Origin of the sequence: Gillisia marina, from assembly GCF_000258765.1 — a bacterium.
In the GTDB taxonomy this organism is placed as follows: domain Bacteria; phylum Bacteroidota; class Bacteroidia; order Flavobacteriales; family Flavobacteriaceae; genus Gillisia; species Gillisia marina.
In genome coordinates, this window is the sequence record NZ_AJLT01000019.1 from 115,344 (window position 1) to 173,014 (window position 57,671).

46 protein-coding genes, 1 tRNA gene and 6 pseudogenes (2 of these 53 cut by a window edge) are annotated in these 57,671 nt (G+C 35.8%); 13 read left to right on the top strand and 40 right to left on the bottom strand.

Annotated features, from left to right (window positions below):
• A protein-coding gene (locus ON07_RS05570) for a S9 family peptidase (protein WP_010228882.1) crosses the window boundary here: on the top strand, positions 1 to 1,715 show its 3' portion. Its footprint begins 676 nt before the window's first position; only the last 1,715 of its 2,391 coding nucleotides appear in the window; its start codon lies off the left edge, out of view; the stop codon is at positions 1,713 to 1,715.
• A gap of 96 nt (positions 1,716 to 1,811) precedes the next feature.
• Here ON07_RS05570 and ON07_RS05575 read toward each other — a convergent pair whose 3' ends face one another.
• From ON07_RS05575 to nagB, 5 genes are all read right to left on the bottom strand, one after another.
• The gene (locus ON07_RS05575) at positions 1,812 to 3,212 is read right to left on the bottom strand and encodes an alanine/glycine:cation symporter family protein (RefSeq protein ID WP_010228883.1); all 1,401 of its coding nucleotides are present in this window, start codon (positions 3,210 to 3,212) and stop codon (positions 1,812 to 1,814) included.
• A 206-nt stretch (positions 3,213 to 3,418) separates the two neighbouring features.
• Positions 3,419 to 4,093: a class I SAM-dependent methyltransferase gene (locus ON07_RS05580; RefSeq protein ID WP_010228884.1), complete on the bottom strand. Its 675-nt coding sequence runs from the start codon at positions 4,091 to 4,093 to the stop codon at positions 3,419 to 3,421.
• A gap of 69 nt (positions 4,094 to 4,162) precedes the next feature.
• On the bottom strand, positions 4,163 to 5,497 hold the full coding sequence (locus ON07_RS05585) for a RagB/SusD family nutrient uptake outer membrane protein (protein WP_010228885.1): 1,335 nt from the start codon (positions 5,495 to 5,497) through the stop codon (positions 4,163 to 4,165).
• 16 nt (positions 5,498 to 5,513) lie between these two features.
• On the bottom strand, positions 5,514 to 8,486 hold the full coding sequence (locus ON07_RS05590) for a SusC/RagA family TonB-linked outer membrane protein (protein ID WP_010228886.1): 2,973 nt from the start codon (positions 8,484 to 8,486) through the stop codon (positions 5,514 to 5,516).
• Between the two features lie 24 nt (positions 8,487 to 8,510).
• Positions 8,511 to 10,457 carry a glucosamine-6-phosphate deaminase gene (gene nagB / locus ON07_RS05595; protein WP_010228888.1) on the bottom strand — a complete coding sequence of 649 codons (1,947 nt, stop codon included), beginning with the start codon at positions 10,455 to 10,457 and terminating at the stop codon, positions 8,511 to 8,513.
• A 604-nt stretch (positions 10,458 to 11,061) separates the two neighbouring features.
• Between nagB and ON07_RS05600 the strand changes: the two genes are divergently transcribed.
• Entirely contained in the window at positions 11,062 to 11,880 is an 819-nt protein-coding gene (locus tag ON07_RS05600) for an alpha/beta fold hydrolase (protein ID WP_010228890.1), read from the top strand.
• The gene (locus ON07_RS05605) at positions 11,880 to 13,868 is read left to right on the top strand and encodes a response regulator (protein ID WP_010228892.1); all 1,989 of its coding nucleotides are present in this window, start codon (positions 11,880 to 11,882) and stop codon (positions 13,866 to 13,868) included. The genes ON07_RS05600 and ON07_RS05605 overlap by 1 nt, the downstream gene beginning before the upstream one ends.
• Before the next feature lie 126 nt (positions 13,869 to 13,994).
• Here ON07_RS05605 and ON07_RS05610 read toward each other — a convergent pair.
• The 7 genes and pseudogenes from ON07_RS05610 to ON07_RS05640 all read right to left on the bottom strand — a co-directional run bounded on the left by ON07_RS05610 (position 13,995) and on the right by ON07_RS05640 (position 18,763).
• Positions 13,995 to 14,068 (bottom strand) — tRNA-Arg (locus ON07_RS05610).
• Between the two features lie 130 nt (positions 14,069 to 14,198).
• Complete coding sequence (locus ON07_RS05615; protein WP_010228894.1) at positions 14,199 to 15,035, bottom strand: M57 family metalloprotease; 837 nt, start codon at positions 15,033 to 15,035, stop codon at positions 14,199 to 14,201.
• 134 nt (positions 15,036 to 15,169) lie between these two features.
• Positions 15,170 to 15,448 (bottom strand): ATP-dependent Clp protease adaptor ClpS, encoded by a 279-nt coding sequence (locus tag ON07_RS05620; protein ID WP_010228896.1) that lies wholly within the window; start codon positions 15,446 to 15,448, stop codon positions 15,170 to 15,172.
• A 53-nt stretch (positions 15,449 to 15,501) separates the two neighbouring features.
• A complete protein-coding gene (gene prmA, locus ON07_RS05625; protein WP_010228897.1) occupies positions 15,502 to 16,335 on the bottom strand; it encodes a 50S ribosomal protein L11 methyltransferase in 834 nt (277 codons plus the stop codon).
• Positions 16,335 to 17,091, bottom strand: a pseudogene (gene tpiA / locus ON07_RS14645) (triose-phosphate isomerase). Before tpiA ends, prmA begins: the two are co-directional and overlap by 1 nt.
• A 17-nt stretch (positions 17,092 to 17,108) precedes the next feature.
• Complete coding sequence (locus ON07_RS05635) at positions 17,109 to 18,203, bottom strand: BT_3928 family protein (protein ID WP_010228898.1); 1,095 nt, start codon at positions 18,201 to 18,203, stop codon at positions 17,109 to 17,111.
• A gap of 14 nt (positions 18,204 to 18,217) precedes the next feature.
• A complete protein-coding gene (locus tag ON07_RS05640) occupies positions 18,218 to 18,763 on the bottom strand; it encodes a DUF1599 domain-containing protein (protein ID WP_010228899.1) in 546 nt (181 codons plus the stop codon).
• A 97-nt stretch (positions 18,764 to 18,860) separates the two neighbouring features.
• Between ON07_RS05640 and folP the strand changes: the two genes are divergently transcribed.
• Entirely contained in the window at positions 18,861 to 19,685 is an 825-nt protein-coding gene (gene folP, locus ON07_RS05645; RefSeq protein WP_010228900.1) for a dihydropteroate synthase, read from the top strand.
• Positions 19,686 to 19,715: 30 nt separating this feature from the next.
• The gene (locus tag ON07_RS05650) at positions 19,716 to 20,489 is read left to right on the top strand and encodes a diadenylate cyclase (RefSeq protein WP_010228901.1); all 774 of its coding nucleotides are present in this window, start codon (positions 19,716 to 19,718) and stop codon (positions 20,487 to 20,489) included.
• 109 nt (positions 20,490 to 20,598) lie between these two features.
• Here ON07_RS05650 and ON07_RS14650 read toward each other — a convergent pair.
• Both ON07_RS14650 and truA read right to left on the bottom strand, forming a co-directional pair.
• A pseudogene (locus ON07_RS14650) lies at positions 20,599 to 22,369 on the bottom strand (ABC transporter ATP-binding protein).
• Complete coding sequence (gene truA / locus ON07_RS14655) at positions 22,370 to 23,077, bottom strand: tRNA pseudouridine(38-40) synthase TruA (protein WP_081483372.1); 708 nt, start codon at positions 23,075 to 23,077, stop codon at positions 22,370 to 22,372. It lies immediately after the preceding pseudogene.
• A 147-nt stretch (positions 23,078 to 23,224) separates the two neighbouring features.
• On the opposite strand from truA, the gene ON07_RS05665 reads away from it, so the two are divergent.
• Positions 23,225 to 23,716: a metallophosphoesterase family protein gene (locus ON07_RS05665; RefSeq protein WP_010228903.1), complete on the top strand. Its 492-nt coding sequence runs from the start codon at positions 23,225 to 23,227 to the stop codon at positions 23,714 to 23,716.
• A 244-nt stretch (positions 23,717 to 23,960) separates the two neighbouring features.
• Here the strand turns inward: ON07_RS05665 and ON07_RS14660 are convergent.
• A pseudogene (locus ON07_RS14660) lies at positions 23,961 to 24,372 on the bottom strand (DUF4293 domain-containing protein).
• Between the two features lie 186 nt (positions 24,373 to 24,558).
• On the opposite strand from ON07_RS14660, the gene rho reads away from it, so the two are divergent.
• Positions 24,559 to 26,295 (top strand): transcription termination factor Rho, encoded by a 1,737-nt coding sequence (gene rho / locus ON07_RS05675; protein WP_010228904.1) that lies wholly within the window; start codon positions 24,559 to 24,561, stop codon positions 26,293 to 26,295.
• A 255-nt stretch (positions 26,296 to 26,550) separates the two neighbouring features.
• Here rho and gldC read toward each other — a convergent pair whose 3' ends face one another.
• Entirely contained in the window at positions 26,551 to 26,886 is a 336-nt protein-coding gene (gldC, locus tag ON07_RS05680; RefSeq protein ID WP_010228905.1) for a gliding motility protein GldC, read from the bottom strand.
• Positions 26,886 to 27,845 carry a gliding motility lipoprotein GldB gene (gene gldB, locus ON07_RS05685; RefSeq protein WP_010228906.1) on the bottom strand — a complete coding sequence of 320 codons (960 nt, stop codon included), beginning with the start codon at positions 27,843 to 27,845 and terminating at the stop codon, positions 26,886 to 26,888. The genes gldC and gldB overlap by 1 nt, the downstream gene beginning before the upstream one ends.
• Positions 27,846 to 27,949: 104 nt before the next feature.
• On the opposite strand from gldB, the gene nadE reads away from it, so the two are divergent.
• Positions 27,950 to 28,741: an NAD(+) synthase gene (nadE, locus tag ON07_RS05690; protein WP_010228907.1), complete on the top strand. Its 792-nt coding sequence runs from the start codon at positions 27,950 to 27,952 to the stop codon at positions 28,739 to 28,741.
• A gap of 126 nt (positions 28,742 to 28,867) precedes the next feature.
• Positions 28,868 to 29,506, top strand: coding sequence for a response regulator (locus ON07_RS05695; protein WP_010228908.1), 639 nt, complete (start codon positions 28,868 to 28,870; stop codon positions 29,504 to 29,506).
• Here the strand turns inward: ON07_RS05695 and dnaG are convergent.
• From dnaG to ON07_RS05770, 15 genes and pseudogenes are all read right to left on the bottom strand, one after another.
• Positions 29,499 to 31,463: a DNA primase gene (gene dnaG / locus ON07_RS05700; protein ID WP_010228909.1), complete on the bottom strand. Its 1,965-nt coding sequence runs from the start codon at positions 31,461 to 31,463 to the stop codon at positions 29,499 to 29,501. The two genes, ON07_RS05695 and dnaG, sit on opposite strands and share 8 nt — an antisense overlap.
• Before the next feature lie 172 nt (positions 31,464 to 31,635).
• Positions 31,636 to 32,679, bottom strand: a complete 1,044-nt coding sequence (locus ON07_RS05705; RefSeq protein WP_010228910.1) for a hypothetical protein — start codon at positions 32,677 to 32,679, stop codon at positions 31,636 to 31,638.
• Between the two features lie 225 nt (positions 32,680 to 32,904).
• Positions 32,905 to 33,678: a hypothetical protein gene (locus tag ON07_RS05710; protein ID WP_010228911.1), complete on the bottom strand. Its 774-nt coding sequence runs from the start codon at positions 33,676 to 33,678 to the stop codon at positions 32,905 to 32,907.
• A complete protein-coding gene (locus ON07_RS05715) occupies positions 33,668 to 34,228 on the bottom strand; it encodes an RNA polymerase sigma factor (RefSeq protein WP_010228912.1) in 561 nt (186 codons plus the stop codon). The genes ON07_RS05710 and ON07_RS05715 overlap by 11 nt, the downstream gene beginning before the upstream one ends.
• 313 nt (positions 34,229 to 34,541) lie before the next feature.
• On the bottom strand, positions 34,542 to 35,519 hold the full coding sequence (locus tag ON07_RS05720; protein WP_010228914.1) for a polyprenyl synthetase family protein: 978 nt from the start codon (positions 35,517 to 35,519) through the stop codon (positions 34,542 to 34,544).
• Positions 35,520 to 35,557: 38 nt separating this feature from the next.
• Positions 35,558 to 36,601, bottom strand: a complete 1,044-nt coding sequence (rlmN, locus tag ON07_RS05725; protein WP_010228916.1) for a 23S rRNA (adenine(2503)-C(2))-methyltransferase RlmN — start codon at positions 36,599 to 36,601, stop codon at positions 35,558 to 35,560.
• Positions 36,602 to 36,740: 139 nt separating this feature from the next.
• Positions 36,741 to 37,789 (bottom strand): annotated as a pseudogene (gene queA / locus ON07_RS14665) (tRNA preQ1(34) S-adenosylmethionine ribosyltransferase-isomerase QueA).
• 100 nt (positions 37,790 to 37,889) lie between these two features.
• Entirely contained in the window at positions 37,890 to 39,107 is a 1,218-nt protein-coding gene (aroA, locus tag ON07_RS05735; RefSeq protein WP_010228918.1) for a 3-phosphoshikimate 1-carboxyvinyltransferase, read from the bottom strand.
• A 45-nt stretch (positions 39,108 to 39,152) separates the two neighbouring features.
• Positions 39,153 to 39,419 carry a hypothetical protein gene (locus ON07_RS05740; protein ID WP_010228920.1) on the bottom strand — a complete coding sequence of 89 codons (267 nt, stop codon included), beginning with the start codon at positions 39,417 to 39,419 and terminating at the stop codon, positions 39,153 to 39,155.
• Positions 39,419 to 39,745, bottom strand: coding sequence for a nucleotide pyrophosphohydrolase (locus tag ON07_RS05745; protein WP_010228922.1), 327 nt, complete (start codon positions 39,743 to 39,745; stop codon positions 39,419 to 39,421). Before ON07_RS05745 ends, ON07_RS05740 begins: the two co-directional genes overlap by 1 nt.
• Positions 39,745 to 40,197, bottom strand: a complete 453-nt coding sequence (dtd, locus tag ON07_RS05750) for a D-aminoacyl-tRNA deacylase (protein ID WP_010228924.1) — start codon at positions 40,195 to 40,197, stop codon at positions 39,745 to 39,747. The genes ON07_RS05745 and dtd overlap by 1 nt, the downstream gene beginning before the upstream one ends.
• On the bottom strand, positions 40,194 to 41,150 hold the full coding sequence (gene rsgA, locus ON07_RS05755) for a ribosome small subunit-dependent GTPase A (RefSeq protein ID WP_010228925.1): 957 nt from the start codon (positions 41,148 to 41,150) through the stop codon (positions 40,194 to 40,196). Before rsgA ends, dtd begins: the two co-directional genes overlap by 4 nt.
• Positions 41,151 to 41,175: 25 nt before the next feature.
• Positions 41,176 to 42,258, bottom strand: a complete 1,083-nt coding sequence (locus tag ON07_RS05760) for a bifunctional 3-deoxy-7-phosphoheptulonate synthase/chorismate mutase type II (RefSeq protein ID WP_010228926.1) — start codon at positions 42,256 to 42,258, stop codon at positions 41,176 to 41,178.
• Positions 42,258 to 43,427 (bottom strand): pyridoxal phosphate-dependent aminotransferase, encoded by a 1,170-nt coding sequence (locus tag ON07_RS05765; protein ID WP_010228927.1) that lies wholly within the window; start codon positions 43,425 to 43,427, stop codon positions 42,258 to 42,260. The genes ON07_RS05760 and ON07_RS05765 overlap by 1 nt, the downstream gene beginning before the upstream one ends.
• Positions 43,424 to 44,251 carry a prephenate dehydratase gene (locus ON07_RS05770; protein ID WP_010228928.1) on the bottom strand — a complete coding sequence of 276 codons (828 nt, stop codon included), beginning with the start codon at positions 44,249 to 44,251 and terminating at the stop codon, positions 43,424 to 43,426. The genes ON07_RS05765 and ON07_RS05770 overlap by 4 nt, the downstream gene beginning before the upstream one ends.
• 603 nt (positions 44,252 to 44,854) lie before the next feature.
• Between ON07_RS05770 and gldA the strand changes: the two are divergent.
• Positions 44,855 to 45,756: pseudogene (gene gldA, locus ON07_RS14670) on the top strand (gliding motility-associated ABC transporter ATP-binding subunit GldA).
• Here the strand turns inward: gldA and ON07_RS05780 are convergent.
• From ON07_RS05780 to ON07_RS14680, 8 genes and pseudogenes are all read right to left on the bottom strand, one after another.
• Positions 45,743 to 46,495: a head GIN domain-containing protein gene (locus ON07_RS05780; RefSeq protein WP_010228932.1), complete on the bottom strand. Its 753-nt coding sequence runs from the start codon at positions 46,493 to 46,495 to the stop codon at positions 45,743 to 45,745. The pseudogene gldA and the gene ON07_RS05780 sit on opposite strands and share 14 nt — an antisense overlap.
• Positions 46,496 to 46,498: 3 nt before the next feature.
• Positions 46,499 to 47,602, bottom strand: a complete 1,104-nt coding sequence (locus ON07_RS05785; RefSeq protein ID WP_010228933.1) for an acyloxyacyl hydrolase — start codon at positions 47,600 to 47,602, stop codon at positions 46,499 to 46,501.
• 44 nt (positions 47,603 to 47,646) lie between these two features.
• The gene (locus ON07_RS05790; RefSeq protein ID WP_010228935.1) at positions 47,647 to 48,069 is read right to left on the bottom strand and encodes an OsmC family protein; all 423 of its coding nucleotides are present in this window, start codon (positions 48,067 to 48,069) and stop codon (positions 47,647 to 47,649) included.
• The gene (locus ON07_RS05795) at positions 48,066 to 49,142 is read right to left on the bottom strand and encodes a homoserine dehydrogenase family protein (protein WP_010228936.1); all 1,077 of its coding nucleotides are present in this window, start codon (positions 49,140 to 49,142) and stop codon (positions 48,066 to 48,068) included. Before ON07_RS05795 ends, ON07_RS05790 begins: the two co-directional genes overlap by 4 nt.
• 490 nt (positions 49,143 to 49,632) lie before the next feature.
• Positions 49,633 to 50,724, bottom strand: coding sequence for a homoserine dehydrogenase family protein (locus ON07_RS16670; protein WP_010228937.1), 1,092 nt, complete (start codon positions 50,722 to 50,724; stop codon positions 49,633 to 49,635).
• A gap of 5 nt (positions 50,725 to 50,729) precedes the next feature.
• A complete protein-coding gene (locus ON07_RS17705) occupies positions 50,730 to 51,170 on the bottom strand; it encodes an alpha/beta hydrolase family protein (RefSeq protein ID WP_010228939.1) in 441 nt (146 codons plus the stop codon).
• Complete coding sequence (locus tag ON07_RS17710; protein ID WP_010228943.1) at positions 51,167 to 51,718, bottom strand: alpha/beta fold hydrolase; 552 nt, start codon at positions 51,716 to 51,718, stop codon at positions 51,167 to 51,169. Before ON07_RS17710 ends, ON07_RS17705 begins: the two co-directional genes overlap by 4 nt.
• 190 nt (positions 51,719 to 51,908) lie before the next feature.
• A pseudogene (locus ON07_RS14680) lies at positions 51,909 to 53,200 on the bottom strand (O-acetylhomoserine aminocarboxypropyltransferase/cysteine synthase family protein).
• Between the two features lie 837 nt (positions 53,201 to 54,037).
• On the opposite strand from ON07_RS14680, the gene metK reads away from it, so the two are divergent.
• The 3 genes from metK to ON07_RS05825 form a co-directional block, all read left to right on the top strand.
• Positions 54,038 to 55,297, top strand: coding sequence for a methionine adenosyltransferase (metK, locus tag ON07_RS05815; protein ID WP_010228945.1), 1,260 nt, complete (start codon positions 54,038 to 54,040; stop codon positions 55,295 to 55,297).
• A gap of 137 nt (positions 55,298 to 55,434) precedes the next feature.
• Positions 55,435 to 56,799, top strand: coding sequence for an acyl-CoA dehydrogenase family protein (locus tag ON07_RS05820; RefSeq protein WP_010228947.1), 1,365 nt, complete (start codon positions 55,435 to 55,437; stop codon positions 56,797 to 56,799).
• A gap of 12 nt (positions 56,800 to 56,811) precedes the next feature.
• A protein-coding gene (locus tag ON07_RS05825; RefSeq protein WP_010228948.1) for a 2-hydroxyacid dehydrogenase crosses the window boundary here: on the top strand, positions 56,812 to 57,671 show its 5' portion. The gene runs 61 nt beyond the window's last position; only the first 860 of its 921 coding nucleotides appear in the window; it begins with the start codon at positions 56,812 to 56,814; its stop codon lies beyond the right edge, outside the window.

Consider the following 57,671-nt stretch of genomic DNA (forward strand, 5'->3'; position numbering starts at 1 on the left):
AAGAAGCTTTTACATTTTATACCGGAAAGAAATCTGCAACCAATTTACAGCTTTCACGCAATGCAAAATATGCCACTTTTAATCTTATTACCAGAGCAGATAATAAGAGAACTATCGTTCCAAATTATGTAGATGAATCCGGATATACCGTAGATCTTAACGCAAGATCTAAAGTAGGTGATGATATTATGAAGGTGGAGCTAGCTATTTACAACTTCGCTAGAGACACGGTTTATTTAGTAAAATCTGATGATTTACCCGGAATTAAAGACCTTCCCGATTACACAAGTGATTATCCAGATAAGGAATGGGAAGAAACTGCCAGAGATGTAATTGCTTGGGGAGCTAATTTTTCTGACAATGGAAAAAAAGCCATCGTAAATGTGCGATCTCATGATAATAAAGACAGGTGGATTAGCCTGTTAGACTTTGAAAATGGCACACTTAAAAATTTAGATAGACAAAGAGATGAAGCCTGGATTGGTGGGCCTGGCGTTGGCTATTCATTTGGGGGCGGTACGCTTGGCTGGTTGCCAGATAATATACATATCTACTTTCAATCTGAAGAAACGGGCTATTCCCATTTATATCTATTAAATACTGAAAACGGAAAGAAAACTGCATTGACTTCCGGAACATTTGAAGTGTTTGATCCGCAATTATCCAAAGATGGAAAAAACTGGTTTTTAACTACTTCTAAAATTGATGCAGGAGAACGTCATTTTTATAAAATGCCTGTAATGGGAGGAAAAATGGCACAATTAACCGAGCTGTCCGGAAATAATCAGGTAACACTATCTCCAGATGAAAAGCAGATGGCCATTTTATATTCCTCTAGCAATCAGCCTTGGGAGTTATACCTTAAAAGAACCGGCTCCAATACTAAAGCAGTTCAGTTAACAAAAGGACAGTCCAAAGCTTTTGATACTTACAACTGGAGAATTCCAAGTAGAATTAAAGTGAAAGCTGAAGATGGTGCGATGGTTCCAGCCAGACTATATCAGCCAAAAGAAGATGTAAAAAATGGAGCTGCAATAATTTTTGTTCACGGAGCTGGATATCTTCAGAATGCTCATAATTGGTGGTCTTCATATTTTAGGGAATATATGTTTCATAATTTGTTGACAGATCTTGGATATACTGTTTTAGATATGGATTACCGCGGAAGTGCCGGTTATGGAAGAGATTGGAGAACAGCTATCTATAGACATATGGGTGGAAAAGATTTATCTGATCAAGTAGACGGCGCAAAATTTTTAGTTGAAGAACATGGAATAGATCAAGATAATATTGGGATTTATGGTGGTAGTTATGGAGGTTTTATCACCTTGATGGCGATGTTCAACGAAAGTGACACTTTTAAATCTGGGGCGGCATTAAGATCGGTTACAGATTGGGCACATTACAATGATGGCTACACATCCAATATTCTAAATACACCTGTGGAAGACCCAATAGCCTACAAACGCTCTTCTCCTATTTATTTTGCTGAAGGCTTAAAAGGGAATTTATTGATTGCACATGGAATGGTAGATACAAACGTTCACTATCAAGACGTGGTGAGATTGGCGCAGCGTTTAATTGAATTGGAAAAAGACAATTGGGAAATGGCTGTTTATCCTGTAGAAGGTCACGGCTTTGTAGAACCAAGCAGTTGGACCGATGAGTACAAGAGAATTTTGAAGCTTTTTAATGAAACTTTGCTAGAGGAGTAATTAATATTAATTACCTCTCGACTCCGCTCGAGGTGACATTTAAATATTTTATCATTTCGAGCGGAGTCGAGAAATCTCAACGAAGTACCAAACTTCTTAGTTTGAAGTTTCCAAAACCTCCTTTTTCTTAAGATCCATTCTTCTGAAATAGTCTTTAGCTGCTTTCAAAACTTTTGGGGCTAATATCAATGTCGATATCATTGTAGGAATCGCCATCAACGCAAAGAACCCATCAATCAAATTAATCATCATGCTCAAGGTGGTAGTTGCCCCCATCAGAATACTCAAGATATAGAAGTAATTATAGTAATGCTTCTTATCGGCTCCTATCAAAAAAGACAGGCATTTAGTTCCGTAGTAAGAATAGGAAAATAAAGATGAAATACTGAAAAATGCGATGCAAGTAAGCAAAATATAATTTCCATAAAAAGGCATTGCATCATTAAAAGCAGCAGCCGTCAAGCTCACTCCATTTTGATCTGAAGTTTGCCAAACTCCAGTTACTAAAATAGCTAAGGCAGTTAGTGTACAAACCACTAAAGTATCTATTGCCGGGCCTAACATAGCAACCAGGCCTTCTCTAATTGGTTCATTTGTTTTTGCTGCCCCATGGGCCATTGGTGCTGTTCCAATTCCCGCTTCATTAGAAAAGGCTCCTCTACGGATTCCCAATATTATAAGTCCTCCTAAAACTCCACCTAAAAAAGAATCTCCCGTGAAGTTATTGGCAACAAAAGCATCCGTAAATATTAAACCAAAATAATAAGGCACCTGATCGAAGTTTACAAATAAGATAATAAGTACCGAAACAAAATACATCACCACCATTAAAGGCACCAACTTAGAAACTGTTTTACTAATTCTTGAAAGTCCGCCAAAAATCACGATAGAAGTTATAGTGACTAAAATTAATCCAATAATTAAATTAGACCCTAAGCCAACTTCTACTCCATTTGGCTCTAGTAGAATAAAATTAATAGCCTGCGTTAGCTGATTCACGTTAAAAACAGGAAGTGCTCCAACTAATCCTGCAACACTAAACATCACGGCTAAGGCTTTCCAGCGCTTACCTAAACCTTCCATGATAAAATACATAGGACCACCCTGAATATTCCCCTCAGAATCTTTACCACGGTACATCACAGCCAAACTATTGGTAAAGAATTTTGTTGCCATCCCAATAATAGCACTTACCCACATCCAAAAAATAGCTCCCGGCCCACCAATGGCAATCGCCACAGCAACTCCTGCAATATTCCCCATCCCTACAGTAGCAGATAATGCTGTGGATAAAGCCTGAAAATGGCTTATTTCTCCAGGATCATCTGGGTTGTCATACTTTCCACGTAATACCTGCAAGGCATGTCCTAAATATCTAAAAGGTAGAAATTTGGAAATAATCAAGAGATAGAAACCACCACCAATTAGCAAAATTAAGAGAGGAAGTCCCCACACAAACGAGGCAAAATCGGCAATGAATTGATCTATTTCAGTCATAAGTAAATAAGAATATTGATGGATTGTAAGCAAATATAACAAAGTAGGAGACTATTTGTTATTGAGCCTTATAACAGAAGCCAAAGAAAAATGTTTTTGTTCTTAAGTTTTCACTATTTTTTCATGTAAAATAGCTCATGTTAACTACTATTTGTTGCTTAAATGGCATAAGTGATATCTTAATTAAAGGAGCTTTAAATGTTTTCTCAATCATTTCTTAAGATGAATATTATAGATAGAGGAGTTCCTTTCTCATTTATAACTTCTTTAATATCCAACAACTCATAATTACTTTTATTAAATGTGTTCATCCAATCTTTCAAAGTTCTGGCATACCAAGAATGTGGATGCACAAAATTACCCTTTAGACCTTTCCATGAATCTTCAATCCACTGGCTCTTGTAGGGTAAATTATTTTGAATAAGAAAACTAGGATGGAGGGTTTGAATAAAAACTAAGCCCGATTTCAATAGCGCCTTTTTTAAAGATTGAAGCAAAGCCGAAACCTGTTCGTTTTGGTACAGACAGAAATTTAAAACTAAAGCTTCAAAGGGATTTTCCGGGATTTCTTTTCCATTAATTATTTCTTCATAAGTTATTTTATAAAAGTTTTGAGATCCTTTTAAGCGTGCATTCTTCAATAAAGCTTCAGTAGAATCAATACCAACAACCCTATTTTCATTCGTAGACAATACTCTAGTTAACCAACCTTCTCCACAACCCAAATCTAAGACACTCTTTAAATTGTATGAATTGACCGCTTCTAAAATTGCTGTATTTGTAAATTGTCTTGAAGCAATTCCATCCCGCTCCAAAAGCCGGATCCATTCTTCAGCATTTGCTTCCCAAGATTCAGTTATTCTAAAAGATTTTTTATTCATATTCACGAATTCAAAACCGGCTATTTTAATTTTTAGAAAATAGCCGGAAAAATTAAATGTGAGCGTATATTAAATTACCGGATCTGCCGGAGTATTTGGATTGCTGTTTCTCTCTCTTTCAGAATAAGGATAGAAATTTCTATTTCGCTCCTCACTATAATTCATTGCATCGCCGCTAGGCTGAGGACGATTGAATCTTCTACTATCTTCCAAACTCATTCCTGTCAAAAATAATTCGGCACGCCTATTTTTATATATCTCATCCAACAAAGCCTCCACACTAGATTCTCCAGAATATGCTCCCAGATTTGCATTTATCCCGAAAGGGTCATTATTGTTAGTCAGCACTAAATTAAGAGCATCTATTGCGGCTTGAATATCAGGAGAAGACTTTCTTAAACTTGCTTCAGCGATAATTAGATTCATTTCATCTGGAATATATACAGGAATAAGCTCTGTATTTTCGTCAAAAAAGCCTGCCAAATCTTCAATTGGAAGCCCATTTTGATTTGTTTCATCTAACGGGATAAGATAGAAAGATACCCTGCCATCTTCAGGAGAAAAAATAAATTCTTCAGGTAACCCAAAATTATCCCTAGGTTTAAAATTAGGGGCGCTATTTTGGTATACCCTAGTCCATATAGGGTTTAAGTTTAGTGCATCGTATTCAAATACCGAAATTGAAGATTGGTCTACATTATTAGCAGCTGTAATTGCCGCTTCGTAGTTACCTGCAAATAAATTATACCGAGCCAACATAGCTTGAATGGTATTCTCAAGATCTATTTTCCCCCTTGTTATTTCAGAATCAAACTCTGTTGAAACCGGAGTAGAAGCGATAAGGGAAGAAGCCTCTGTTAACAATCTAATAGCCTCCTGAAAACCTCCATTTCTATCTATGAAGCTAGCATTATTTTCCTGATTGGTTTGAATAATTATTTGCTCATAATTTTGCGACAAACTTCCAATTGCCAATGCCTTGAATAATTTCGCATATGCGATTAGTCCACTTTCAGTTCCAGAAGTTAGACTAAGAGAAGGAACATTTGCTTCTATATCTTCAGAAATTTTCATCACTCTTGCCATTGTATTCCAAAGACCTTCTACATTAGAATTAGAATTGGGCAATACTGCGCCACCATCTTCCAATTCTATCATGTTTTGAAATGTGGTCGTAATTCCACCCTCTCGTGTAGTGATGGCAGGGGTTTCAACAATCCATCTTAATCCAGTGGTAGCATATAATTGTTGCATGCCAACACTCGCTGCTAAAATACCCTCACGGGAAGAATATGTTTGTTCATCTGTAGCCTGATTTTGATTCTCGAAATCTGTTTCACATGACCAATTCAAGAGTGCTAAAAACAGCAAGGCGATGATTTTAATGTCTATATATTTTTTCATTTTTATATCTTTTAAATTAAAAGCTCACGTTTATTCCAAATTGATATGTTCTAGGGATAGGAACTGCAGCAAAATCGAATCCTCTAACATTCCCTTGTCCACCAGTATTAATTTCTGGATCCCAACCGCTATAGTCATCCCAAGAAATAAGATTTCTACCAACAAGATTAAATTTAATTTTATCTATATACTTAAAAGGTTCGCTAATGGTATAGCCTAAAGAAACTTCTCTTAATTTCACGAATGAGCCATCTTCAATAAACTCTTCAAAAATACCGGCTTGGGCTCCACCAAATCCTTTAAGCCTATTTCCTAATAATTCTTCCCCGACATTAGATCCACCTCCAAATATTACATTATCTAGTAATCGTCGATTCCAATTAAAAACATCGAATCCTTGAACCGCATCAAATTGAATTCTAAAATCAAAGTTTTTATATGTGAACTCATTAATTATAGAGCCATACCAATCTGGATTTGGATCTCCTATAACTTTGGAAGAAGAACCGTCTAGATTTGTCCCTCTTACTGGATACCCTGCATCATCTAAAACTATATTTCCATTCTCATCCCTTTCATAGAATTGTCTAAAAAACACCCCTAAGGATTCTCCTTCTATTACAAAATTTGTAGAAAAACTTCCTGCCAAAGCAAATTGCTGTCCCGCAACATTGGTGATTTCATTATTATTACTTGTATAGGTAGTAACTACATCCCAATTGAAATCTTCTAATCTAATAGGATTTGCTCTTATTAAAACTTCCACACCTGTGTTTTCTAGCGTTCCCACACTTTCAAATCGAGATACAAATCCTGCAGATGGGGCTAATTCCCTATTCAATAGTAGATCTGATACTTTTTGTTTGTAATAAGTAAATTCCACACCTACCCTCCCATCAAATAATCCAGCATCAAAACCAATTTCAGTTTCAGATTGTTTTTCCGGAGAGGCATTTATATTCCCCAGCTGTGTTCCTAAAAGCAGACTATTTTGACCATTTATGGAGCTAGGTGTAAAATTGGTAAATCTGCTAAAAGCCGGCAGTGCACTTAGCCCACCAGATTGCCCCCATGCAGCTCTAAATTTTAGAGTATTTATTTTTTCGCCTATTCCATTCTGCCAAAATTCCTCTTCAGAAATAATATAGGAAATACCTGCTTTTGCGTAAAGTTGATTTCTTTCATCTTTCGCAAATACCGAGGAACCATCAGTTCTAAGTGCTCCATTGATGTAAAGTTTATTTTTAAATCCAAAAGATTGTTGAATAAATCCTCCCCATAATGAAAAAGGAATTCGGCTCTCTCCTTGTTCTAAAATACTTCCTGATGTTGCAGTTTCTACTATTGGAGGCAAACCTGTAGCTTGAATAGCAATAGTTTCAATTTCTTGAAATTGGTAAGTTCCTCCTAGCGTTGTAGTAGACTCTAAATCTTCAGTAATAAAAAATTTATAACTTAAATTAAGATCACTATTATATTGGAAATTATTTCTATCTGCCCGTCTTGCAAAACCATCTCCATTTGGTGAAGTATTATTTACAGGAATAAATGCTGTGGCAGATTGATTATAATAATCTAAACCAAAAACATAAGAAGCTTTAAGGTTCTCAGTGATTTTTGCATCCAGCTTAAAGCTAGTTATAAACCGATTGGTCTTATTTCCAAAATCAAACCTTTCCACAGCTTCTGCGGGATTTGTCCTTGGTACCAAAAGTGATGTAACGGGATAAACACCAGATTCATCTGGTGCGGGATTGATAGAATTATCACTAAATACAAAACCTGTAATTGCACCATAAGCGGCATTAATACCTCCGTTGGGAACATCTTTACTTGTACTTCTGGAATAATTAAAATCCCCTGTAATCGTTAACCAATCGAAGGCGTTTTGAACAATATTTGTTTTAAAATTAATCCGTTTAAAGTCGGTGTTTTTTATAATACCTTCATTATCCAACTGGGAAGCCGAAATGTAATATCTAGTATTCTCCCCACCACCACTTACCGAAAGGAAATTTTCTACACCAAATCCTGTTTGAAAAATTTCATCCTGAAGATCAAATCTTTGTACCTGAATAGTTTCTAAATTGGACCTATCAAAAGGATCTACCCAGGCTAATGGCACCTTATTATAATCTATTTTTTTTCGTAATGAGCTCGATCTCACATTCGTTGTAAATGAAAATTGAGGCTCTCCAATTTTTCCTTTTTTAGTAAAGATCTGTACCACACCATTATTTGCTCTTGAACCATAAATAGCTGATGCAGCAGCCCCTTTTATCACCTCTATTCGGGCTATATCTTCGGGATTTAAATCTGCTAATCGGTTTTGCGAATTACCTCCAACATCTACCAATTCATTACTAGCATTATTTAAGATTACACCATCTAGAATATAAAGCGGCTGATTTCCTCCTAAACTACTCGCACCGCGCAACAACACTGAAATACCACCGGCAGGATCTCCAGAATTTTGCGTTACAAGAGCCCCGGTAATCTTACCTTGAAGGGCTTGATCTACTTGAACGGAAGCATTATTAGTTAAATTATCTGCATCAATGGTGGAAATATTGTTTCCCAATGCTCTTTTGTTGGTTCCAATTACGTTTCCTGTAACTACAACCTCATCCAAATTCAAAAGATCCTCTGTTAATCTAAAATTATTTGTTATCTGAGTATTATTTCCTAATTCAACATTTACTCTTTGTGTTTTATAACCAATAAAATTTGCCACCAAGGTGTATACACCTGGTGTCAGGGAAGCATTAAAATTGTAATTACCATCAAAATCTGTTGAAACTCCCCTGTTGGTGTTTTCAATATAAACAGATACACCAGACAGTGGAAGCCCACTTGTCGTATTTACTATATTTCCTGCAAAGACATAATCGTTTGTTTGACCAAATATCAATGTACTTTGCATTATGAATAAAGAAAGACCGAGCATTATTTTAAATAACACTGATCTAATTTTGAAAAATTTCTTCATAAATAAATATTTAGTTGGTTATTATTAAAATTGATATCTCACAAAGCCTTCGATAGCTTCATATTCCGGTAAACCTAATTGGTTATATCTTTCCGCTGTTTCTTTATTTCGTTGTTCTGCCCTTTGCCAAAATTCACGCTCATCTGTACCAGGAAACATGGCACGATCTTTTTGAGATTGGTGTTTAAAAATTGCTGTTCTTTTTCTTGATAAATCCTTTGGGCCAATAGGAACTGCCATTTCCATATCTGATATATCCCATTCTTGCCAAGCTCCCCTATACAGCCAGACATAAGTATCATTTATCCAAGATTTCTCGTCTTCGACTAATTTTTTAACGGTTTCCCTAATTATTTGAAGACAAACCCTATGAGTTCCATGGGGATCTGACAAATCTCCTGCTGCAAAAATCTGATGTGGTTTTATTTTATCTAAAAGATTATAAGTGATTTTTATATCCTCTGCGCTATAAGGTTTCTTTTTAACCGCACCTGTTTCGTAAAATGGTAAATTGAGAAAGTGCGCATTCTCCTCTTTAATACCACAGTAACGACAGGCAGAAAGCGCTTCTCCTTTTCTAATAAGTCCCTTAAATTTTTGGATTTCGGGTTGGTCTATATCTCCTGCGTTTTTATTTTTTAAAAAGTCCCTAACTCTAGCTGCTAATTCAGTTATTTCTTTGTGTGCCATTTTATCTTCGACAATTTCTTTGCTGAAATCAAGAAAACGAATCACTTCATCATCAAATACAGCTATATTGCCGGATGTTTGATAGGCAACATGCACTTCGTGACCTTGATCTACCAAACGCAATAAAGTACCCCCCATCGATATGACATCATCATCGGGATGCGGACTGAAGATTAAGGACTTTTTCGGAAATGGTGTAACTCGCTCAGGGCGGTTACTATCTTCTGCATTGGGTTTTCCTCCAGGCCACCCCGTGATGGTCTTTTGTAATTGATTGAATACCATCAAATTAATTGCCTCGGCAGAACCAATTTCTGTTACCATATTTCCCATACCAAATTCGCTATAATCTTCATTCGTGAGCTTTAGAACAGCTTTTTTCACCTTTCCTGAAAGCCAAATGGCCGCCCTTTTAATTAGTTGTTCATCCCAATCACACTCCGATACCAACCAAGGAGTTTTTATCCTAGTAAGTTCAGAAGCCGCAGCGATGTCTAATATAATTTCACAGTTTTTATGATTTTGTAGAAAGGTAGCAGGCACAGATTCTTTAACCTTGCCTTCTACAGCTTCCTTTATTACATCTGCCTTACCTTCTCCCCAAGCCACTAGAAAAATTTTCTTCGCAGATAGAATAGTTCCAATACCCATAGTTATAGCCCTGGTAGGCACATTTTCTTCCCCAAAAAAGTCACTAGCAGCATCCAAAATAGTTACCTTATCCAAGCTTATTAATCTTGTAATACTATTAATTGAAGAACCGGGTTCATTAAAACCTACATGTCCTGAACGTCCTATTCCAAGAATTTGAATATCAATCCCTCCATGTTTTTTTATTAAATCTTCATAATTGGAACAGAATTTTTTGACTTTATCTTTTGGAAGTAATCCATTAGGGATGTGAATATTCTCTTTCTTAATATTTACATGATTGAACAAATGTTCGTTCATAAATCTCACATAACTTTGCAAAGATTCTGGAGCCATAGGATAATATTCATCTAAGTTAAATGATATTACATTTTCAAAGCTTAATCCCTCCTCCCTGTGAAATTGTACTAAAAAATCATATATTTTAGTAGGACTAGAACCAGTTGCTAAACCTAGCACCGCGTACTTACCATTTGAGGCTTTATCCTTTATTAACTTTTCTATTTGCCGAGCGACATAGTAGGATGCATTATTGGAATTATCATATATATAAGTATTAATTTTTTCAAATATCCTCGCATCTGAATCAAGTGATTTTTCAACGATATTATTTTGAAATTTAATAGCCATAGAAATACCATTAATATCATTAAAGTCCTGAACACTAATGTAGTAAAATAAATTGACACGTAATTTTGTGCTATTTTTATTACAAGTTTTACGATAAATCTAAAAGCATCTTATTGTTGTTATTTAATAAAATGATCTCCTTATGCAAAATTGAAAATGTCAAGAGAATAAGATATTTAGACTTTGAATATGGATTATCTCAGCTTGACTAGGAGGTAGTTCAATTGAGGAGTACAACGATAGATTCTTCTAAAGAAACTATATACTTACAATTTCAAGATAATTAATTCTAGATTGATTAAAACACATTATTAGTGCAAGCTACCCATGAAAAACAATAAGGTTACTTGATCCATGCTTACTGGTAAGGGCAGATCAGGAATATTTTTTTTCTGAATGATCCTCTCCAATAATTGATCTCAAATTTCAATTCATTTAGATATAACTTCTGAAATATTTTTGGCTAATTAAAATTGTATTCTCTTCTAAACGTGAGTGTTATAATTTATGGTTATATTTAATTCATTATAAATAGGTAAAATTATTATTTGCATTAACAACCAACCCGGATTTGATTAAATTTACCCGGAAAAAAAAACACATAATGAGTACTCCTAAAAACGTTTCAGTACTTCAGAGAAATAATGTCAAGATACTTGGCAATGGAACTCAGCCTATGTTGTTTGCTCACGGTTATGGTTGCGACCAGCATATGTGGCGCTTTGTGTATCCGGAATTTGAAAAAGATTATAAGGTCATTCTTTTTGATCATGTGGGAGCCGGACATTCCGATCATAATTCATATTCCAGAGAAAAGTATGATGAACTTTTAGGATATGCAGAAGACATCATCGATATCTGCGAGGAGTTAGACTTAAAAGATGTAATTCTTGTTGCTCACTCTGTAAGCTGCATGATAGCTGCTATAGCTACAAGCTTGAAGCCTTCTAGATTTTCGAAATTGATTATGATAGGCCCTTCAGCAAGATATATTAATGATGAAAACTATGTGGGTGGATTTAATAGAGAAGACATAGACGACCTGATGGAAGCTCTAGACAGTAACTATTTGGGATGGTCTGCTAATATGGCTCCTGCTATCATGGGAAATCCGGATAGACCGGAATTGGGTGAAGAATTATCCAATAGTTTTTGCCGAACCAATCCAGAGATCGCCAAACACTTCGCAAAGGTTACTTTTATGTCTGATAATCGTAAAGATTTGAAAAAAGTATCTGTACCAACCTTGGTATTGCAGTGCTCTCAAGATATAATCGCACCGGTAGAAGTGGGCCGATATGTACACGAAAATCTTCAGAATTCTGAATTTCAAATTTTAAATGCCACAGGACATTGCCCTAATCTTAGTGCTCCGGAAGAAACTACCCTAGCAATCAAAAAATATCTGGCAAGTACAAATTAATGAGCATCGCAGATAAAGAAAATAACCCGAGAGGTAAAATTATTGAAACTGCAGAGGAATTGTATGAAAATGCCCCCTGCGGCTATGTTTCATTTTTGTCGGATGGAACAATTTATAATATAAACAGTACGCTACTTTCCTGGCTCAATTTCAGCAAAGAGGAAGTGATCTATCTAAAAAGAATTCCAGATCTCTTTAAAATTGGTGGGCAAATTTTTTTCGAAACCCATTTTTTTCCTTTAATCCGTATGCAAGGATTTATTCAGGAAATCAATTTTGATATTGTTAGAAAAGACCGTTCATTTTTCCCCGGACTTATTAATGTAAAAGAGATTTCCGCAAAGGGTAAAAATCCGCTGACTTATAGAGCTACCATATTTGATATTACGGACCGTAAGAAATATGAGAAGGAACTAATTGCAGCTAAAAAGAAAGCAGAGGAAGATTCTAATACAAAGGCAGAATTCTTGTCTACCATTAGTCATGAAATAAGAACTCCGCTTCACGCGATCTTGGGAATTGGTAATCTTTTAAACAAAACTCATCTCAACGACGATCAAAAGGAATATGCACGAATCTTATTACATTCTTCTGAAAATCTTTTAGAACTGGTAAATAATTTATTAGATCTTAGTAAAATTGAAGCGCAAAAGGTGAAATTAGAAAAACGCACATTTAACCTTAGCAATATGGTTGAGATGCTCCAGCAAACCTTTAAAACAAAAGCCGAAGAAAAGGATATAAGCTTGCAAGTAACATTAGGTGAAAATGTACCCCAAGAATTATCAGGGGATCCCGTAAAGCTATCGCAAATTCTTACTAATCTAATTGGGAATGCCATTAAATTTACCAAAAAGGGTTCTGTAAAACTTATAGTTGAAAATTTAGAAACGCTTAAGACCAAATCCTTGTTGAGATTTAAGATTTTAGACACCGGAATTGGAATTCCAAAAAATAAATTGAACGCCATATTTCAGGAATTTTCTCAGGCTAGTTACGACATTAACATGGAATATGGTGGAACTGGACTAGGTCTCACCATTAGCCAGAAGTTACTTCAATTGCATAAGTCTGAAATGAAAGTGCAAAGTAGTAAAGGTAAAGGCTCAGAATTTAGTTTTGACATCTGGTATAAGGTCATTAAAAATCATGCTCCTCCAAAGGATAAATCAATAAGCATAGAGGATCGAAAAATGTTTAAATCTTCCAATGTTCTTATAGTGGATGACAATCCTACAAACATTTATATCACCGAACAATTTTTGAATGAGTGGAAATTGAAAAATGAATCGGCAGAGAGCGGTCTCCAAGCCATTGAAATGATAAAGCAAAAACACTTTGATCTCGTACTGCTAGATTTACATATGCCAAGAATGAATGGGTATAAGACTGCAAAGAAAATTCGCGCCTTAAAACTTGAAAAACCGCCTGTAATAATTGCCTTATCAGCATCAGATAGAGGAGAGATCAATTATAAGCTTAGAAAGGCAGGAATGAGCGATCACGTTTCAAAACCTTTCAAGCCGGAAAAACTTTTGGAAACACTAGTATACTATTTACAAAACCCAGCTCATCAGAAAATTAAAAAATCTTCTAAGATGGATGTGGCGGAGAAGGAAGAGAAAAAAAATAAAAAAGAGATAGCTTCTAATAAAAAAGAACAAAAACTTAAAGAAGATCAAAAGCCCTCTTTCGATGTCTCTAAATTTGTAAAAATGGCGAATAGCAATTCCCTTTACTTAGATAAATTTATAAAAAGCACTTTAGATGCTTTTATATTATATGAACATGAGTTTCTAGATGCTATAAAAGCAAATAGTGAAGAAATGATTGAGGATCTTATCCATAAAAGTACTATGTCTATATTTTATATTCAGGCAAATAATCTTAAAGAAATGATGGAAGAAACCAAATCCACTATTGCCAAAAAAGGGAATAAACCCGGACCTCTTCAAAAAAAAATCGAAAGAATGTGCCGCAGAATTTAAAAAAATCATTGAAGGATTAAAAAAATTAAAAGCAAGTGAAATTCTGGCTTCTTAAGGCAGCTACTAATTATAAAACCATATAAATAAAAAAAAAACCCACCTATCGGTGAGCTTTTTGTTTTTAAGTGACCTCGCCAGGATTCAAACCTGGAACCTCTTGAGCCGTAATCAAGTGCGCTATTCAGTTGCGCCACGAGGCCTTTTTGCGGGTGCAAATATATGTTTTATTTTAAAATTAGAGAAAAATTCCAGATCTTTTTTGAATAAAAAAAAGTGAGCGTTGGGGACGCTCACTTAAAATTTCGAAACACCTTACGGTTTGGTTAAGTTTTAGTATAAATATTCTAATGCGGTAATATCGTTGGCATTAAATTCTCCATCTTCATTCGCTCCAAAACAAGCTAACATAACAGAGGTGGAATCATACCCTGTTGGGGTTCCCGGAATATGTACAGCACCATCAGATCCTGCAGCTTCTCCAGATTGCCCACAACTTTGACGGCTAAACCAATCTGTATGGCGCAATCCTAGTGAATGTCCAATCTCATGTGTCATTACATGCTCATTAGTATCTACACTGTACTGCTCCATTCCATTAAAAATTTGCACGTACTTGTATGGATTACCATTGCTAGGGAATCCTGCTACTCCACCTGCTTGTCCGTTTGTAGTTTGATACACTACGATGTCGTAAGGAGAATAGTTAGTTCCAAAGGTTAAGGTGAACGTAAGCCCAATATTAATTCTATTGTAGTTGTTAATAGCATATTGAAGCGCTGTTCTTTGCTTAGAAGTTAAAGCTTGAGAACCTCCAGTATATCCAATAACATTTATTGTTCTGTTATTACTTACCAAGTTGTTAGTACGATATTGCTTATCCTGAATATTACTAGTACTCATATTATTAAGCTGATTCGCATTTAATGCAATATCTCCTTCAACAATATAGGTTTTCTCAAAACTTCCATCTGGCAACATAATTTTTCCTACTTCTGCTCCTTTCGGATTAAAATGTAGGGCTGCAATTTTTTGAAGTACAGATTCTGGTACCTCAGAATTAATGTTTAAAGCTTCTTCTTCTGGCGATGTGGTTAACTCATCTTTTTCACAAGAAGTGAATAATAGTCCTGCTCCAGCAAGACATAAAAATAATTTGTTAATTTTCATAAGTAGGTTTTAGTTGTTATAAATATCAAGGTGTTTCGAAATCCTTAATTATTATGACATAAACTTATGAAAAATATAATTTATGTAGGAAATTTAATGCGATAAATATTGATAATCGAATGAAACTTTAACATTTAACCGGTTATTTCAGCACTTAATCCGGCTTCCAATAATTTCGAACATCTTGGTTTCAAATCATTATAAGGGCCGGTTTTCACCGTACATTTTCCTTTATAATGCACCAAAAGTGAACACTGTTCTGCTTGTTCCGGAGTGTGATCACAAGCACAAATAAGGGTTTCTATTACATGATCGAATGTGTTATATTCATCATTGAATAAAACGATCTCATAATTTTTATTCTTTTTTGTTACTGTTTTTCTTTTAACTAATACTTCTTCTTTCGTACTCATCTCCAAAGGGTTATCTGTTGATATTCAGCTGTAAAGATACTAATTCTTACAAATTATTCTCTTATAAAACTCAGGGCTGTCCAATTATCTTTAACCAATTTATTTTCAAATTTCAGCCCATTCCTATTGCAAACTTCCTCTATCACAGGGATATCTTCCGTATAAAATCCGCTTAAAAAAAGCTTACCACCACTAGAAAGACATTTGCTATAAGTTGGGATATCTTCTACTAAAATATTCCTGTTAATATTAGCAATTACCACATTATAGAGTTTTCCCTCTAATAAATCCGCAGTGCCTTCGTAAACAGAAATATTCTTACAATTATTTCGCTCTACATTTTCCAGCGTATTTAAATAACACCAATTATCTATATCTATTGCATCCAAAGAGGTTGCTCCTTTCATTTCGGCAAGAATTGCTAAAACTCCGGTGCCGCAACCCATATCCAAAACCGATTTTCCAGCCCATTCATTGTTAAGGATATGCTGAAGCATCATATGCGTTGTAGCATGATGTCCCGTTCCAAAGGACATTTTTGGTTCTATAACAATATCATACTCGGTATCCGGCTTTTCGTGGAAGGGTGCTCTTACCGAACATTTATCGGCTACCACAATTGGATTGAAGTTCTTCTCCCACTCACTATTCCAATTTACTTGCTCGATCTCTTTTGAAGTAAAACTTATCTCAAATTCATCGGAATTTAAGATTTGTATGTCTTCTAACATCCCTTCATTATACTCTTCAGATTTAATATAAGCTGTAATTCCGTCTTCATTTTCAACAAAACTTTCAAAGCCCGCATCACCCAATTCAGCGATCAAAATCTCAGAGCCTGGTTGTAGCGGACTTATTTCAAACTGAAATTCTAAATAATTAGCCATTACTTAAAAGAGCTTACAATAGTTAAAAAATCGATTGCATTTAAACTGGCTCCTCCAATAAGTCCACCATCCACATCTTCGTTCTCAAAAATTTCTGCTGCATTATTTGGTTTTACACTACCGCCATATAAAATAGATACATTTTGAGCGATCTCTTCCCCGAATTTATCGGACACTAAGCCTCTAACGTATTGATGCATTTCTTGTGCTTGTTCTGGAGATGCCGTTTCTCCGGTTCCAATAGCCCAAACCGGTTCGTATGCAAGAATGATGTTCTTCCAAGAATCTTTATTCACATGGAATAAGCCATTTTCCAATTGTTCTTTAACAACTTCAAAATGCTTATCGCCTTTTCTGTCTTTCAACTCTTCTCCAAAACAAAATATGATCTCTATATCATGTTCCAAAGCTGCATTTACTTTTTTTAGCTAGCAGCTCATCGGTTTCATGAAAAAGAGCCCTGCGTTCACTATGTCCTAAGATCACAGTGTTTACGCCAATACTCTTAAGCATTTTTGCTGAAACTTCCCCTGTAAATGCACCACTTTCCGCGAAATGCATATTTTGGGCAGCAACTTTTATCACAGTTCCTTTAAGAGACTGAAACGTATTATATAAATTCACGAAAGATGGTGCCACGTAAACTTCTGCCGTAGGCTCCTTTACCATTTGTAGCTTTAAATGTGAAATCAACTCTTGCGTTTCGGCAAGGTCGTTATTCATTTTCCAATTTCCTGCAACTATATTTCTTCTCATTTCTGTCTTTTTATGTTTTATAAATCTATTTCTGAGGCGTCTGCCCAGTGCTTTTTCTGGATTACTGTAGCATTTTTTAATGTAAGAATCCCCGGATTTGCTCGCACTATGGTCTTAAGAACTGTTTCGTCACTCTGATAAAAATCAAAATTCAAGCTAAATTTAGAAGTGATTTCTTCTTTAAGATCATCTCCTGAAGCAGTTAAACCTACCACCGTATATCCCTTTTTTAAAGCCTCTTCACTCAACTTTTTAATAATCGCAAAGCCTTCTCGTTCTGTTTTTCTTAAATCATAAGCAACGATTAGCAGTAATTTATCTTTGGCCAAGATCTCCTGAGTAATATTTTCACCATCTTTTAAAATTGAAAAATCCGGAATTCTAGGTTTAAATCCTTCAAAGATCAAAGTCGTTTCAACGCCTAAATAATCTCCTTCAACATTAGGGTATGCACCTGAATTTTTGATGATTACTTCTTCTCCATTCTTATTAAATTTCCACCAGTATTCATAAACCGCTTTTTCAGCATCCTCCGGAATTTTCATTTCTTCCAGCAAATTGTTCCCCACTTTATAAGCTCTAAAATCTATGGCCGGCAAGTGCATAAGCACGTAATATGCAAAAATAAAGCAGAGCATAAAGGATAAGAATATAATCCATCTATGAGACGCCGGAGCAAAAATTGGCGTAATTAGCTTTCTATTGAAGAATAGCAATACTATGAGTCCAAGCAACACTGCATCTTTATAAAAAGATTGCCACGGTGTAAGTGGCATAGCATCGCCAAAGCAGCCACAATCTTTCACCTTATCGAAATATGCCGAATAAAATGTAAGAAACGTGAAGAAAACAATCATTAGTAAGAGACTCCAAAGTGTGAATTTCGGGAGATATCCAATAAATAGCATAATCCCTAACACCAATTCAAAAACCACTAAAAAAATAGCGATCACCAATGCAAATGGAATCAAGATTTCCATATTTAGCACCTCTGCACTAAAATATTCCTGAAGTTTGAATGAAAAACCAATTGGGTCATTCAATTTTATAAAGCCGGAGATTATAAATAAAATACCGACAAAAATTCTGGCAACCCCAACTAATATTTTCATGTTATCGTAATTTTTTAAGCAGTAGCTTCTTCCATAAGAATCATAGCAAATACCGAATAATTAATCATATCCTGATAATTCGCATCGATGCCTTCACTAACCAGCGTTTTTCCTTTATTATCTTCAATTTGTTTAACCCTAAGTAATTTTTGAATAATAAGATCTGTTAAAGAACTCACTCGAATATCCCGCCAAGCTTCACCGTAATCGTGGTTCTTATTTTCCATTAATTGCTTGGTGAGATCAATCTTTTCATCATAAAGCCTCATTGCCTCCTCTACCGAAAGATCCGGTTGGGTGGCAATCCCTAATTCTAACTGAATTAGGGCCATTATAGAATAATTAATGATTCCTATAAACTCCGGTTTTTCATCTTCATCTACCTTTCTAACCTCGTTTTCCTGAAGACTTCTAATTCGTTGTGCTTTTATAAAAATTTGATCTGTTAAAGACGGAAGCCTTAAAATACGCCAGGCACAGCCGTAATCTTTCATTTTATTTACAAATAACTCGCGACAAGTATTAATTACCGCATCGTATTGTTTTGAGGTATCCTTCATAGAACTATTCTAATTTGCGTAAATTTCGGGCAAATAATTTAGATAGTCAAAGTTAATTTAGTCTCCACTTTTCAGAAGAACTAATATAAATTCCGCCATGACCATTAATTGTAAAGGTACTTTAATAGACTTAGCAAGCCCCAAAGTAATGGGAATCCTAAATACTACCCCGGACTCTTTTTATTCTGAAAGCCGAAAAACATCGCTTAAAACTTTGCTTACCACTGCTGAAAAAATGTTGGAAAAAGGAGCTACATTTCTTGATATTGGAGGATATAGCAGTCGCCCGGGTGCCGATGATTTTTCTGAAACCGAAGAAATAAATCGTGTAGTTCCAGCTATAGATGCAATCCTCAAGAATTTCCCGGAAAGCATTATTTCTATAGATACCTTTAGAAGTAATGTTGCCACTGAAGCCTTAAAAACCGGCGCGGCCATAATAAATGATATTTCTGCCGGAAACTTGGATGACGATATGTTAAAGGTGGTTGCAGAATTTCAAGTTCCCTATATTATGATGCATATGCGCGGAAATCCACAAACCATGAAAGATCTTAATGAGTATAAGGATCTCGCTCAAGAGATTATCTTTTATTTTTCTGAAAAGATAAGAGCTGCTAGAGACTTGGGAATACATGATATTATTGCTGATCCCGGATTTGGATTTTCTAAAAATATAGCACAGAATTTTGAATTATTGTCCAACCTTAAAAAGTTCGAGAGTTTGAATGTTCCAATCCTAGCCGGGTTATCAAGAAAATCGACTATTTATAAAACCTTAGATTGTTCGCCACAGGAAGCGCTTAATGGCACCACTGTTCTAAACACCATGGCAATTGCCAATGGCGCAAACATTTTGCGAGTACATGATGTAAGAGAAGCAATGGAAACCGTAAAATTAATGAGTCAGCTTACATTCTAATTTTCTATTTTTACACAAAGCCTTAAAAATTTGGATTTTTTAAACCTTCGCATTCTGGATATTGTAGATATTGTTTTTGTCGCAATATTACTTTACTATTTATACAAGCTTGTAAAAGGAACGGTGGCCGTAAATATTTTTATAGGTATTGTGATCGTTTACCTGATGTGGAAGCTCACAGAATTGCTTCAAATGGAGCTTTTAAGCAGTGTGCTTGGGGAATTCATTGGAGTGGGAATGTTCGCGCTAATCGTGGTTTTTCAGCAGGAAATACGAAAATTCTTATTGATGATTGGTTCTACCAATTTCACTCAGAGAAGGAAATTCTTCAGGCAGTTTAAATTTGTAAAAGATGACACTCAAATAAAAACAAATTTAAACGCGATCGTAAAAGCCTGCGAAAGCATGGCGAGATCTTATACCGGAGCCCTTATTGTGATTCAAAAAAGCACCAAACTGGATTTTATTAAAATTTCTGGAGATGCCATGAACATAGAGTTAAATCAGCCAATCATCGAGTCGGTATTTTTTAAAAATTCTCCACTTCATGATGGCGCGATGATTATTGAAGACAATAAAATTACAGCAACCAGAGTGATTTTACCCGTTTCTAACGACCGGTCTATCCCTTTGAGATTTGGACTAAGACATCGTGCAGCCGTTGGAATTACAGAAAAAACAGATGCCTTGGCATTGGTGGTGAGTGAAGAAAACGGACAAATCTCCTATTTAAAAGATGGTGAGTTTGTGATTTTTGAAAACACCACGGAGTTGCTGAATAAGTTAAAAGAAGATCTTACCTAATAGCTCTAGTAGCAAATTAAGGATCTCGAAGCAAACACGCGAAATTGGTATTAAAAAGTACTTTTTTTAAAATTCAAAAGAAGCTAGGGCTTCAAACCCTCAATGAGATTTAAATAGACTCCTCTTCCGCCATAAATTGTACTTCATATAAATTTTTATAGAAGCCATTTTCAACTTTCAGCAGTTGCTTGTGCGTACCCATTTCAACTATTTTCCCCGCATCCATCACCAATATTCTATCTGCTTTTTTAATGGTAGCCAATCTGTGCGCTATTACAATGGAGGTTCTGTTTGCCGTAATTTTATCTGTGGCATCTTGTATTAACTGCTCGCTGTAAGAATCTACCGAAGATGTTGCTTCATCCAACACCAAAATACTTGGATTCGATACATAGGCCCTTAAAAATGAAATTAATTGCCTTTGCCCAGAAGAAAGCATAACTCCGCGTTCTTTTACATTATAATGATAGCCATTAGGCAAAGAACTTATAAATTCGTGAATCCCAATTTCCTTTGCTGCTTTTATCACATCTTCTTCGTTAACTCTTGGGTTTTGTAGGGTAATGTTATTTAAAATAGTGTCAGCAAATAAAAATACATTTTGTAATACCACTGCAATTTCTGCACGCAAGGTTTTGAGTGTGATATCCTTAATATCTACACCGTCTACCATAATTCTTCCGGCATCGATCTCATAGAATCTATTCAGCAAATTGATCACCGTAGATTTCCCGGCTCCCGTAGCTCCAACAATTGCGATTGTTTCGCCAGGTTCTGCCTTAAAAGAAACACCTTTTAAAACTTCCTCGCCTTCATCATAACTAAAACGAACATTTTCAAATTCAATCTCACCTTTTAAATTAGATATCTCTTTACTTCCTGTATCCTGAATTACAGAATCTGTATCTAAAATGGCAAAAATCCTATTGGCTGCAACCATTCCCATTTGCAGGGTATTAAATTTATCTGCTATTTGACGAAGTGGTCTAAACAGCATTTGCGCCAATTCTATAAACATAATAATGATACCCAAACTCAACGTATCGTTATCTACAACTCGAACTCCCCCATACCAAACAATTAAACCAATAGTGATGGAAGTAGACATCTCTGCAATTGGAAAGAAAATAGAGTTATACCAAACCGTCTTAATCCATGCGCTTTTATGCTTATTATTTATATCCTTAAATTTCTGATATTCTACCTCTTCTCTGGTAAAAATCTGTACGATCTTCATCCCTGTGATACGTTCCTGAACAAATGTGTTTAAATTGGCTACCTGATTTCGAACATCTTCAAAAGCTATTTTCATTTTTTTTCTGAAAAACTCTCGTAGCGTACAAAATAAATGGTAAAACAATTAAAACCAATAGGGTGAGCTGCCAACTTTTATAGAACATAAATCCTAGAACCACCAGCATCTTTAATAAGTCACTGGCAATCATAAATAATCCCTCACTAAAAATACTTGCAATTGTCTCAATATCGCTAACCGCACGTGTCACCAGTCTTCCCACGGCAGATTTATCGTAATACTTCATTTTAAACTGAAGCATATGCTTAAATAAATTGACTCTTAAATCGCGAACCACTTCTTGGCCTAGCCAGTTGGCAAAATAAATAAAGCAGAATTGAAAGATCACCTCTAGAAATAATACTACCAGCATCATAGAGATGTAGAATACCAGATTATCGTTATCTTTTGGGATAATAGAATCGTCTATAGTTACCTGAAGTAAATAAGGCCTTAAAACCGCAAAAAAGGACAATAAGATCGCAGCCAAAGCCACGAAATAAAATGTCCATTTATACGGATTCGTATATTTTATAAGTCTTTTAAAAAGACCAAAGTCAAATGCGTTACCTGTAGCTGATGCCATTTATTTATTTAAAATAGATGTTGGATATTCAATTTTAGCTAGAAACAATGCTTTTGCCGGAACCGAGGTTCCTGCTTTTTGCCTGTCTCTGCTTTCTAATATTTCATGCAATCTGGAAACCGGGATCTTTCCTAATCCTATTTCCAATAAGGTTCCTACAATTGCTCTTACCATATTCCGTAAAAATCTATCTGCCGTGATTTTAAATATTAAAACGTCCTTTTCTTTTACCCATTGTGCGGAAATGATCTTGCAATTATAGGTGTGCACATCAGTTTTAGATTTCGAAAAACATTTAAAATCTTTGTAATCCAATAAGGTAGCTGCCGCCTCATTCATTTTAACTATATCCAACTCATTTTTCACATAATGAGCGGTTTCAAATTTAAATGGATTTTTATGTTGAACCACATAATATTCATAGCTTCTATCAGAGGCATTAAAGCGGGCATGTGCTTCGTCGCTAACTTCAATAAGATTATACACCGCAATATCATCGGGCAATAAGGAATTCAGCTTATAAATAAACTTATCTATATGCTTGATTTTTCTGCTATCGAAATGTGCATAATAGTTACTGGCATGAACCCCGGCATCTGTTCTTCCAGCCCCAACCAATGGGGTTTTCACCTGTAACGCGGTTAAAAGAACTTTTTCCAGAGTTTCTTGTACAGAAATAGCATTCGGCTGATATTGCCAACATGATATGCCTTTCCATTATAAGCTAGTTCAATAAAATATCTCAATCTAAATTGATACTTTTACGTGATTGCCTGCAAAGATACGGCAAACTTCGTAACCCTATTAAGGTTCATTAATCAGTTTTCAGAAAAACCAAAAATTAGAATTTAAGATTTGAAAAAGATTTTATTATTAAGCGATACCCATAGCCATATAGACGAACGTATTCTTCATTATGTAAAAGAAGCAGATGAGGTATGGCATGCGGGAGATATTGGAGATCCAAAAGTAACCGACCAGATTAAAGCACTAAAACCTTTGAGAGCAGTTTTTGGAAATATAGACGATCATGTAATCCGAAAAGAATTTCCATTGAATCAACGATTTTTATGTGAGGAGTTGGATGTGTGGATTACACATATTGGCGGTTATCCCGGAAGATATTCACCTGCCGTAAAAGAAGAAATCAAAAAAAATCCGCCGAAGTTATTTATTTGTGGGCATTCCCATATTTTAAAGGTGATGAATGATAAATCCCTTCAGTGCTTACATATGAATCCCGGTGCAGCGGGAAAATATGGATTTCACAAAAAGAGAACGATGCTAAGGTTTAAGGTTGAAGGAAAAAACATAAGCGATTTGGAAGTGATAGAATTGGAGAGTTGAAAATTTATTTTTAATTCTCTATTATTAATTTCCTATTGCTGTCTTCCTACTTATAAAAAAGCCTTTGCCCCTACACTATTGGTCGAATTGGTTCTGAAACTGCAGACGGCTTCAAATATGAAAATGAGGCATTATTTTTTATTTACTGAATATAAGTGCAAATACATATAATTTTAAGGCATAAAAAAACCCGAAGCTTTCACTTCGGGTTTTCTACGCACTAATAACACTAAGATAATAGGTTTTATCGTAACCGGTCTACAGATTTTACGAGATCTTCATCCTTTTTGATGGCTTTATTGGCCAAAACTAAAAAAACGATAGAAAGAACAGGAATAAACATCCCAATACCCTTCTCCGAGATTTCCATCTCTCCAGGTATACTTAGAGACCAATACACAAAAACTCCTAGCAAAAAAAAAGTTTAATAATATATTGATTCGCCCCAATACAAATTGAAGCTTTCTGTTTTTGAATAAAAATATGCTAATAAATGAAAGAACTGCAGAGCCTAAGAATAGACCCATTGCCACCAATACTTCTTCAACAAAAACGGATTCTCCCGCTTCATTGCTCCACAAAGAAACAAAAAATATTAAAACACCACTTATTAAAGTGGCGAGAAATAAATAAATAGTTTGAATGCGTTGTAACATGTTAAATCTTCTATTAAGTCAACAAAAATAAGTGTTTCTTTTTAGATACCGTATTCAAAAATTTAAAATAAAGTTGTATTATTGCAGTAAGAATATGTAACCAATTCAAAATAGGTTACTTAAGTCTCCAAAATTATTTTCGATTCTTCCTCGAGAAGTTTACAATAAACAAACACAATCTTATTCATGTTTGAAATTTCAGATTTAAAAGCTAAGAAGCTTCCTGAGCTTCAGGATATAGCCAAATCATTAAATGTCCCTAAATATAAAACGGTTAAAAAGCTCGATTTGGTGTACCAGATTCTGGACTATCAAGCAGCAAATCCAAATAAAGTGAAAGAGGCATTGAAAGATGAAAGTCCTGCCAAAGCGGAAAGCACAACTAGCAAGACAAGTAAAAGTCCTGCAAGGCCAAGAACCGAAAGCAAACCGGCTAAAAAAGTGAGTCCGAATCCTCGTAGCAAAGATACGGAAGCAAAACCCTCAGCAACATCTGATAAGACTGACGAAGCTAAACCTGCTTCTAAAGAAACTTCAAAAGAAAGAACTTCAGATAGAAAACCTAGACAAGAAAGATCAAATGATGCTCCAAAGCGTCCGGTTCATAAGAATCAGCCTGTGAAAAAGGATGATAAGCAAAGCTCTTCCAGAGATAATACAAGATCTCCAAGAGAACCTAGAAAAGATTCTAAGGACAATAGAAGTAATAGGTCTGATGGAAATAGATCTGATGGTAATAATTCCGGAAGCTCTAAGAATAATGGAAATCGAGATAGTAGAAACAGATATAGAGAACCGGATTACGAATTCGATGCGATTATAGAAAGTGAAGGCGTTCTGGATATCATGCAGGACAACTATGGTTTTCTAAGATCTTCAGATTACAATTACCTTTCTTCTCCAGATGATATTTATGTATCTCAATCTCAAATTAGATTATTTGGATTGAAAACAGGAGATACCGTTTTAGGACAAATTAGACCTCCAAAAGAAGGAGAAAAATATTTTCCACTTATAAAAATCAGCAAAATTAATGGGTTAGATCCACAAGTGGTTCGTGACCGTATTTCTTTTGAACATTTAACTCCTTTGTTTCCAAAGGAAAAATTCAACATTGCAGACAGACAGAGTACTATTTCTACTCGAATCATGGACCTGTTCTCTCCAATTGGAAAAGGACAACGTGGAATGATCGTTTCCCAGCCAAAAACGGGAAAAACAATGTTGCTTAAGGATATTGCAAATGCAATTGCAGCTAATCATCCGGAAGTGTATCAAATCATCCTTTTAATAGATGAACGTCCGGAAGAAGTTACAGATATGCAACGTAATGTAAAAGGTGAAGTTGTTGCTTCTACTTTTGACAGAGAAGCGCATGAGCATGTAAGAGTTGCCAACATCGTTTTAGAAAAAGCGAAGAGAATGGTAGAATGTGGGCATGACGTAGTGATTTTATTAGATTCCATCACACGTTTAGCCAGAGCTTACAACACAGTTCAACCTGCTAGTGGTAAGGTGTTGAGTGGTGGTGTAGATGCAAATGCATTGCATAAGCCAAAACGTTTCTTTGGTGCTGCCAGAAATATTGAAAATGGCGGTTCTCTTTCTATTATTGCTACTGCATTAACAGATACCGGTTCTAAAATGGATGAAGTTATTTTTGAAGAATTCAAAGGTACTGGAAACATGGAACTACAACTGGACAGAAAAATTGCCAACAGAAGAATTTTCCCGGCAATCGATCTTACTTCTTCAAGCACGCGTCGTGACGATTTACTTCTTGACGAAACTACTTTACAACGCATGTGGGTAATGAGAAAGTATCTTGCAGATATGAACCCTGTGGAAGCAATGGAATTCATAAATCAGCGTTTCAAGCAAACCAAAAACAACGAAGAGTTTTTAATCTCCATGAACGGATAGAGATTCTTTAAAATTATAAATAAAGCCCTTACTAATAATATAGTTGGGGCTTTTTTTATTAATGAGGTCAATAATTTTTAGCTTGCCGATAAAACAATAAATCAAACAGCAAGGTCATTCATTCTGAACTTGTTTCAGAATCTTCTATTGAGCGTAAATTATAGTTATATTGAGACCCTGAAATAAATTCAGGGTGACGAAAGGATTATTCTTTCTTAAAACGAATATGCTAAATATAGACCTCACCTTTAGCAATTACTGCTTCAACTCTAACTTTTCAGCAAAATAATCGCAGAAATCCTTCATGGTAGCAGTCATTTTTTCGTCTTGAGTTGCTCTATTAAAGGTGTCGCTCATCGCCACAAGTGTTTGATGAAAAAATTTCTTCATCTCATCTATCGGCATATCTTTAGTCCACAAATCTATTCGCAAGGTTTCTTGCTGCTTGCTATCCCACATAGATAACATCATCGCTTTTGCTTCCTCTTTATAAATTGCTCCATCGTCTGCACTCCAATATAATTCTTCCGGAACTTTATTTTCATCTAATACAACTTCTATATTGATCTCAGATTTCTTGAATTCTGCCATTATTTCTTTGGTTTGTAATTTGCTTTATTAAAAATTGTTTCTGAATTGGTTGTAAGCATTTCCTGAATACTCACATCATTTTTATCCATATACTGCTTAATCATTTGCCATCCAATAAATTGGCCTAATCTTGCAGGTGATTCTGCATCCAATTCCAAATAGAATTTAGAAAAAGGCGCAGGATAAAGAAATCTAGAATATAAGTCGGTATCTGTATCAAAGATTACTTCCCGCTCTACAAAATAACGCCACACTTCTTCCTCATTAGCAATTGCCCAATCCAATTCATCTTGAGTGTATCCTATTTTATCGTACTCACTAACATCGGGCAAAAGACGGTCTTTCAAATAAAGAATCTTCCCATAATACAACATATGCGCTAGAAAAGTTTTAGACTCCGGCTGCGGAACATACACCTCTGCGATCTCGTTAGCTATATCCGGAAGGATCTGATTTTTTTCAAAATTCTTTTTTAAATATTCCTGCAATCCTATATAAAATGGATGCTCTTTCCCCAAATAGGTGTCTAATGAAATAAATAAATAGTCCGGTGTTAAAAGCACCTTATTTCTATAATCTACTTCAGAAGTAATGGTTATTACATGTGGGATTTCAAAAGAAGGAAAATAATATTTAGTATGTTGAAAAAGGGCATAAATCCCATCTTCTTCAGCAGAAAAATCAATAAAAGCTTTTCCTACTTCTTCATTTAATTCTTGCTGAATGGTATCACTAGCCTTAGCAATCCACATACTATCTGTAAATCTTTCAGGAAATAAATAAGGATATTCTGATTTTAAAGCCTGTAAATTTCCTGAATTTACCGTAGCAAATTTCTTATCGAAGCGGGTTATTTTAAGATCTATAGCTATTTTTTCAATCTCTTTTTCTTCATTCGACTGCGAATCACAAGCAGCCAACAGAGCTATCAAAAAAAGCATACTTATTAATCTATACATGCACTATATTGTGAAGCCTTTAACGCAGGCGGTTTTTAATACTAATTTAAACTTGTTAAATTTGCTTGCAAAGGTATTACTTAGAATTCTAAACACCCAAATATATGCAAACTGAAAAGGTAGTAAATCACATTGTAGATTGGTTAAAAGACTATGCAACTGCAGCTAATATGAATGGATTTATTGTCGGGATAAGCGGTGGGATAGACTCAGCCGTTACTTCTGCCCTTTGCGCCAAAACCGGAATGCGCACATTATGTGTAGAAATGCCTATTCATCAAGCAATAACGCAAGTTAGCAGGGCTCAGAATCATATTGCTTACTTAAAAGATCATTTTGCAAATGTTACAAATCTGGTTGTAGACCTCACACCGGTTTTCGAGCAATTCAGAGAAGTAGTTCCTTTTGAAGGAGAAAATCCAAATATAGAATTATCGCTAGCTAATACCAGAGCGAGGTTACGTATGACTTCCTTGTATTATTTTGCCGGCTTGCATAAATATTTAGTAGCCGGGACCGGAAATAAGGTTGAAGATTTTGGTGTAGGATTTTACACCAAGTATGGCGATGGCGGAGTAGATTTGAGTCCGATTGCAGATTTAATGAAAAGTGAAGTTTATGAAATTGGAAAGTTCTTGAATGTAAGCGAAGAAATTTTAAACGCTGCTCCTACCGACGGATTATTTGGTGATAGCAGAAGTGACGAAGATCAGATTGGAGCGAGTTACGACGAACTAGAATGGGCGATGGAAATGGACCGACTTGGGATGAACGCCGAAGATTATTCGGGCAGAAAACAGGAAGTTTTCAATATCTTTAAAAGTAGAAATAAAGCGAACAAGCATAAAATGGTTCCTATACCAGTTTGCGAAATTCCCGTTAATCTTAAAAATTGATCTTTTTGTCGAGTATTTGAAATGTCTGGTCTTATTAAAAAATTAAACTGTTAATTTTAAATTAATATACCTAATCATACTAAAGAGCATACCCTGCTGCTGTAATTTTAGTGCCAACACATTCTTATGAGTACAATCTTAATTGCAGATCACCATCCTATTACACGCGAAGGAATTAAATCCTTACTTACAGATCAAAATGAATTAAATGTTATTGGAAACGTAACAAACGGCAACGATTTAATTAAATCTCTTAGAATTCATTCTCCTGAAGTTCTAGTGATAGAGATCGATTTGCCGGATATAAACGGAATTACCGCATTACGTACCATAAAAACAGAATTCCCAAGAATCAGAATCTTGGTTTTTAGTTGTCATCCTGAAGAAATGTATGCCCTAAGCGCCATAAAAGCTGGTGCCTCCGGATACTTATCTAAAACCGCTTCAACAGAAAGTTTGTACAATGCAGTCCAACAGGTTGCTCGGGGAGGAATTTATTTAAATAAAAATATCACCGACAAAATAAATTCTGGTGCTACTAATGGAAATGGCTTGATTGCGAAATTTAAAAAATTATCTACCCGTGAAATGGAAGTGCTTAATTTACTTTCTAATGGGAAAAGAAACAAAGATATCGCCGAAGCTTTAGATATTAATGAAAAAACGGTGAGCACTTATAAAACGAGACTTTTAAAGAAACTAAAAGTAGATAATCTGGCTGATCTTATTAACCAATCCAGATTGCTCCAGCTTCGAACTACATAACTCGATTCAATTTATCTGAGAGGATTCTTTTTAGGGATAAATAATCCACGATATCTTCTAAAGAACTGGACGCACCATCTTCAGAAGGTGTTGCTTCTTTAATTTCTTTAGATAATTCATCGATCTTTCTTGTGATTAAAAACCGTCGAAGGGCAAGGATAGTTTCATTCACCAATCTGGCGATACTGGCATCTTTTTGCTTCACCATAATATCCATACGCTCCCAATCATGGAGGATATATTGTTCTTCTTCCATTAAAATTGTGGTTACCTCGCCAGACAATTTACCATCCAATTCATTTACAAATGTTTCCAAGGTAAGATTACCTTCTTCATTTAATTTAGCGATTACTAAGCCGTACAATTCCTTAAAAAGCTCATTGGTAAAAGCAACCTCATCTTCCTGAAGATCTAAATAGATTTTTTCAAAAACCTTAGCCTTTTGTAATTCCGGCTCCAGAACGAGTTCTCCCTGCGTGTTTTCTTTCCAAACAAGATCTTCAAACTCCTCCTCTACAGTCCCATACAAAAGCAATAAGCTGATGATCTTACGTTCCAGTTCGAACAACTCATCTACCTTGACCTTAGGAGATGTTGTTTCCTTGACTACATCGAAAGTCTTACTCTTACCCTTATTCTGTGGAGCAGTTTTCCCATCCTTCGCTAATATTTGGGTAAGTGTGGAAAACAATACTTCTTCAGAAATATCCATAATTCTAGAACATTCCTGGATATATACTTCCTGCTGAATTTGATTTGGAATCTTTGCGATACTGGAAACCATATCATGAATTAAATTCGCACGTTTTACAGGGTCATTTTTTGCGTCTTGATATAATAAAGAAGCTTTAAACTCTATGAAATCCTTTGAATTTTCTTCCAAATATTCTTCTAATTCGGTTTGAGAGTTTTTCTTTGCAAAGCTATCCGGATCTTCCCCTTCAGGAAAAACCACCACTTTTACATTCATTCCCTGTTCCAGAATTAGATCTATCCCGCGAATAGCTGCACGCATTCCTGCAGCATCTCCATCAAAAAGCACCGTGATATTCTTTGTAAGTCTGTTTATCAACCTAATTTGTTCCGAAGTAAGCGCAGTTCCAGAAGAAGACACTACATTTTGAATTCCACTTTGATGAAATTGAATTACATCTGTATAACCTTCTACCAAATAACAGTTATCCTCCTTTGCAATAAATTGCTTGGCATGATAAATCCCATAAAGCACCTTGCTCTTATGATAAATATCACTTTCCGGAGAATTTAAATATTTCGCAGCCTTTTTATCGTTAGTTAGAATCCGACCACCAAAACCAAGCACTCTTCCAGACATGGATTGGATAGGGAACATTACCCTGCCCTTAAATCTGTCGAATTGCTTTTCGCCTTTTACAATTGTTAATCCGGTTTTTTCCAGATAATCCATTTTGTAACCTTTGCGAATCGCTTCTGAAGTAAAAGCATCCCATTCATCCAAGCAATATCCTAATCCAAAGGTTTTGATGGTTTCATCTGTAAAACCTCGTTCTTTAAAATAACTTAGACCAATAGCTTTACCCTGATCGGTTTTAAGCATGGTATTCTGAAAATACGTACTGGCAAATTCTGAAACCAGATACATGCTTTCACGCTCGTCTAAAAGCTGTTTCTGCTCATCCGTTTGCTCGGTCTCCTCAATTTCTATATTATACTTCTTTGCTAAATATTTTATAGCTTCAGGATAGGTAAAATGCTCATGTTCCATTAAAAATGCCACGACATTCCCGCCTTTTCCGCTGGAGAAATCTTTCCAGATCTGCTTCACCGGAGACACCATAAAACTTGGAGATCGCTCATCTGTAAACGGACTTAAGCCCTTAAAGTTACTTCCAGATTTCTTTAACTGTACAAAATCGCCTAAAACCTCCTCTACACGGGCGGTTTCAAATACTAGATCTATAGTGTTTTTAGAAATCAAAGATTATATAGAATATGGAATTCGTAAGATGATTCAAATGTAACAATAATATCAGGAATTTTTAATTTAGTGAGAAAGTATCAGTTGTAAAGAATCCACTTTTGGGAATAAAAAAATAGAATGGATTTCAATAAATGAAAACCATCCTATTTCCCAACTTAGCAAATTGTTCTTAATCTATATCAAATCTTAATCCAAAAGAGATATTTCGCATTTCAATATTTGGATCTTTAAATAATGGATTTAGATCATATTTTACATATAGTGCGGTACCCCCGAGACTTACATAACTACTTAATCCATATACAAAATCGTTTGTGTTATAGTCTCCCTTCAACTTATCCTTCTTCTTATCGCCATCTACATTATACTTCAGCTTTTGACGCTCCCCAATATTGAATCCGGCATAGCCACCAACTCCTATTTTAAATTGACCTTTGGTACTATATCTTAAATAATCTGCGCCTTCTGTCTTTTTAGATGGTCCAAACTCAAAATGCAAGGGAAACACCAGATTATCTGATCTAAACTTCGATTTATCCAGATTAAATTCAAATTCTTCTAATTGAGTTAGATCTCCATTCTCAACAAAATATCTATTATCCGTAGGTTTCAATCCATTGAACTGAAAAGAAACTCCGTATTTTAAACGCATCCAGTTAGTGTTTTGAAACACTCTGGTTTTCCAAGCCCATCCAATTTCGAAAAATCGACTTCCTCCTATTTTAAAATCTGAATTATCAAGGGAATTTTCGTCGGAGATCACATTGTTGAAACCCGCAGCCAAAACTAAATCGCTGGTTGTTCTTTTGTCGTAAACTCGATCTTTTTCCTCAGCTTTATAACTCCTATTTATATTCACAATTTTCCCATTACCGAGCAGTTCTATAGAAGTCCCATAATTATATTTATTCCTCTCATCTAGAGCAAGCTTATTTTCTAATATTACTATTCGATTTTCAATATTTAGTGCACGCTTTTCAGCGGCCTCCTTTTTTAAATCATCGGCTACTTCTTGTGTGATAGACTTATTATCTAGCCGCATTTGAATTCTTTCCAATTCTAATTTCAACTCTTCTTTTTCTTCCTCTATTATTTTTTGTTTTAGGGTCTCTAAACGCTCAGTTTTATCTGAAATACTATCATTTTGCGCTTGCATTTCTTGCATAGCAAAACTGAACATAATTAGTGTGAGGCTTACGATAATTGTTTTCATGATGTTGTTGGTTTTAAAATGTCCTCTGCCTACCTCCTCTTTTGAAGAGGTGGCTTATTGGACTTGATTGATGAATGATTTAATCCCTCATTGAGGGTTTGATTCCCCGAGGCTTCCTCGAATTTTGAAAAGTATTTTACAACTCATACCTCAATAGCTTGTTGAAAATTTGTTGAATTTTACTTTTAAGTCTTTGTGATGATATAATGGCTAATTCTATCCTAGTTAATAATTTCTGTTTGCAACTGCAGTTTTCGCTTTTGAATATCCTTCTTTTAGCATTTCAAAAATCTTGTCCCGAAAGGAATTATCCATTTCAAATTCCACATCTTGCAAGAGATCTTGAGCATTTATCTTTCCTACAGCAAAATCTGATTTGTACCGATCCTGACTTATTTTAGCGGCGGCCTCAGCAAGCAGCTTATTTATTTCTTCATCTGTAACAGTCTGCCCATTTTCGGTTTGCGTAATTACACCGGTCAATGCATCGGTTAATTTAAGATCTAATATATTATCGTTAGTAATTTCTGAAGAAGTTATAATGCTTTGTCTTTTTAGCAAACTCTCATTATCTATTATAGCTACCGCTTCCCTATTGTTTTGCTGAATATCTTTTTCCAGAGCTACTATGGACTTTTTATTTGGTGTTACCGGGCGATTTTTGGCTTCTGAAGTTGCAAGTTGCGTTGGTTCTTTTTCAGTTTCAATTAAAATCTCATTTGAAATTTCTTTCGGTGTTTTCTCTGCTTCTACTTTCTCAGTAGGAATATCCACAATTTGTGGAGCATCTGAAGGAGTTGCATTATTGAAGGCAAGACTTAAAATTAAGATCCCACCAATGATACTCGCAGCAATTCCCATCCAGAATGCAAAAGGTTTTTTCTTATCCTGAGTTGTGTCCAATTTAGCACTTAATTTGTCCCAACTTCCTGCAGATGGAGTGATCTCGCGATCTTGCAACTGCCGTCTTATTTTATCTTCAAATCTCTCAGTTTCCATAACTTGAAGTGTTTTTTAATTCTAATTGTTCTTGTAACATCTTTTTCGCTTTAAACAACTGAGACTTTGAAGTCCCAACTGTAATTTTAAGTAAAGCAGCAATTTCTGCGTGCTTATACCCTTCTACTGCATAAAGCACAAAAACCGCTTTATATCCTTCCGGCAATTCGTCTATTAATTGCTGAATATGATCAGCATCTATTTCAGCTTGAATAGTATCGAATCCTTCACTTTTCACAGAATCCATTTCTTCCTGAAACTCCAGTTCATTTTTTTTCCGAAGAAAAGAAATAGACTCTCGTATCATGATCCTTCTCACCCAACCTTCAAAACTACCTTCATGTTTAAAATCCTTTAAATGTGTGAACACCTTAAAAAATCCGGTTAACATCACATCTTCTGCATGTTGAAGATCTTTAATATACATCCTGCAAACACTCAACATTTTACCGGAATGTTTTTCATAGAGATGCTGTTGGGCATCACGATGGTTTTTCGCAGCTCTTGCAATTAATTGCTTTTCGTTTTTAAAAAGTGGTATTACTTTCAATATGCTTTGTTTAGACCCATCTATTTATATAGACGTAAGAAAATTACAAAAGGTTGCCTAGGTAGGCATTTATTTTTGAAGAAAGTTTGAAAAATGGGTTTTTGAGTGAGGAGTTTAAGTATTTACAATGACATCTCGTCTCCGCTCGATGTGAGACCCTTCGACCGGCTCAGGGTGACAAAAATAGGTAATGTCAGGCTGAGCTTGTCGAAGCCTCCAGTATGAAATCTCCCTTCGACAAGCTCAGGGTGACAAATATGCAATATCGATTGCTAATTGCTAATTGATTATTGTAAATTGTTTATTGAAAAAACTACTTTTTACGCTCAATCACGTAGTTCACCATTAAGACAAGTGAATCTTTATAAGTGGAAGCTGGATAATCGTTTAAAATGGAAAGTGCTTCTTTCTGGTATTCTTTCATTTTGGTAACTGCATAATCCAGTCCGCCCTTAGATTTTACCAGAGCGATCACTTCTTTCACTCGCTTCTTATCTTTATTATGCCTTTTGATGGAGTTGATGATCCACTTTTTCTCCTTTGGAGTAGAATTATTAAGCACATAAATAAGTGGAAGCGTCATTTTTTGCTCCTTGATATCGATACCCGTAGGTTTTCCTATCTGCTCTTCGCCATAGTCGAAAAGATCATCTTTTATTTGAAAGGCCATTCCAATGAGTTCTCCAAATCTTCGCATTTTGGCTATTTCTGAGGATTCTGGTTTTACAGATGCTGCTCCTAAACTGCAACATGCCGCAATTAAAGTGGCTGTTTTTTGCCGAATAATATCATAATAAACAGCTTCCGTAATATCCAATCTTCTGGCTTTTTCTATCTGAAGTAATTCGCCTTCACTCATTTCTTTCACTGCGATAGAAATAATCTTCAGCAAATCGAAATCATTGTTATCTATAGAAAGTAACAAACCTTTAGACAGCAAATAATCGCCGACCAAAACAGCAATTTTATTTTTCCAAAGTGCATTTATACTGAAAAAACCCCGCCTTCTATTGGAATCATCTACTACATCGTCATGAACCAAAGTTGCTGTGTGTATCAATTCTATCACCGCAGCCCCGCGATACGTGCGCTCATTCACCTGCCCTTCAGAAACCATTTTGGCTACTAAAAAGACAAACATAGGACGCATTTGCTTCCCTTTTCTGTTAACAATATAATGAGTGATCCTATTTAAAAGAGCCACTTTTGAAGACATGGACTCGAAGAACTTTTTTTCGAAAAGTTCCATTTCTTTTTCAACCGGTAATTTTATTTGTGAGATTACCTTCATTAGGAATCAAATATAGCTAAAGATTCTGGTTTAGGTATTTATGAGGATTTGTTTGCCAGTTGGCCACAAGCGGCATCGATATCTTTTCCTCGAGATCTTCTAACAGTAACGGTAATTCCATTTCGCTCCAACATAGATTCGTACATATGTGTAGCATCGGAGGACGCTTGCTGAAAAACGCCATCGTCTATAGGGTTGTATTCTATTAAGTTCACTTTGCAAGGCACATACTTGCAGAAACGCACCAAAGCCTCGGCATCTTTACGAGTGTCATTAATTCCTTCCCACACAATATATTCATACGTAATCCTGCTCTTGGTTTTTAAATACCAATATTCCAAAGCCTCTCTAAGATCTTCCAATGGAAAGGTTGCATTAAAAGGCATGATGGTAGTTCTAATTTCATCTATCGCAGAGTGAAGCGAAACAGCCAGTTTCACTTTAGTTTCATCGTCTGCCAATTTTTTGATCATCTTGGGAACTCCAGATGTAGAAATGGTAATACGCTTAGAGGACATTCCTAAGCCCTCTTTAGAAGTGATCTTCTCTACCGCCTTCATTACATTATTGTAATTCATAAGTGGCTCTCCCATCCCCATAAATACGATATTGGACAAAGGCTTATCAAAATACAATCTGCTTTCGTTATCTATTGCCACCACCTGATCGTAAATTTCGTCGGGGTTTAGATTACGCATTCTTTTTAAAGTAGCAGTCGCACAAAATTTACAATCTAAACTACAGCCAACTTGAGAAGAAACGCAGGCGGTAGTTCTTTTCGGAGTAGGAATCAAAACAGATTCCACTGTTAGATTATCATGTAAGCGTACTGCATTTTTAATAGTCCCATCACTACTTCTTTGCATTTGGTCTACACGAATGTGATTGATCACAAAGTTATCTTCCAGCATCTGCCTAGTAGCTTTGGAAATATTTGTCATATCCTCAAAACTATGAGCGCTTTTATTCCAAAGCCACTCGTAAACCTGAGACCCACGAAAGGATTTATCCCCTTGAGCTACAAAGAATTCTTGTAATTGTTCTTTAGTTAAAGCGCGTATATCTTTCTTCTTGTCTTTCACGCTGCAAAAGTATGAAGATTAATGGGATTTCTATTTAAAGTAGGTTCAATCAATTTAAAACTAGCCCATAAAACAAAACCACGAATACTTCACTTTTAAAAGAGAGCATTCGTGGTTTAAAATAATTGGAAGTTGAACGTTAGATAATTAACATCGCATCTCCGTAAGTATAAAATTTATATTTCTCTTTAATTGCCTCGGCATAAGCTTTTTTCATGAAATCGTGTCCTGCAAATGCAGAAACCATCATCATCAACGTAGACTTAGGCGTATGGAAATTAGTAATCATACAGTTAGCGATACTAAAATCGTATGGAGGGAAAATAAATTTATTGGTCCAGCCACTAAATTCATTTAACGTATGGTTAGAAGAAACCGCACTTTCCAACACACGCATACTGGTTGTTCCAACAGCACAAATTTTTCGCTTCTCACTTAGCGCCTTATTGATAACTGTTGTAGCTTTTTTCTCTATAAAAGCTTCTTCACTATCATTTTGTGCTTAGAAAGATCTTCAACCTCTACCGGACTAAAAGTCCCCAATCCTACGTGAAGCGTAACTTCAGCAAAATCGATCCCTTTAATCTCAAGACGTTTTAATAAATGCTTAGAAAAATGCAATCCTGCAGTTGGAGCTGCAACCGCACCTTCATTTTTAGCATAAATAGTTTGGTAACGCTCCTGATCTTCTGGTTGTACCTCTCTTTTAATATATTTAGGAAGCGGAGTTTCCCCTAATTCCTGTAATTTTTTTCTGAATTCCTGATAAGAACCATCATATAAGAAACGAAGCGTTCTACCACGAGAAGTAGTATTATCTATAACTTCAGCAACAAGACTTTCATCATCACCAAAATATAATTTATTACCGATTCTTATTTTCCTTGCTGGATCTACTAACACATCCCAAAGCTTAGTTTCTGGATTTAATTCTCTTAACAAGAATACTTCAATACGAGCTCCGGTTTTTTCTTTATTTCCGAATAAACGCGCAGGAAATACTTTTGTATTATTAAGAACCATTACATCCTTTGGTTCAAAATAATCCATTATATCCTTAAATAATTTATGCTCAATTGTTTGGTCTTTTCTATTTAGTACCATCAAACGCGCCTCATCCCTGTTTTCTGCAGGATATTCAGCTAGAAGTTCATCCGGAAGTTCAAAACCAAATTGTGAAAGTTTCATTCCCATATTTTCATTTTTTAAAGGATGCAAATATACAACCTCAACATAGGGGTTGTCAAGTAAATAGGTGTTTATTTGGAAAAATGAATTAGTCGGGAACTTATACTATGGAAAATCCAATGGATTGTAGGTCTTCCCAAAAGGCTGGATAGGATTTTGAAACCACTCCGGCATCCTTAATTGTAAGGGGAACTTTTGATGCTAAGGGCGCAAATGCCATTGCCATTCTATGATCGTTATACGTCTCGATCTCCACGCCTTTCTCTAAAACAGCACACGGAGCTAGCGATAAACTATTACTTGTAATTTCTATTTTAGCCCCAAATTTTTCCATTTCATTTTTCAAGGCAACCAACCTATCTGTTTCCTTAATCTTTAGCGTATGAAGTCCTTTTAATATACACCCAATCCCTAAACCTAAACAGGTAACAGCAATGGTTTGTGCCATATCCGGCATGTTTTGAAGATCCAGATGTAAGGTTTTTGGTTTTTTACTCGAATGTTTTTTGAGTAAAATGGAATTATCGTTAAAAGAAGTATGTACCCCTAATTCCTTATAAATTGCAACAATTTTAGAATCACCTTGCAAGCTTGTTTCCCGAAAATTACTTAATGATAATTCTGTCTTGTTGCTTAATGCTGCTAAAGAGAAAAAATAGGAAGCAGAGCTCCAATCTGATTCTATCGCCAAAGATTTAGCAACTATATTCTTCTGACTTTCAATCGTGATTAATTGACCTTCAAATTTTGATTGAATATTAAAATAACGAAGCAATTCTAATGTCATTTCAATGTAAGGTGTAGAAGTAATAGGGCCTTCTAATTCAATTTTAAGTCCGTTTGGAAGCGATGGAGCAATTAGCATTAATGCAGAAATATACTGACTGCTAATATTAGCCTGAACTTTTACGTATGATTTATTTAGTGCGCTCCCATTTATCTTTAAGGGAGGAAAACCCTCTTTTTCTAAGTATTGAATATTTGCTCCTAAATCTTTTAGGGCATTCACCAATAATTTAATTGGCCGCTCTTGCATTCTAGAACTACCCGTTAAAATTGTTTCTATTCCCTCTTTAGCTGAAAAATAGGCGGTAAGGAAACGCATTGCGGTTCCGGCATGATGAATATCCACGTTGCCGCCACTCGCTTTTAAAGCTTTTTGTAAAACAGCAGTATCATCGCTATTAGATAAATTGCTTAAAGAAATCGAGGGATATAAAGCCTGCAAAATCAATGCTCTGTTAGATTCACTTTTTGAACCAGTAATTTGAATATCTCCAAGGAGGTTAGCATCGGGATGATTTAACTGGACGTTCATAAAGCTTGAAATAAAATATGTTATTGAAGTAAGATTGTGGATAAACTACCGTTCTCTCTCTTCCTTTTTTTGTTTTATTGAAAATTGTCCGAAGGTAATTATGAAACCATAAATAAAACCTGAGAGAAGAGATCCAATTAAAAATCCTTGCCATCTACCATCAGATAAATTTAACTCAAAATAGCCGCTAAAATCGAAGCCACCAAAGGTAAATAGCATCGTGATAATATGATAAATAATAATAAATGAGATTCCCATTCCGGCAACAGATTTCCAGAAACCTTTAGTATTGACTACTTTCTTAAAGTTCATTATTTCAATTTATCATTATTTTGGTGCCTATCGTGATCTCGTTTGGTTTTAAGATCCAATTTCTTATCGAAAGCTTCCTGTAGATTGATCCCGGTTTGATTTGCCAAACAAAGAACTACAAACATCACATCTGCAAGTTCTTCTCCTAGGTCTTTATTTTTGTCGCTTTCTTTCTCACTTTGCTCCCCGTATCGTCTTGCGATTATTCTTGCCACTTCCCCCACCTCTTCGGTAAGTTGCGCCATGTTGGTAAGCTCATTAAAATAGCGAACTCCATGATCCTTGATCCATTTATCTACTTCTTCTTGAGCGTTTTGTATGTCCATTATTCTCTACTTTTTGAATCTATGATAATTGTTACGGGGCCATCGTTTACAAGGGAAACTTTCATATCTGCTCCAAAAACACCACGCTCAACATTTTTACCAAGTTGATTTTCAATCTCTAAAAGAAAATCTTTATAAAGTGGAATTGCAGTTTCCGGCTTAGCTGCCTTTATATAACTAGGTCTGTTTCCTTTTTTCGTGCTAGCGTGCAAAGTAAACTGACTTATCACCAATATTTCGCCTTTTATATCCTGCAAAGAACAATTCATCACTCCGGCCTCATCATTAAAAATTCGCATTTTTAAGATCTTATTGCATAACCAGGAAATATCTTCTTTAGTATCGGTTTCCTCAATACCCACAAGTAGTAAAAGTCCGTTACCAATTCTGCCATTAACTTTTTCGTCAATGTTAACTGAAGCTTCTGAAACTCTTTGAAGAACTACTCTCATTGTTCCTCCGGGAAATTATCCATTCTGTATTGCTGCTCATCTTCTCCTTCAATAATCTGCAAATAGCTTTTGTATCTGGACCATGCGATCTCCCCGTCTTCCAATCCGTCTTTAACAGCGCAATGCGGTTCCTCTATATGTAAACAATTGTTGAATTTACAATCTTGCTTCACGGCAAAGAATTCCGGAAAATAGTTCCCTAATTCCTCTTTCTCCATCTCCACAATTCCAAAACCTTTAATACCCGGAGTATCTATGATCCTCGCATTGAAGTTAAGATCATACATTTCTGCAAAAGTTGTAGTATGCTGTCCTTGTTTGTGTTGCGCACTAATATTCGAAGTTTTTAGATCTAAACTAGGCTCTAGTGCATTAATTAAAGTTGATTTACCAGTCCCACTATGTCCGGAGAACATACTAGTCTTTCCTATCATCATCTCTTTCACCTTATCCAGATTTTTTCCTGTTTTTGCTGAAATCCCTATACATTCGTAACCAACCTCACGATAAAGGGCTGCCAAGAATTTAATCTCTCCTAACTCCTCTTCATTGTAGGTATCCACTTTATTGAAAAGCAGGACGGTCTTAATATGATAGGCCTCAGCAGTTATCAAAAAACGATCTATAAATGTGGTAAACGTGGGCGGATTATTCAGAGTAATCAGCAAAAAAGCAACATCTATATTTGAAGCAATTATATGGGTTTGTTTGGAAAGATTTACCGATTTCCTAACAATGTAATTATCTCTTTCTGCAATATGCTTTATAACCCCAAAAGTATCATCTCCAGTCTCCTCCAGATCAAATCCCACATGATCTCCCACAGCCACAGGATTAGTGCTTTTAATTCCTTGCATGCGGAATTTCCCTTTAATCCTGCATCTATAGAATGTGCCATCTTCAGCCTTTACATGATACCAACTCCCAGTAGATTTATATACAATTCCTGTCATGCTACAAAGGTGCAAAATCCCACGCTTATTCGCTAATTACTTTTTTCTGGTGATTTATAGATTCCTGGTGTATCGCTTTAAACATTTTTAAAACGAATTCTTCACTCAAACCTTGTTGCTCTCCTTCTAAAATCATTTTTCCCAAAATTTCGTTCCATCTTGAGGTTTGAAGAATTGCCACATTCTGAGATTTTTTAATTAAACCAATCTCATCGGCTATTTTCATTCTTTTAGAAAGCACCTCTAGCAACTGGTGATCTGCAATATCGATTTTAGCTCTCAAATTTTTCAAACTATTCACAAATTCTTCACTTTCTGAAATCTCCTTCCTGATTTTAAGATCTTTCATAAACTGAATTAAAGTTGAAGGTGTGATTTGCTGTGCAGCATCGCTCCATGCGTTATCCGGATCGTGATGTGTTTCTACCATTAGCCCATCATAATTAAGATCTAAGGCTGTTTGGCAAAGATCAAATAAGATATCACGTCTTCCGGCAATATGCGAAGGGTCTAATATTAATGGCAGATCCGGGAACCGATTTTGTAAATCTATTGGAATTTGCCATTCCGGATTGTTTCTATATTTCGTTTTTTCATAGGTAGAAAAACCGCGGTGTATCACTCCTAAGTTCTTCACATCTGCTGTATAAAAACGCTCTACGGCTCCTAACCACAAAGAAAGATCTGGATTCACAGGATTCTTTATCAACACGGTTTTGTCTGTACCTTTTAAAGCATCTGCAATTTCCTGAACGATGAAAGGGGACACTGTGGTTCTGGCTCCAATCCATAAAATATCTACATCATTTTCTAAAGCGAGTTCCACATGATTTGCATTGGCAACTTCTGTTGTAGTAAGCAAACCCGTTTCTTCTTTTGCGGTTTTCATCCATTTTAAACCTAAAGCTCCAACCCCTTCAAAATTTCCGGGACGTGTTCTTGGCTTCCAAAGTCCGGCCCGCAAAACACTTACATCACTATCTTTTAATTGTTTCGCGATCTTTACTAACTGCTCTTCCGTCTCTGCACTACAAGGCCCGGCGATTACCAAAGGATGGTCTAAATTAAATTTATCTAACCATGTTCTTAATTCTTTCCTATTTTCCATTATAATTCTGTGTAAATCAATTTTTCTTTCTCAATCTTATTTAATGCTGCATCAAATTTTTCTTCTGAAGCGCAAAGTGATATTCTTATATACCCTTCTCCATTCGAGCCGAAAATCATTCCCGGTGCTACAAAAATACCATACTTATGTAGCAATTTATCTATGAATTCTTCTGAAGAAATTCCTGTTGTTATCTTAGACCACACAAAAAGGCCTGCCGAATCATTTAGCGGTCGACACTCCAGTGCAAAAGCCAAAGCAATGGCCTTTTCTCTTCTTTTTAAATACTCTTTATTTTGAAGCGCTATAAATTGCTCAGCATTTCTCATAGCGGCAATAGCTCCGGCTTGTACAGGAAAAAACATTCCGCTATCCATGTTAGATTTTACTTTTAAGATCGTTTTTAAGTGCTTCTCACTACCGCAAACCATTCCAACTCGCCACCCCGCCATGTTAAAAGTTTTACTTAAAGAATTTAACTCTAAGGCGGTTTCCTTAGCCCCTTCAACCGATAAAATACTCAGCGGATTTTTATTTAGAACAAAGCTATAAGGATTGTCATTCACTATTAAAATATCGTGTTTTTTACCAAATGCAATTAAATCTTTAAAAAGCTTTTTAGTGGCGATGGTTCCTGTTGGCATGTGCGGATAATTCACCCACATTAGTTTCACTTTACTAAGATCCATTTTCGATAATTGCTCCAGATTTGGCAACCAGCCTGAGTCTTCGGTTAGATCGTAATTCACTGCTTTTGCACCCACTAATTTAGTTACCGCAGCATATGTAGGATATCCTGGATTTGGAATTAATACCTCATCGCTTTCATTTAAAAAAGCCATTGAAATATGCAAAATCCCTTCTTTACTTCCTATTAAAGGCAATATTTCTGAAATCGCATCTAATTCCACCCCATATTGTTCTTTATAAAAATCACGGATAGCTTCACGAAACTGAAGTTGCCCTTTATATGGCTGATATTGATGTGCATTTGGATGAAGTAAAGCATCGGTTAATGCATTTACAGCCTCCAAGGGTGGCGGCAAATCGGGGCTTCCAATTCCCAAATTAATAATGTTCTTGCCTTGAGCATCTAAGGCACGTACTTCTTCCAGTTTTTTGGAGAAATAGTACTCAGATAAGTTCTCTAATCGCTTTGCCTCTTTCATAATCGTCCGTTTTTATATTCGCCTAACACTTTTAATTCTTCTGTAATAATACCTAGGATCTCTTTTGCCTTTAGATATTCAGAATAATTCCCAAATGTCACATCTATGAAATATGAATATTTCCAAGGAGATTCAATTATAGGAAGGGATTGGATCTTAGTTAGATTAAGATTGCAGTCGTTCAAAATATTTAAAACCGAAGCTAAATTTCCATGTTCTTGGTCCAATTCGAATTTTAGAGAAGCTTTATTTATTTCATTTTTATCGACTAAATGTCCATTCGAACTAAGTATCAAAAATCTGGTAGAATTATTTTTAACGGTATGAATGCCTTCTGCCAATACTTCCAAGCCAAAAATGGAAGCTGCAGTTTTACTTGCTACCGCTGCGATTCCCTTTAAATTCTGTTCAGCAATCTGTCGCGCGACATCCGCCGTATCGGAATCCTCAACTAACTTTATATTTGGGTAATTTTCAAAGAAATTCTTGCATTGCAATAGTGCAATAGGGTGTGATCTCACTTCCACAATATCATCTATAGATTGCCCTTGCAGCGCCATCATATTCATATGAATCGGGATATAATGCTCCCCAATAATTCGAACCTTGTTATCATCTATTAATACGTAATTAGGCAAAATAGATCCTGCAATAGAATTTTCAATAGCCATTATTCCCTGCTGAATACCTCCTTCAGAAAGTTCCTCCATCAATTTTGGAAATGAATCACAAGACCTCACTTCTACACCATTTCCAAAATATTCTTTTGCAACCTGATGATGAAAAGAACCCTGAATTCCCTGAATTGCAATTACATTTTTCATTTTAAAAATTGAATAAAAAAAAGAGGTCCCGATTTAGATAAAATCAGGACCTCTTTATATAATTTATAATTTTAATTACATGACGCTTCCGATCTTATCTCCATAAAAGAAATAAAAATAATAGAAAGCAGTCCAAGTAATTATATTCTTCATAGTTTGTTTTAACTACTGCTAATGTAAAATTTTATTTTAAAAATGAATGCTTTTAATTAGAAAATGTGAAAAATATATTATTCGTCCGTAAAGTACCCTAAATTAAAAACGGAGGTCATTCTGTCCCGAGGCTTCTGGAGTTTCAGAATCTCGATACAATGAAAATGAATACATTATTGGGACCCTGAAATAAATTCAGGGTGACGAAAGTACTATTAGGACAACAATCGGATATATATAAAATAGATTTATATATTTTCTTTAAAGCAAGCTTTCTTTTAAATGTCTAATCGATCGAAGGATAAATACATCTCGACTACGCTCGATGTGACATTTCAACTAATTTTATTATTTCCAAGACATATAAATTCACTTTAAGAAATACTAAACTGCACAAAGCAAGAGTTCAACAACCACAATTTTATACTTACTTTTGAAAAAAGCTTAGCTATGTCCATTTCTGTTAAAGAAATTTCTAAATATTACGGGGAACAGAAAGCCCTTGACAAGGTTTCCTTCCAGATCGAAAAAGGTGAAATTGTAGGATTTCTAGGTCCTAACGGCGCAGGAAAATCTACACTTATGAAAATCCTTACGGGTTACTTGAGTGCTTCGGAAGGTGTGGCGAGCGTAAACGATATTTTACTTTCTGAAGATCTTAAAACTGTTCAAAAATCTATTGGTTATTTACCGGAACATAATCCTTTGTATACCGAAATGTATATGCGGGAATATCTTGCATTTAATGCTTCTGTTTATAAAATAGATAAATCGAGAATTGAAGAAGTAATAGAAATGACGGGGCTTTTGCCTGAAGCCAATAAAAAAAATTGAACAACTCTCTAAAGGTTATCGTCAACGAGTAGGACTAGCCGCGGCACTTTTACACGATCCAAAAGTGCTTATTTTAGATGAACCCACTACAGGATTAGATCCAAATCAGCTAACAGAAATAAGAAATTTAATCTTGAAAGTTGGGAAAGAAAAAACCATCTTTCTTTCTACACACATCATGCAGGAAGTTGAAGCCATTTGTGATCGTGTTATTATTATTGATAAAGGAGTAATTGTTGCCGATAAAAAAATGAAAGAGCTTCGAGACGAAAAGGAGCAAATAATCCAAGTAGAATTCGATTATAGGATCGAAGAAGTGGCATTAAAAAAAATTACCAAATCTAACTTCAGCAAAAAATATTGGCGGATTTCATTATGAATTAAAGTTTGATACAGACAATGATATGAGACCGGCGGTTTTCGATTTTGCCCACGACAACGGACTAAAAACGCTTCAGCTTACTAGGAAATCCAAAAATCTGGAAACCTTGTTTTCAGAATTAACTACTCAAAAATAAGTCGGCCGGTGTAATATTCCTCGACATCAACAACAGGAGGTCTATTTTTAGCGATCACATTTCCGCTGCTTCGTAATTCTCCTTTCAAAGATTGAACTGGAAATAAGATCATTTTATTTGTGCCTCTATGAAAGATCTCATAGTTCTGTACAATTAAATTTGGTGCATCTAATCTTGAATCTCCATTGGCAAAAAAGACAATGAAATTCTCCACTTTTCCCGTTAGAAAATAGTTGGAAACATTATCGTTGGTAATCCTCAAATTTTCCACATCCAAATCTAAAATAAAATCCCCATCGGTATGAATTGATAAATCATTCTCTTGATTTACGGAACGTAGCCAAAGATTATCAAGCTTCAGCGTTCCAATAGTTTCTATGGCGCTTCCACTGCTGTTTTGCAACCATGTAAGATCAGGAATAGTCACATATACCTTCGTAAGTTCGTAATCGCGAACCAAATTACAGGAGTTCTCATTTCGAATGCTTAACCTATTATTTATAACTTCTACAGAAACATCTTTTCTAAGATTCTCTCCGGTTTCTATCACCACTTTTTGAACGGGGCCCTGCTGAATAAACAGCTTCACTCTTTCGTAAACTATAATTTCATTAAAGGTTTCGACTAAAACCTCATCTTGTACTATTTCTCCGGCTTTTTTGAAACAACCCGGAGCATCTTCGGCATCACAACTACTTAATAAAAAAGTAGAAAGCATTAAAAAAATCAACTTTTTCATATCCTACAGTCTATATCCTATTGAAAATTCCACGGCTTCAGCATTCGCAGCATGAGATCTCACCGTTGCCGATGCCCACCAATGATCGCTTATCTTTCTTCTTAATCCTAATCTATTATACACTCGCTCCACATAATTATCATAAGGATAATACGCATAATACCCCACTTGAGTAACTAAAGACATCTTGTTGAAGGTTAACTGATGGCCAATAAAAACCCCAACTCTCTTAGAATCTTCGTCTCCTACAGTTTTACCCTGCGGAAATGCAACCGACTGGAAGTATATAAATTCCTCTAAAGCTTTCGAAAAGAACACCTCAGCGCCCGCTTGTAATGTGCTCTTTTTATTGATCACCTTATCTGCAAAACCTGTAATAGTTAAAAATGGGTATTGCTTAGAACCAATCACACCCGTGGTATTTACTCCACTTCGAAGGGCAAAATTATAATGAATAGGTTCTGTATACTTCTTCTCTTTTGGATCCTTTTCTGCATATTCCGGAATATTCTCATAATCCAGATGGTAGTTCAAACCTAAATTGAATGTGAACGTATTGGTGCTATTATTAGGCGATTTAAAGTCGGCATTGGAATAGTGAATTATGGAAACTCCAGCCTGTACACCCAAACCTTTATAAATATTCTGTTTGTGGTAGTTTGCCATTAAATAAGTAGAACTCAACAATCGCGAACCGTAAGCATTATTAATATAGTTGGTTTCAGCATTATAAGGATTAGTAGCATACGCCATTCCCTGCCCTATCCTAAACATCATATTCCTATTAAAAAAGTAGAAATTAAAATGGGCATATAAGGCATAATTCTTACCTAAATATTGATTATTCATATCCTGATAAGAAAATGAATATCCAAAATCCGGGTTGTTATACCTGCGTTCCCAAGCTTCCACCCCATAGGTTTTTCTATTAAAACTTAAAATAACTCCTGTAGGATGACCCGTAATTAAATGTGCAATATCCGGATTGTGCTCCAAGATTGAACCATAAAAATAGTTAGCATCGAAAGCGTAATACTTTTTGATCTCTTCTTGAGCATAAGTTGCTGTAGAACAAATTAAAAGTAGGGCGAGTAAACATTTTTTCATAAGGGGCAAATCTAATCTATTTACGATAAGAAGCTTCGTTTGGTTTAAGAGAGCAGCTTATTATTTAAATAAACCTCATAAGATATCTCTGCCGTTTTTTCCAACATTTTAGCAACCGAGCAATACTTATCTATAGAAAGGTCTACAGCGCGTTTCGCTTTCTCTTCAGAGAAATCTCCTTTCAAAAAAACTTTTAAATTAATACCCGTAAAGACATTTGGAATGGCACCATCTACACGTAAACCTTCCACCTCCATTTGAAGATCTTCCAATTCTATATGTTGTTTTTTCAAGATCATAACGATATCTATACCGCTACATCCGGCAATTCCCATAAGCAATAGCTCCATTGGGCTTGCGCCCTGAGGATTGGGCTCAGATTTGTTGTCTAGATAGACAATGTCTCCCCGTTCATTTTTCGTCTCAAAGTGGTAATTATCGTTAAGTCTCTTTAATTGGATCTTCATCTCGTAAATTTTTCGGCTAATTTAGTAATATCTGCCAGAACTCCTCTAGCGGCAACAATAGATCCTGCTCCAGCCCCTTGAATAATTATAGGATGTGCTCCATTGGATGCTGTAAAAATCTCAAAAGACGCGTCTGTATTTTTCAAACTGCCAATCGCAGAATTTTTATTTTCCTTTACTAATTTAACCTCTAGAGTTCCAGTTTGAACATCCAATTCCCCTATATGTCTTAGTACTTCTCCAGATTTCAACCCTTCTTTTAACTCATCGAACTCTATATTAAGATCTCTTAGGTTGTTCTTGAAATAAGTTACAGAGCTATATCTACTTAAATGCTTAGGCACCAAGTTTTCAATTTTTACATCTGACAGTTCTTTTTGTAGCTGAAGTTCCCTCGCAAGAATCAGCAGTTTTCCTGCTACATCCATTCCAGAAAGATCGATTCTAGGATCCCTTTCTGTAAGTCCCATAATTCCCGCTTCTGCCAAAAGCGAGTCGAACATTTTATCTTGTTGTGAAAATTCATTAAAAACATAGCTCATAGAACCAGAAAACACTCCTCTTACCTTCACAACTTTTTCTCCTGAAGCATGTAACCTCTGCAAAGTCTCTATAATAGGCAAGCCGGCACCTACATTGGTTTCATATAAAAATTGAGTCTTATATTTTTTTAAATCTCTTCTGAGCCTCTTATAAAAACTCGTGGAAGCCGTATTAGCCGATTTATTTGAAGCTACAATATCGAATCCGTTTTTTATGAAAGTAGGATAGTGTTTTATAAAATCCTCACTAGCCGTCGCATCCACAATAATTACATTCTTAAAGCCTTCCCTTTTAATATGGGTAAGGATCTCATCCATTTTATAAGTGAAACCGAAATACTTAAAATCTGTTTCCCAAGAAGGACGTACACACTTCTCTTCAAAAAATGTCGCAGTAGAGTTCGCTACGATGGGAATATTTAATTCTATTTTTGATTTTTTCTTAAGCATATCTCTTCCTTCCAAGATCTGATTGATCAAAGCGCTTCCAACATTTCCAACTCCGAAGAGTATGATATGAATCTTTTTCATAATCCGTATTTTAACTAATAATGGCAGTTTTCAAAAACTCCGCCAATGTGACTTTTATTGTAACATATTCTTTCCAAACCGTATACTTTAACTTAAGTTTTGGAAAGAAAAAATCCCTTTGGAAAAATTACCAGAGGGATCTTTAGAATTGAACTATAAACTAATTTAAAATCTAAAATTTCTGATAATTGCGGGTAGCGCGATACTTGCGAGTATAATCAAAACGATGTTTATTGTTAAACATGATAATTTGCTTACTCATTTCCATCTTAAGTTCCATTTTCTACTTTCAATTTATGATAACAAAAAAGCCGCTGCGGTGGCAGCGGCTTTTGTAATTCTTATATCTTAAGTTTTACGCAAATGCAGCCGCTGTAGGAGTTTCCCACATTAAGGTATACATATTACGAATCACTTTTTTCATTGTCTTATTTGAAAGGGCAAAGTTAACAATAGTCAAGCTTAGAAAACAAGATAATTTTAAAAAGATTTACTGTTTATTTTTATTCAAATTAAAAGTATTATTAGGTTGAAATTTTTCTGAAATCCTTAATATATCAGATAATACTCCTCTTGCAGTAACTGCAGCACCTGCACCGGCTCCTTGGATAACAATTGGTCTTTTTCCATAAGATTTTGTGTAAATTTCAAAAGAAGCATCAGCCTCCTGTAAACTACCAAAAGGGGAACTACTTTTTTCTGTTACCAATTTCACATCTAGTTTTCCGCTGGCCACATCCAACTCTCCAATATGCCTCAATACCTCATCTGCTCTTAATTTTGATCTTCGCTCTTCAAAACCCAGGTTTAAGTCAGCTTGGTTTTCAATAAAATGAGAAATTGAGCTTTTTCCATTTAGATGATTCGGAACCAGATTTTCTATGTTCACCTCAGAAAGTTCCTTTAAAATATTAATTTCTCTGGCAAGGATCAACAATTTTCTGCCAACGTCTTTTCCTGAAAGATCTATTCTTGGGTCCGGCTCTGTGAAACCTTTAATTCTTGCCTCTTCCAAAACTTCAGAAAATGCCTTATTATTACCAGAGAAAGAATTGAAAATATAACTTAAAGAGCCAGAGAAAATTCCTCTTATTTTTGTGATCTCCTCCCCCACTAAATGTAGCTCTTGTACTGTTTTTATCACCGGCAATCCGGCTCCAACATTCGTCTCATATAAGAATTGTTTATTGTACTTTTTTAATATAACTCTCAACTCCTTGTAAAAACTGTCAGATAATGTATTCGCTGTTTTATTTGCGGCAACTATATGAAATCCATTTCTTATTAATTCCTTGTAATTTTTTACAAAATTTTCGCTGGCGGTAGCATCTACGGCTATTAAATTAGTTAATTCCTGTTTTTTAACATGATCTATAATTTGAGACAATTTATAAGGATATCCATAGGTTTTAAAATCTGCCTCCCACGAATTCTTTATATTATCCTTGCTGTAAAATGCAATTTTAGAATTCACTAAAACAGCAATGTTGATCTCTACTTGTGAAGAAGTCAACATTTTGGATCGGGCTTCTAATATCTGATTTACCAAAGTACTTCCTACATTACCGACTCCGAAAAGCACTATGTTTATTTTTTTTCATTTTGTATGCTACTATGATTGAATATTGGATTTAAAATGGCTGTCACCTGAGCGTTTTCTATAAGAAAAGCATCATGCCCGTGTATAGATTTAATTTCATGAATATTAATATTTTCTTTTACAAGAGACAGGTTTACGTAGGTGTACCAATTTTCGCTAGGCGGAAACAACCCATCAGAATTAATTGTGATGATATGAATATCTCCTGTTATTTTTGAAGCTGCGCTTAAATAATCCCCACTACCCTGGCTGATATCTGAAGTAGAAAGCAAATGATTCATTAATTTATAAGCCGCTAATTGAAATCTGTTTTCCAGTTTTTTACCATGGTGCTCTAGCCAGCTTTCTATACTTCCGAACCCATTTTTATGGTTTTGGTTTGTGCCAAATTTTGAAACGAAAGATTCAGGACTTCTATAAATTGTCATTGCATGCATTCTGGCATCTGCAACAGGCTTATAGAATTATTTAAGATTTGATCCTGCACCTTACACTGCGCTATTATCCATTGAGTGGATTTGTAATCTGTTGCAACAGGAATAACATGTTGAAAGAGATCCGGATCTAAAACAGCCTGTTCCCATAACAAAGACCCGCCTACAGAACCGCCAATTCCGGCAAATATCTTCGAGATTCCTAGTTTTTTTATAGCTTCAGAATAGATTTTAGCAATGTCTCTAAGTGTAAATTCTTTATAGTTGAAAAGTAAATGAGACTCCTCTCCATCAAAACCGTTACCCGGAATATTAAATGCCAGAACGCTATAATTTTGAAGGTCTATGCTTTTATCTGCTCCAATTATTTTTTTCCACCAACCATTTTTTCCTGTGACTTCTGAATTTCCTGTAAGTGCATGATTTACCAATACTATGGGCGCAGTTCCTAATTCCCTGCCAAAAGTTTGATAGGTCAATTGGATATCCTGAACGATTCCTGCACTATTCTCAAAATCTGAGATCTTTATCTTTTGAAGCATTTCTAGCTATTTTTAAATTTTTTTAATATCAAGAACCTCGGGACAAGCATACGAGGCGTGAATGGGAAAACATTTTTTATATTCGAGGCAAGCCTTCGGGTAATTTAACCCTCAATGAGGGATGAAAAAGAACAATCGGAAATCACGCATGAGGATTTGTTCATCCCGATTGTCTTCATCCACAAACAACTTATTTTAAAACCCTTTTACCGATCTTGGAAAATGCTTGTTTAAGGTCATATTTTAGGTCTTCCAGATCCTCCAATCCTACAGAAAGCCTAATAAGATCCTTAGTAACTCCGGTAGCCTCCTGCTGCTCATCATTCAGTTGTTGATGAGTGGTACTTGCAGGGTGAATTATTAAGGATTTGGTATCTCCGATATTTGCGAGCAGTGAGAAAATAGTAGTTTCATCGGCTATTACCTTCCCAGCTTCAAAACCGCCTTCTACTCCAAAAGTCACAACCCCGCTTTGTCCTTTAGGTAGATACTGCTGGGCAAGATCATAATATTCACTGTTCTCAAGTCCCGGATAATTCACCCATTTAACCTGATCTTGTTCCTGTAACCATTTTGCCAGCGCCAAGGCATTTTCACTGTGTTTTTTGATCCTAATCTCTAAGGTTTCCAATCCCTGAATGATCTGAAAAGCATTAAAAGGCTTAATGCCGCGCCATGATCTCGCAAGCCTTCTATTCTTACTTTGGCGATAAAGGCGGCTTCCTTTAAAGCATCATGATAAACAAGACCATGATATCCTGCCGAAGGTTCTGTGAATTCAGGGAATTTCCCTTTCGCCCAATCAAATTTCCCGGCATCAATAATTACTCCTCCAAGAGAAGTTCCATTTCCATTGATGTATTTGGTAAGGGAATGAATTACGATATCTGCCCCATACTGTATTGGGTTTAACAGGGAAGGAGTTGCTACTGTATTATCTACAATTAAAGGAACCTTATGCGATTTTGCCTCTTTAGAAATTGCCTTGATGTCTAACACATCTAATTTTGGATTTCCAAGCGATTCGATAAAGAAGACCCTTGTATTTTCCTGCGCTGCTTTTTGAAAATTTTCCGGATTGGAAGGATCTACAAATGTGGTGGTGATCCCAAATCTTGGCAAGGTTACATTTAGAAGATTATAGGTACCTCCATAAAGACTATTAGAAGCCACGATATGATCTCCAGATTTGAGCAAGGTTAGCAAAGTGGTGTTGATAGCTGCCGTTCCAGATGCGGTTACTACCGCGGCAATTCCTCCTTCTAGTGCCGCTAAACGTTGCTCGAGAATATCGTTGGTTGGATTATTAAGCCTGGTATAAATAAATCCCGGCTCTGCCAGTGCAAATAGATTTGCAGCATGATCTGAATTTTTGAAAACATAGGAAGTGGTTTGATACAATGGAACGGCTCTGGTTCCTCCGTTGATTGTTACATCATGTCCTGCGTGCAGTGCGTTTGTCGCGAATTGTTGTGTGCTCATAATTTTTGTTTTTAAGGTTTAATTTGAAATTGAATGATCTTGATTTGATTTTGTTGAAATAAAAAATCCCTCTGGCTAGTTTGCCAGAGGGATTTAGGAATTGAACTATATAAAACTAATTTACATCCTGATTTTTTGGCAATAGCGGCTTCTAGCGTACATCATACACATTTGCATCATACTGCACATTATATTATTTATTGAGAAAAGTGTTTTCATTTTAGTTTGTTGAAGCCGAAAATTATTCAGCTTGTTTAAAATCCTTGTTGTTTTGACTTATATAAACAAAAAAAGCCGCTGCGGTTGGCAGCGGCTTTTGCAATTCTTATAGTTTAAGTTTTATGCAATAGTGAACGCTGCGGGTTTCCCCAACATCATCATACACATGTTACACATTACTTGATTCATCTTATTAAAAATCTATTCCACAAATTTAACGACAGAAACTTTTATAAAACAAATTTATTCTCACTTTATTTTGAAAAAATTTAATTAACTCCCTGAATATCAACTGTCACAGATTAAATATTTATTTTGCGCTAAGGATTGAGCACTTGTTTGAGCTCTCCCGATTTTTTTATCGGGAAGCGAGTTGCGAAAGCCTGCCGCGAGCCAGCCTGACCTTTCGGGAAGGCGTTTTGGCGAAGCGGAGCGCCCAACAAATACAAAAAACAAGTTAAAGAAGGAGGGCATTCAATCTAATTTTATACATTTGCGCTATTCGATTACAGGGATTGATTTGACTGATTGCTACCCTTACAAAAATGCTAAAGCAGTGTAAACTTCGCTAGCAATTCCCGTCAAAGAGTCTCTTACTTACTAATTAAAAAGACAAGAATGGCGTATTTATTTACTTCAGAGAGTGTTTCTGAAGGACACCCAGATAAAATAGCTGACCAAATCAGTGATACCTTACTAGACAATTTTTTAGCTTTTGATGAGAATTCCAAGGTGGCTTGTGAAACTCTTGTTACCACAGGACAAGTCGTACTTGCGGGAGAAGTTAAGAGCAATACCTATATAGATGTTCAAAACATCGCGCGAGAAGTGATTAATGATATTGGATATACCAAAGGAGCTTACAAATTTAGTGGCGATTCTTGTGGTGTTATTTCGTTGATCCATGAGCAATCTCAGGACATCAACCAAGGGGTAGATCGTGGAGAAAAGGAGGAACAAGGAGCAGGTGATCAAGGGATGATGTTTGGTTATGCAACTAAAGAGACCGAAAATTACATGCCTTTGGCGCTTGACATTTCTCACAAGATCTTAATTGAACTGGCAAAATTACGTCGAGAAGAAAAGGAGATCACTTATTTAAGACCCGATTCTAAAAGTCAGGTAACTATTGAATACAGCGACGAAAATGTGCCACAGCGCATAGAGGCGATCGTGATTTCTACACAGCATGATGATTTTAACGGAGACGATAAAACTATGTTGGATAAGATCAAGAAAGACATGCTGGAAATTTTAATTCCGCGTGTTATAAAGCAATTACCTAAATACGTTCAGGAATTGTTTAATGATGACATTACCTACCATATTAATCCAACCGGAAAGTTTGTAATTGGAGGCCCACATGGGGATTCCGGTCTTACTGGGAGGAAAATTATTGTAGATACATATGGTGGAAAAGGAGCTCACGGAGGCGGTGCTTTTTCCGGGAAAGATCCAAGTAAGGTAGATAGATCTGCGGCATATGCAGCAAGACATATCGCCAAAAATCTTGTGGCAGCAGGTGTTGCCGATGAAATCTTAATTCAGGTTTCCTATGCTATTGGGGTGGTTAAGCCAACATCCATCTCTGTAGATACTTATGGTTCTTCTAAGGTGAACCTTTCTAATGGAGAGATCGCTAAAAAAGTTGCGGAGATCTTTGATATGCGCCCTGCAAATATAGAAAGCAGATTGAAACTGAGAAATCCTATTTATAGAGAAACTGCAGCTTACGGACATATGGGGAAAGAACCAAAAACGATCACCAAGATCTTTGAAAGTCCTTATTCCGGAAAAATCACCCGCGAAGTGGAGCTTTTCACTTGGGAAAAATTAGATTATGTAGAACAAGTAAAAGAAGCTTTTGGACTAAATTAGTTCTTAGCTCACCATAATATTAGAAAAAAGACTGCTAGAAATAGCGGTCTTTTTTGTTTTCAATAATATCTTCTTAAAGCTTTAACAAAGTGTAGCCTTAGAAATACCTAATTTTAAAGTTCAACAAAACCTTACCTATGTCGTTCTTCGGAAAAGTAAAAAATACGATTAATCTTTTAAAGTCGGTAGATATGAATCAGCTGGCGAAAATTAGTGAAACTATAGATCTGCCTGAAGCAATGGATGCTTTGGGGAATTTGGATGAACGCCAGTTAAAAGGTCTCATGAAAATGTTGAAGACCAAAAAGAAAAAGGGGCAACATAATCTGCCTCCAATCGATGGTGACTTCTATAATTTGGATCTAAAATTAAGTCCGGAGCAAAGGGACCTGCAATTAAAAGTGCGGAATTTCATGGAGGATGAAGTGAAGCCTTTGGTAAATGATCATTGGAATAGAGCAAAATTTCCGTTTGAAGTCATAGAAAAATTCAAAAAACTGGATATCACCGGAATTCCTTATGAAGGTTATGGCTGCCCAAATTTGCCATTTTTAATGGAAGGAATTATCGCGCAGGAGATTGCCAGAGTAGATGTTTCTATTTCTACATTCTTTGGAGTACATAGTGGGCTGGCAATGGGATCTATCTATTTATGTGGAAGCGAAGAGCAAAAGCAGGAATGGTTGCCACAGATGCAAAAATTAGATAAAATTGGAGCTTTTGGGCTAACAGAACCTGAGGGAGGTTCCGGTGTTTCTCAGGGTATGGAAACCACTTGTAAATTCGATGGTGAAAACTGGATTTTGAACGGACAGAAAAAATGGATTGGAAATGCCACTTTTGCTGATGTTATTATTATCTGGGCAAGGGACGAAGATTCAAATCAGGTAAAAGGCTTTATAGTTAGAAAAGAAAATCCGGGATTCTTGGCAGAAAAGATGGAGGACAAAATGGCTTTGAGAATTGTTCAAAATGCTATTATCACCTTAACAGAATGTAAAATCCCGGAAAGTGATAGATTGCAAAAAGCTGATTCTTTTAGAGACACGGCGAAAGTATTAAAAATGACTCGTGCCGGTGTGGCTTGGCAAGCCGTGGGTTGTGCCCGTGGAGCTTATGAAAGCGCATTGAAATACACCAAAAAAAGAGAGCAATTTGGAAGACCTATTGCCTCGTATCAGTTAATTCAGAATCATTTAGTAGAAATGCTTTCTAATTTAACCGCAATGCAAACTATGGTTTTTAGACTTTCAGAATTACAAGATCAAGAACTTCTAACCGATGAACATGCATCATTAGCCAAAGTATATTGTAGCATGCGCATGAGAGATGTAGTAAGCAGAGCCCGAGAAGTATTAGGCGGAAATGGAATTTTGTTGGAATACGACGTGGCCAGATTTGTTGCAGATGCTGAAGCTATTTATAGTTATGAGGGAACTAAAGAAATAAACACACTTATTGTAGGGCGTGCCATTACCGGTTACAGCGCATTCGTGAATTAAAAAAATTATAAAATGTCAGTTTTATTGATATGTACAGGGAGAGATCCACAAGTTTGGGTTAATGCAATCAGGGAACAACAACCTGATATTAAACTTTACGTTTATCCTGAAGCCCATGACCCGCAGGAAATAAAATATGCAGTAACTTGGAAACATCCAAAAGGAGTATTTAATAAATATCCCAATTTAGAAGTAATTGCTTCTATAGGTGCTGGTGTAGACCACATTATTAGCGATCCGGAAATTCCAAAAAACACACTTATTACACGCATTATAGATGAGCAGCTCACTAGAGATATGAGCACTTTCATATTATCTTTAGTATTGGATAAAATGAGAAATATCTCAGTTCATCACGGTAAAAAAACATGGAATCCACTCCCCTATCAAACTTTAAATGATGAAAAAATTGGTATCATGGGGCTTGGTGTTCTTGGAAAAGCTGCAGCCCAAACCTTGTCCAGTAATGGGTTTAAAGTTGCAGGTTGGTCCAAATCAAGAAAGCAAATTGAAGGAGTAAGCACCTATCATGGAGAAAGAGGTTTACAGGATTTCTTAAAGAGCACTAGTATCTTGATCTGTTTGTTGCCGCTAACTTCAGAAACTGAATGCATCCTAAAAAAAGAATTGTTTGAACAACTTCCAAAAGGTGCCTACCTAATAAATGTTGCTCGTGGGGAGCATTTGGTAGAGCATGATCTTTTAGAAATGCTTGACAAAGGACAGCTATCAGGAGCCAGTCTGGATGTTTTTAGAACAGAACCTTTACCTGAAGAACATCCTTTTTGGAAACATCCGAAGGTTCATATCACCCCACATATCGCCAGTGTTACAGACCCTAAGAAAGTGGTATTTCAGCTTATGGAAAATTA

Bases quoted from the DNA above. Each gene is read 5' to 3' on its own strand.
- ON07_RS05575 (WP_010228883.1), bottom strand. From the start codon at position 3,212: ATGACTGAAATAGATCAATTCATTGCCGATTTTGCCTCGTTTGTGTGG.
- ON07_RS05580 (WP_010228884.1), bottom strand. From the start codon at position 4,093: ATGAATAAAAAATCTTTTAGAATAACTGAATCTTGGGAAGCAAATGCT.
- ON07_RS05585 (WP_010228885.1), bottom strand. From the start codon at position 5,497: ATGAAAAAATATATAGACATTAAAATCATCGCCTTGCTGTTTTTAGCA.
- ON07_RS05590 (WP_010228886.1), bottom strand. From the start codon at position 8,486: ATGAAGAAATTTTTCAAAATTAGATCAGTGTTATTTAAAATAATGCTC.
- nagB (WP_010228888.1), bottom strand. From the start codon at position 10,457: ATGGCTATTAAATTTCAAAATAATATCGTTGAAAAATCACTTGATTCA.
- ON07_RS05600 (WP_010228890.1), top strand. From the start codon at position 11,062: ATGAGTACTCCTAAAAACGTTTCAGTACTTCAGAGAAATAATGTCAAG.
- ON07_RS05605 (WP_010228892.1), top strand. From the start codon at position 11,880: ATGAGCATCGCAGATAAAGAAAATAACCCGAGAGGTAAAATTATTGAA.
- ON07_RS05615 (WP_010228894.1), bottom strand. From the start codon at position 15,035: ATGAAAATTAACAAATTATTTTTATGTCTTGCTGGAGCAGGACTATTA.
- ON07_RS05620 (WP_010228896.1), bottom strand. From the start codon at position 15,448: ATGAGTACGAAAGAAGAAGTATTAGTTAAAAGAAAAACAGTAACAAAA.
- prmA (WP_010228897.1), bottom strand. From the start codon at position 16,335: ATGGCTAATTATTTAGAATTTCAGTTTGAAATAAGTCCGCTACAACCA.
- ON07_RS05635 (WP_010228898.1), bottom strand. From the start codon at position 18,203: ATGAAAATATTAGTTGGGGTTGCCAGAATTTTTGTCGGTATTTTATTT.
- ON07_RS05640 (WP_010228899.1), bottom strand. From the start codon at position 18,763: ATGAAGGATACCTCAAAACAATACGATGCGGTAATTAATACTTGTCGC.
- folP (WP_010228900.1), top strand. From the start codon at position 18,861: ATGACCATTAATTGTAAAGGTACTTTAATAGACTTAGCAAGCCCCAAA.
- rho (WP_010228904.1), top strand. From the start codon at position 24,559: ATGTTTGAAATTTCAGATTTAAAAGCTAAGAAGCTTCCTGAGCTTCAG.
- gldC (WP_010228905.1), bottom strand. From the start codon at position 26,886: ATGGCAGAATTCAAGAAATCTGAGATCAATATAGAAGTTGTATTAGAT.
- gldB (WP_010228906.1), bottom strand. From the start codon at position 27,845: ATGTATAGATTAATAAGTATGCTTTTTTTGATAGCTCTGTTGGCTGCT.
- nadE (WP_010228907.1), top strand. From the start codon at position 27,950: ATGCAAACTGAAAAGGTAGTAAATCACATTGTAGATTGGTTAAAAGAC.
- ON07_RS05695 (WP_010228908.1), top strand. From the start codon at position 28,868: ATGAGTACAATCTTAATTGCAGATCACCATCCTATTACACGCGAAGGA.
- ON07_RS05705 (WP_010228910.1), bottom strand. From the start codon at position 32,679: ATGAAAACAATTATCGTAAGCCTCACACTAATTATGTTCAGTTTTGCT.
- ON07_RS05710 (WP_010228911.1), bottom strand. From the start codon at position 33,678: ATGGAAACTGAGAGATTTGAAGATAAAATAAGACGGCAGTTGCAAGAT.
- ON07_RS05720 (WP_010228914.1), bottom strand. From the start codon at position 35,519: ATGAAGGTAATCTCACAAATAAAATTACCGGTTGAAAAAGAAATGGAA.
- aroA (WP_010228918.1), bottom strand. From the start codon at position 39,107: ATGAACGTCCAGTTAAATCATCCCGATGCTAACCTCCTTGGAGATATT.
- ON07_RS05740 (WP_010228920.1), bottom strand. From the start codon at position 39,419: ATGAACTTTAAGAAAGTAGTCAATACTAAAGGTTTCTGGAAATCTGTT.
- ON07_RS05745 (WP_010228922.1), bottom strand. From the start codon at position 39,745: ATGGACATACAAAACGCTCAAGAAGAAGTAGATAAATGGATCAAGGAT.
- dtd (WP_010228924.1), bottom strand. From the start codon at position 40,197: ATGAGAGTAGTTCTTCAAAGAGTTTCAGAAGCTTCAGTTAACATTGAC.
- rsgA (WP_010228925.1), bottom strand. From the start codon at position 41,150: ATGACAGGAATTGTATATAAATCTACTGGGAGTTGGTATCATGTAAAG.
- ON07_RS05760 (WP_010228926.1), bottom strand. From the start codon at position 42,258: ATGGAAAATAGGAAAGAATTAAGAACATGGTTAGATAAATTTAATTTA.
- ON07_RS05765 (WP_010228927.1), bottom strand. From the start codon at position 43,427: ATGAAAGAGGCAAAGCGATTAGAGAACTTATCTGAGTACTATTTCTCC.
- ON07_RS05770 (WP_010228928.1), bottom strand. From the start codon at position 44,251: ATGAAAAATGTAATTGCAATTCAGGGAATTCAGGGTTCTTTTCATCAT.
- ON07_RS05780 (WP_010228932.1), bottom strand. From the start codon at position 46,495: ATGAAAAAGTTGATTTTTTTAATGCTTTCTACTTTTTTATTAAGTAGT.
- ON07_RS05785 (WP_010228933.1), bottom strand. From the start codon at position 47,602: ATGAAAAAATGTTTACTCGCCCTACTTTTAATTTGTTCTACAGCAACT.
- ON07_RS05790 (WP_010228935.1), bottom strand. From the start codon at position 48,069: ATGAAGATCCAATTAAAGAGACTTAACGATAATTACCACTTTGAGACG.
- ON07_RS05795 (WP_010228936.1), bottom strand. From the start codon at position 49,142: ATGAAAAAGATTCATATCATACTCTTCGGAGTTGGAAATGTTGGAAGC.
- ON07_RS17705 (WP_010228939.1), bottom strand. From the start codon at position 51,170: ATGACAATTTATAGAAGTCCTGAATCTTTCGTTTCAAAATTTGGCACA.
- ON07_RS17710 (WP_010228943.1), bottom strand. From the start codon at position 51,718: ATGCTTCAAAAGATAAAGATCTCAGATTTTGAGAATAGTGCAGGAATC.
- metK (WP_010228945.1), top strand. From the start codon at position 54,038: ATGGCGTATTTATTTACTTCAGAGAGTGTTTCTGAAGGACACCCAGAT.
- ON07_RS05820 (WP_010228947.1), top strand. From the start codon at position 55,435: ATGTCGTTCTTCGGAAAAGTAAAAAATACGATTAATCTTTTAAAGTCG.